Annotated in this window: 47 protein-coding genes and 1 pseudogene (1 of these 48 cut by a window edge); 29 read left to right on the forward strand and 19 right to left on the reverse strand. The window is 66.4% G+C overall.

Annotated elements, in window-relative coordinates; all coding sequences use genetic code 11:
• From dnaA to ACSUZJ_RS00025, 5 genes are all read left to right on the forward strand, one after another.
• Positions 1-1,389, forward strand: coding sequence for a chromosomal replication initiator protein DnaA (dnaA, locus tag ACSUZJ_RS00005; RefSeq protein ID WP_499412195.1), 1,389 nt, complete (start codon positions 1-3; stop codon positions 1,387-1,389).
• Between the two features lie 209 nt (positions 1,390-1,598).
• Complete coding sequence (dnaN, locus tag ACSUZJ_RS00010) at positions 1,599-2,705, forward strand: DNA polymerase III subunit beta (protein WP_499412197.1); 1,107 nt, start codon at positions 1,599-1,601, stop codon at positions 2,703-2,705.
• A gap of 85 nt (positions 2,706-2,790) precedes the next feature.
• Positions 2,791-5,295 (forward strand): DNA topoisomerase (ATP-hydrolyzing) subunit B, encoded by a 2,505-nt coding sequence (gene gyrB, locus ACSUZJ_RS00015; protein WP_499412199.1) that lies wholly within the window; start codon positions 2,791-2,793, stop codon positions 5,293-5,295.
• 103 nt (positions 5,296-5,398) lie between these two features.
• The gene (locus ACSUZJ_RS00020) at positions 5,399-6,736 is read left to right on the forward strand and encodes an IS4 family transposase (protein ID WP_499409702.1); all 1,338 of its coding nucleotides are present in this window, start codon (positions 5,399-5,401) and stop codon (positions 6,734-6,736) included.
• A gap of 134 nt (positions 6,737-6,870) precedes the next feature.
• Entirely contained in the window at positions 6,871-7,653 is a 783-nt protein-coding gene (locus ACSUZJ_RS00025) for an HNH endonuclease (protein WP_499412201.1), read from the forward strand.
• Positions 7,654-7,698: 45 nt separating this feature from the next.
• Here ACSUZJ_RS00025 and ACSUZJ_RS00030 read toward each other — a convergent pair whose 3' ends face one another.
• Positions 7,699-8,835, reverse strand: coding sequence for an acyltransferase family protein (locus ACSUZJ_RS00030; RefSeq protein ID WP_499412203.1), 1,137 nt, complete (start codon positions 8,833-8,835; stop codon positions 7,699-7,701).
• A gap of 265 nt (positions 8,836-9,100) precedes the next feature.
• Here ACSUZJ_RS00030 and ACSUZJ_RS00035 point away from each other — a divergent pair, with 265 nt between their 5' ends.
• From ACSUZJ_RS00035 to ACSUZJ_RS00050, 4 genes are all read left to right on the forward strand, one after another.
• Complete coding sequence (locus ACSUZJ_RS00035) at positions 9,101-10,807, forward strand: diguanylate cyclase (protein WP_499412205.1); 1,707 nt, start codon at positions 9,101-9,103, stop codon at positions 10,805-10,807.
• A gap of 208 nt (positions 10,808-11,015) precedes the next feature.
• Positions 11,016-11,510 carry an Hcp family type VI secretion system effector gene (locus ACSUZJ_RS00040; protein ID WP_499412207.1) on the forward strand — a complete coding sequence of 165 codons (495 nt, stop codon included), beginning with the start codon at positions 11,016-11,018 and terminating at the stop codon, positions 11,508-11,510.
• A gap of 8 nt (positions 11,511-11,518) precedes the next feature.
• A complete protein-coding gene (locus ACSUZJ_RS00045; RefSeq protein ID WP_499412209.1) occupies positions 11,519-11,899 on the forward strand; it encodes a hypothetical protein in 381 nt (126 codons plus the stop codon).
• On the forward strand, positions 11,880-12,461 hold the full coding sequence (locus ACSUZJ_RS00050; RefSeq protein WP_499412211.1) for a hypothetical protein: 582 nt from the start codon (positions 11,880-11,882) through the stop codon (positions 12,459-12,461). Before ACSUZJ_RS00045 ends, ACSUZJ_RS00050 begins: the two co-directional genes overlap by 20 nt.
• Positions 12,462-12,476: 15 nt before the next feature.
• On the opposite strand, the gene ACSUZJ_RS00055 is transcribed toward ACSUZJ_RS00050, so the two are convergent.
• Entirely contained in the window at positions 12,477-14,120 is a 1,644-nt protein-coding gene (locus tag ACSUZJ_RS00055) for an ATP-binding domain-containing protein (protein ID WP_499412213.1), read from the reverse strand.
• 174 nt (positions 14,121-14,294) lie between these two features.
• Between ACSUZJ_RS00055 and ACSUZJ_RS00060 the strand changes: the two genes are divergently transcribed.
• The 8 genes from ACSUZJ_RS00060 (at position 14,295) to ACSUZJ_RS00095 (ending at position 25,092) form a co-directional block, all read left to right on the forward strand.
• Positions 14,295-16,772, forward strand: coding sequence for a hybrid sensor histidine kinase/response regulator (locus ACSUZJ_RS00060; RefSeq protein WP_499412214.1), 2,478 nt, complete (start codon positions 14,295-14,297; stop codon positions 16,770-16,772).
• 293 nt (positions 16,773-17,065) lie between these two features.
• The gene (locus ACSUZJ_RS00065; protein WP_499412216.1) at positions 17,066-18,946 is read left to right on the forward strand and encodes an AI-2E family transporter; all 1,881 of its coding nucleotides are present in this window, start codon (positions 17,066-17,068) and stop codon (positions 18,944-18,946) included.
• Between the two features lie 59 nt (positions 18,947-19,005).
• On the forward strand, positions 19,006-19,689 hold the full coding sequence (locus ACSUZJ_RS00070; protein ID WP_499412218.1) for an HAD hydrolase-like protein: 684 nt from the start codon (positions 19,006-19,008) through the stop codon (positions 19,687-19,689).
• Between the two features lie 290 nt (positions 19,690-19,979).
• The gene (locus ACSUZJ_RS00075; RefSeq protein ID WP_499412220.1) at positions 19,980-20,453 is read left to right on the forward strand and encodes a MarR family winged helix-turn-helix transcriptional regulator; all 474 of its coding nucleotides are present in this window, start codon (positions 19,980-19,982) and stop codon (positions 20,451-20,453) included.
• Complete coding sequence (locus ACSUZJ_RS00080; protein ID WP_499412221.1) at positions 20,450-22,498, forward strand: FUSC family protein; 2,049 nt, start codon at positions 20,450-20,452, stop codon at positions 22,496-22,498. Before ACSUZJ_RS00075 ends, ACSUZJ_RS00080 begins: the two co-directional genes overlap by 4 nt.
• On the forward strand, positions 22,495-22,701 hold the full coding sequence (locus ACSUZJ_RS00085; protein WP_499412223.1) for a DUF1656 domain-containing protein: 207 nt from the start codon (positions 22,495-22,497) through the stop codon (positions 22,699-22,701). Before ACSUZJ_RS00080 ends, ACSUZJ_RS00085 begins: the two co-directional genes overlap by 4 nt.
• An 8-nt stretch (positions 22,702-22,709) precedes the next feature.
• Positions 22,710-23,639 carry an efflux RND transporter periplasmic adaptor subunit gene (locus ACSUZJ_RS00090; RefSeq protein WP_499412225.1) on the forward strand — a complete coding sequence of 310 codons (930 nt, stop codon included), beginning with the start codon at positions 22,710-22,712 and terminating at the stop codon, positions 23,637-23,639.
• 10 nt (positions 23,640-23,649) lie between these two features.
• Positions 23,650-25,092 carry an efflux transporter outer membrane subunit gene (locus tag ACSUZJ_RS00095; RefSeq protein ID WP_499412226.1) on the forward strand — a complete coding sequence of 481 codons (1,443 nt, stop codon included), beginning with the start codon at positions 23,650-23,652 and terminating at the stop codon, positions 25,090-25,092.
• A gap of 281 nt (positions 25,093-25,373) precedes the next feature.
• Here the strand turns inward: ACSUZJ_RS00095 and ACSUZJ_RS00100 are convergent, their stop codons facing one another.
• The 4 genes from ACSUZJ_RS00100 to ACSUZJ_RS00115 all read right to left on the reverse strand — a co-directional run bounded on the left by ACSUZJ_RS00100 (position 25,374) and on the right by ACSUZJ_RS00115 (position 30,519).
• Entirely contained in the window at positions 25,374-27,584 is a 2,211-nt protein-coding gene (locus ACSUZJ_RS00100) for a xanthine dehydrogenase family protein molybdopterin-binding subunit (protein ID WP_499412228.1), read from the reverse strand.
• On the reverse strand, positions 27,581-28,567 hold the full coding sequence (locus tag ACSUZJ_RS00105; RefSeq protein WP_499412230.1) for an FAD binding domain-containing protein: 987 nt from the start codon (positions 28,565-28,567) through the stop codon (positions 27,581-27,583). The genes ACSUZJ_RS00100 and ACSUZJ_RS00105 overlap by 4 nt, the downstream gene beginning before the upstream one ends.
• 9 nt (positions 28,568-28,576) lie before the next feature.
• Positions 28,577-29,140 carry a (2Fe-2S)-binding protein gene (locus ACSUZJ_RS00110; protein ID WP_499412231.1) on the reverse strand — a complete coding sequence of 188 codons (564 nt, stop codon included), beginning with the start codon at positions 29,138-29,140 and terminating at the stop codon, positions 28,577-28,579.
• 137 nt (positions 29,141-29,277) lie between these two features.
• Complete coding sequence (locus tag ACSUZJ_RS00115) at positions 29,278-30,519, reverse strand: RtcB family protein (RefSeq protein WP_499412232.1); 1,242 nt, start codon at positions 30,517-30,519, stop codon at positions 29,278-29,280.
• A 161-nt stretch (positions 30,520-30,680) separates the two neighbouring features.
• Between ACSUZJ_RS00115 and ACSUZJ_RS00120 the strand changes: the two genes are divergently transcribed.
• Positions 30,681-31,085 (forward strand): hypothetical protein, encoded by a 405-nt coding sequence (locus tag ACSUZJ_RS00120; protein WP_499412234.1) that lies wholly within the window; start codon positions 30,681-30,683, stop codon positions 31,083-31,085.
• Positions 31,086-31,181: 96 nt separating this feature from the next.
• On the opposite strand, the gene ACSUZJ_RS00125 is transcribed toward ACSUZJ_RS00120, so the two are convergent.
• From ACSUZJ_RS00125 to folE, 3 genes and pseudogenes are all read right to left on the reverse strand, one after another.
• Positions 31,182-31,790, reverse strand: coding sequence for a phosphatase PAP2 family protein (locus ACSUZJ_RS00125; protein WP_499412235.1), 609 nt, complete (start codon positions 31,788-31,790; stop codon positions 31,182-31,184).
• A 226-nt stretch (positions 31,791-32,016) separates the two neighbouring features.
• Positions 32,017-32,292: pseudogene (locus tag ACSUZJ_RS00130) on the reverse strand (transposase); the annotation flags it as partial.
• 100 nt (positions 32,293-32,392) lie between these two features.
• Entirely contained in the window at positions 32,393-32,959 is a 567-nt protein-coding gene (gene folE / locus ACSUZJ_RS00135; protein WP_499412237.1) for a GTP cyclohydrolase I FolE, read from the reverse strand.
• A gap of 181 nt (positions 32,960-33,140) precedes the next feature.
• Between folE and ACSUZJ_RS00140 the strand changes: the two genes are divergently transcribed.
• Entirely contained in the window at positions 33,141-34,013 is an 873-nt protein-coding gene (locus tag ACSUZJ_RS00140) for a hypothetical protein (RefSeq protein WP_499412239.1), read from the forward strand.
• 1 nt (position 34,014) lies between these two features.
• Here ACSUZJ_RS00140 and nudC read toward each other — a convergent pair whose 3' ends face one another.
• Both nudC and ACSUZJ_RS00150 read right to left on the reverse strand, forming a co-directional pair.
• Positions 34,015-34,836, reverse strand: coding sequence for an NAD(+) diphosphatase (gene nudC / locus ACSUZJ_RS00145; protein WP_499412240.1), 822 nt, complete (start codon positions 34,834-34,836; stop codon positions 34,015-34,017).
• 243 nt (positions 34,837-35,079) lie between these two features.
• On the reverse strand, positions 35,080-35,586 hold the full coding sequence (locus tag ACSUZJ_RS00150) for a DUF4142 domain-containing protein (protein ID WP_499412242.1): 507 nt from the start codon (positions 35,584-35,586) through the stop codon (positions 35,080-35,082).
• A gap of 161 nt (positions 35,587-35,747) precedes the next feature.
• On the opposite strand from ACSUZJ_RS00150, the gene ACSUZJ_RS00155 reads away from it, so the two are divergent.
• The 3 genes from ACSUZJ_RS00155 (at position 35,748) to ACSUZJ_RS00165 (ending at position 40,098) form a co-directional block, all read left to right on the forward strand.
• Positions 35,748-37,466 (forward strand): carbamoyltransferase family protein, encoded by a 1,719-nt coding sequence (locus tag ACSUZJ_RS00155; protein ID WP_499412243.1) that lies wholly within the window; start codon positions 35,748-35,750, stop codon positions 37,464-37,466.
• Positions 37,463-38,842 (forward strand): N,N-dimethylformamidase beta subunit family domain-containing protein, encoded by a 1,380-nt coding sequence (locus ACSUZJ_RS00160; protein ID WP_499412244.1) that lies wholly within the window; start codon positions 37,463-37,465, stop codon positions 38,840-38,842. The genes ACSUZJ_RS00155 and ACSUZJ_RS00160 overlap by 4 nt, the downstream gene beginning before the upstream one ends.
• A gap of 203 nt (positions 38,843-39,045) precedes the next feature.
• The gene (locus tag ACSUZJ_RS00165; RefSeq protein ID WP_499412246.1) at positions 39,046-40,098 is read left to right on the forward strand and encodes a glycosyltransferase family 9 protein; all 1,053 of its coding nucleotides are present in this window, start codon (positions 39,046-39,048) and stop codon (positions 40,096-40,098) included.
• Between the two features lie 208 nt (positions 40,099-40,306).
• Here ACSUZJ_RS00165 and ACSUZJ_RS00170 read toward each other — a convergent pair whose 3' ends face one another.
• The 3 genes from ACSUZJ_RS00170 to ACSUZJ_RS00180 all read right to left on the reverse strand — a co-directional run bounded on the left by ACSUZJ_RS00170 (position 40,307) and on the right by ACSUZJ_RS00180 (position 42,884).
• The gene (locus tag ACSUZJ_RS00170) at positions 40,307-41,398 is read right to left on the reverse strand and encodes a glycosyltransferase family 9 protein (RefSeq protein WP_499412247.1); all 1,092 of its coding nucleotides are present in this window, start codon (positions 41,396-41,398) and stop codon (positions 40,307-40,309) included.
• Positions 41,395-42,213 carry a glycosyltransferase family A protein gene (locus ACSUZJ_RS00175; RefSeq protein ID WP_499412248.1) on the reverse strand — a complete coding sequence of 273 codons (819 nt, stop codon included), beginning with the start codon at positions 42,211-42,213 and terminating at the stop codon, positions 41,395-41,397. Before ACSUZJ_RS00175 ends, ACSUZJ_RS00170 begins: the two co-directional genes overlap by 4 nt.
• 104 nt (positions 42,214-42,317) lie before the next feature.
• Complete coding sequence (locus ACSUZJ_RS00180; protein WP_499412249.1) at positions 42,318-42,884, reverse strand: DUF4254 domain-containing protein; 567 nt, start codon at positions 42,882-42,884, stop codon at positions 42,318-42,320.
• Between the two features lie 196 nt (positions 42,885-43,080).
• On the opposite strand from ACSUZJ_RS00180, the gene ACSUZJ_RS00185 reads away from it, so the two are divergent.
• Together ACSUZJ_RS00185 and ACSUZJ_RS00190 are read left to right on the forward strand one after the other, a co-directional pair.
• Positions 43,081-44,865 carry a glycoside hydrolase family 2 protein gene (locus tag ACSUZJ_RS00185; RefSeq protein WP_499412251.1) on the forward strand — a complete coding sequence of 595 codons (1,785 nt, stop codon included), beginning with the start codon at positions 43,081-43,083 and terminating at the stop codon, positions 44,863-44,865.
• 139 nt (positions 44,866-45,004) lie between these two features.
• Entirely contained in the window at positions 45,005-45,832 is an 828-nt protein-coding gene (locus tag ACSUZJ_RS00190) for an AraC family transcriptional regulator (protein WP_499412253.1), read from the forward strand.
• A gap of 137 nt (positions 45,833-45,969) precedes the next feature.
• On the opposite strand, the gene ACSUZJ_RS00195 is transcribed toward ACSUZJ_RS00190, so the two are convergent.
• Both ACSUZJ_RS00195 and ACSUZJ_RS00200 read right to left on the reverse strand, forming a co-directional pair.
• Positions 45,970-47,160, reverse strand: coding sequence for an MFS transporter (locus tag ACSUZJ_RS00195; protein WP_499412255.1), 1,191 nt, complete (start codon positions 47,158-47,160; stop codon positions 45,970-45,972).
• A 469-nt stretch (positions 47,161-47,629) separates the two neighbouring features.
• Positions 47,630-47,932 (reverse strand): DUF3861 domain-containing protein, encoded by a 303-nt coding sequence (locus tag ACSUZJ_RS00200; RefSeq protein WP_499412257.1) that lies wholly within the window; start codon positions 47,930-47,932, stop codon positions 47,630-47,632.
• A 164-nt stretch (positions 47,933-48,096) separates the two neighbouring features.
• Here ACSUZJ_RS00200 and ACSUZJ_RS00205 point away from each other — a divergent pair, with 164 nt between their 5' ends.
• Positions 48,097-49,140 (forward strand): lysozyme inhibitor LprI family protein, encoded by a 1,044-nt coding sequence (locus ACSUZJ_RS00205; protein WP_499412259.1) that lies wholly within the window; start codon positions 48,097-48,099, stop codon positions 49,138-49,140.
• A 4-nt stretch (positions 49,141-49,144) separates the two neighbouring features.
• Here the strand turns inward: ACSUZJ_RS00205 and ACSUZJ_RS00210 are convergent, their stop codons facing one another.
• Entirely contained in the window at positions 49,145-51,118 is a 1,974-nt protein-coding gene (locus ACSUZJ_RS00210) for a UvrD-helicase domain-containing protein (protein ID WP_499412261.1), read from the reverse strand.
• A gap of 2 nt (positions 51,119-51,120) precedes the next feature.
• The gene (locus tag ACSUZJ_RS00215; protein ID WP_499412263.1) at positions 51,121-52,905 is read right to left on the reverse strand and encodes a DEAD/DEAH box helicase; all 1,785 of its coding nucleotides are present in this window, start codon (positions 52,903-52,905) and stop codon (positions 51,121-51,123) included.
• Between the two features lie 149 nt (positions 52,906-53,054).
• On the opposite strand from ACSUZJ_RS00215, the gene ACSUZJ_RS00220 reads away from it, so the two are divergent.
• Positions 53,055-53,603: a glutathione peroxidase gene (locus ACSUZJ_RS00220; RefSeq protein ID WP_499412264.1), complete on the forward strand. Its 549-nt coding sequence runs from the start codon at positions 53,055-53,057 to the stop codon at positions 53,601-53,603.
• A gap of 33 nt (positions 53,604-53,636) precedes the next feature.
• On the opposite strand, the gene ACSUZJ_RS00225 is transcribed toward ACSUZJ_RS00220, so the two are convergent.
• Entirely contained in the window at positions 53,637-55,340 is a 1,704-nt protein-coding gene (locus ACSUZJ_RS00225; RefSeq protein WP_499412265.1) for an Ig-like domain-containing protein, read from the reverse strand.
• 150 nt (positions 55,341-55,490) lie between these two features.
• Between ACSUZJ_RS00225 and ACSUZJ_RS00230 the strand changes: the two genes are divergently transcribed.
• The 3 genes from ACSUZJ_RS00230 to ACSUZJ_RS00240 all read left to right on the forward strand — a co-directional run.
• A complete protein-coding gene (locus ACSUZJ_RS00230) occupies positions 55,491-55,850 on the forward strand; it encodes a DUF1428 domain-containing protein (RefSeq protein ID WP_499412267.1) in 360 nt (119 codons plus the stop codon).
• Between the two features lie 250 nt (positions 55,851-56,100).
• Positions 56,101-56,997 carry a universal stress protein gene (locus tag ACSUZJ_RS00235; protein ID WP_499412268.1) on the forward strand — a complete coding sequence of 299 codons (897 nt, stop codon included), beginning with the start codon at positions 56,101-56,103 and terminating at the stop codon, positions 56,995-56,997.
• Between the two features lie 51 nt (positions 56,998-57,048).
• Positions 57,049-57,226: the 5' end (the start) of a monovalent cation/H+ antiporter subunit A gene (locus ACSUZJ_RS00240; protein ID WP_499412270.1), read on the forward strand. It continues 2,723 nt past the right edge of the window; the window shows 178 of its 2,901 coding nt (coding positions 1-178); its start codon is at positions 57,049-57,051; its stop codon lies beyond the right edge, outside the window.

The raw sequence follows: 57,226 nt of genomic DNA on the forward strand, positions 1-57,226 counted from the left end.
ATGGAAAACTTTTGGCAGACCGCTTCCGCGCAGCTGGAGCTCGAGCTGACGCCGCAACAATACAGCGCGTGGATCAAACCGCTCGTCGTGCTCGATTACGAGGACGGCAAGCTGCGCATTGCGGCGCCCAACCGTTTCAAGCTCGACTGGGTGAAGACGCAGTTCGCCAACCGCATCACCGCCCTCGCCTGCCAGTACTGGGAAGCCCCGGTCGAGGTGCAGTTCGTGCTCGACCCGAAGAATGCGCCGAAAAAGCCCGAGGTGCGCCCTGCCCCGGCGCCGGACCACGCGCCTGGCGAGCTGCGCCCGACCTCGGCGGCGCCGGAACCCCAGCCGAACCTGAACATCGCCAACTCGCCCAAGCGCGAGCAGAGCCGCATCAACCCAGACCTCACCTTCGACAGTTTCGTGACCGGTAAGGCCAACCAGCTGGCGCGCGCCGCCGCTATTCAAGTGGCCAACAACCCGGGCGTCTCGTACAACCCGCTGTTCTTCTACGGCGGCGTCGGCCTGGGTAAAACCCACCTGATCCACGCGATCGGCAACCAGGTCATGGCCGACCAGCCGGGCGCGCGCATCCGCTACATCCACGCCGAGCAGTACGTGCGCGACGTCGTCACCGCCTACCAACGCAAGGGCTTCGACGACTTCAAGCATTACTACCACTCGCTCGACATGCTGCTCATCGACGATATTCAATTCTTCGGTGGCAAGAGCCGTACCCAGGAAGAGTTCTTCTATGCCTTCGAGGCGCTGATCGCGGCGAAGAAGCAGATCATCATCACCTCGGATACCTATCCGAAAGAGATCACCGGCATGGATGACCGCCTGATCTCGCGCTTCGACTCCGGCCTGACGGTGGCGATCGAGCCGCCGGAGCTGGAAATGCGCGTGGCGATCCTGCTGAAAAAGGCGCAGTCCGAGGGCGTGACCCTGTCCGACGACGTCGCCTTCTTCGTAGCGAAACACCTGCGCTCGAACGTGCGCGAGCTGGAAGGCGCGCTGCGCAAGATCCTGGCCTACTCGCGCTTCCACGGCAAGGACATCACGATCGACATCGTGAAGGAAGCCCTGAAAGACCTGCTGTCGGTGCAGAACCGGCAGATCTCGGTGGAGAACATCCAAAAGACGGTCGCCGACTTCTTCAACATCAAGGTCGCCGACATGTACTCGAAGCGCCGCCCGGCGAACATCGCCCGCCCGCGCCAGATCGCCATGTACCTGGCAAAGGAGCTCACGCAAAAGAGTCTGCCGGAGATCGGCGAGCTGTTCGGCGGACGCGACCACACCACCGTGCTGCACGCGGTGCGCAAGATTGCCCAGGACCGCCAGAAGAATGCCGAGTGCAACCATGAACTGCACGTATTGGAGCAAACGCTGAAGGGATAAAGGGTTGGCCGGCTGTGTTCACGCTCGTTAAACGCGTGGGCACAGGGCGCCCACCCTACGGCCCGTCAAATGTAGGATGGGCGCCCCGTGCCCACGCGTTGCACGAGGACCGATGGCCATGAAGCCACTGAATTTGTGTTTGGTTCACACAAACGGCAAAATAGTGCTGTAGCAACAATTTCACTGTATTAACTCATCTGAGGATAACTATGCAACTGGTCAAAACCACCCGAGACACGCTTCTCCGGCCACTGCAGATCGTGAGCGGTATTGTCGAGCGTCGGCACACCATGCCGATTCTGGCCAATATCCTCATCCGCAAGGACGGCGAAAGCGTCTCCTTCCTGTCGACCGACACCGAAGTGCAGATCACCACGCACGCCAACATCGGTTCGGGCCCGGACGTGACCGGCACCACCGTGGCAGCCCGCAAGCTGCTGGACATCCTGCGCGCCCTGCCGGAATCGGGCGACGTGACGATGACGCTGCAGAACAAGCGCCTGGCCGTCCAGAGCGGCAAGTCGCGCTTCGCGCTGCAGACCCTGGCCGCCGAGGAATTCCCGACCGTCTCGGTCGCGGAAAGCCACAACGCGTCCGTCACCCTGCCGCAAAAAACCCTGAAGCACCTGTTCAACATGGTGCACTTCGCGATGGCCCAGCAGGACATCCGTTACTACCTGAACGGCCTGCTGCTGGTGCTGGACGGTAACAAGGTGATTGCAGTGGCCACCGACGGCCACCGCCTGGCGTTCTGCCAAGTGGAGGCTGAGCAGGCATTCGAGCGCCAGGAAGTCATCATCCCGCGCAAGACCATCATCGAACTGCAGCGCCTGCTGGAAGAAAGCGACGACACCGTCCAGCTGGACATCGCCGCCTCGCAGGTAAAACTGACCTTCGCCGACATCGAACTGGTGTCGAAGCTGGTTGAGGGCAAGTTCCCGGACTACACCCGCGTGATCCCGAAGGGCTACAAGAACGACTTCACGATCAGCCGCGAAGAACTGCTGCGCTCGCTGCAGCGCGCCGCGATCATGACCAGCGATAAGTTCAAGGGCGTGCGCTGCATCATCACCCCGGGCAGCATGAAGATCAGCTCGACCAACGCCGACCAGGAAGAGGCGGTGGAAGAACTCGAAATCGACTACGGCGGCGATTCCATCGACATCGGTTTCAACGTGACTTACCTGCTCGACGTGCTGAACAACCTGAAGTGCGACCAGGTGAACATCGCCCTGGGCGACTCGAATTCGTCGGCCCTGATCTCGATTCCCGACAATGGCGACTTCAAGTACGTCGTCATGCCGATGCGTATCTAAAACGCGTCCCGGGCTGCCTCTTGTTTAATCAGGAAGCGGCCCGAACTGAGCAGTCTGAATACACAGTTTTTTGAGAAAGCAGTCCATGTCCGAGAACACTCAACCAATGCCTTCCTCGCCGGCCACGCCGGACGAATACGGCGCCGCCTCGATTCAAATTCTGGAAGGCCTGGAAGCAGTCCGCAAGCGTCCGGGCATGTACATCGGCGATACCTCGGACGGGACCGGCCTGCACCACCTGGTGTTCGAAGTGCTGGACAACTCGATCGACGAGGCGCTGGCCGGCTATTGCACGGAAATCCACGTCACCATCCATTCGGACAACTCGGTCTCGATCACCGACAACGGACGCGGCATCCCGACCGGCGTCAAGATGGACGACAAGCACGAGCCGAAGCGCTCGGCAACCGAGATCGCCCTGACCGAACTGCACGCCGGCGGCAAGTTCAACCAGAACGCCTATAAAGTCTCGGGCGGCCTGCACGGCGTCGGCGTCTCGTGCGTGAACGCGCTGTCGAAGCTGCTGCGCGTGACCGTGCGCCAGAACGGCAAGGTACACCAGATGGAATTCGAGCGCGGCGTCCCGCTGAACCGCGAAATCGAAATCCGCGACGGCGTCGAAGTCTCGCCAATCAAGGTCATCGGCGAAACCGACAAGCGCGGCACCGAAGTCCACTTCTGGGCCGACGAAGAAATCTTCACCACCGTCGAATTCCACTACGAGATCCTGTCGAAGCGGATTCGCGAGCTGTCCTTCCTGAACAACGGCGTCAACATCAAGCTGAGCGACCAGCGCACCGGCAAGGAAGAAGTGTTCGCCTTCGAGGGCGGCACCCGCGGCTTCGTCGAGTACATCAACAAGGCCAAGGCCGTGCTGCACCCGACCGTGTTCCAGGCAACCGGCGACCGCATGTCGGACAACGGCACGAACATCTCGGTGGACGTGTCGATGCAGTGGAACGACTCCTACAACGAGCAGGTGCTGTGCTTCACCAACAACATCCCGCAGCGCGACGGCGGCACCCACCTGACCGGTTTGCGTGCGGCGATGACGCGCGTGATCAACAAGTACATCGACGAGAACGAACTGGCGAAGAAGGCCAAGGTCGAGATCTCGGGCGACGACATGCGCGAAGGTCTCACCTGCGTGCTGTCGGTGAAGGTGCCGGAGCCGAAGTTCTCGTCGCAGACCAAGGACAAACTGGTGTCGTCGGAAGTGCGCGGCCCGGTCGAAGAGATCGTAGCGAAGACGCTCACCGACTTCCTGAACGAAAAGCCGAACGACGCCAAGATCATCTGCGGCAAGATCGTGGAAGCCGCGCGTGCGCGCGAAGCCGCCCGCAAGGCGCGCGACCTGACCCGCCGCAAGGGCGTGATGGACGGGCTGGGCCTGTCCTCGAAACTGGCCGACTGCCAGGAACGCGACCCGGCCCTGGCCGAACTCTACATCGTCGAGGGTGACTCGGCAGGCGGTTCCGCAAAACAGGGCCGCGACCGCAAGTTCCAGGCCATCCTGCCGCTGCGCGGCAAGGTGCTGAACGTGGAAAAGGCGCGCTTCGAGAAGATGCTGTCGTCGGAACAGATCACGACCCTGATCGCGACCCTCGGCACCTCGATCGGCCCGGACGAATTCAACGTCGACAAACTGCGCTACCACCGCATCATCATCATGACCGATGCGGACGTCGACGGCGCCCACATCCGCACCCTGCTGCTGACGCTGTTCTACCGCCAGATGCCGCAGCTGGTCGAGCGCGGCCACGTGTACATCGCGCAGCCGCCGCTGTACAAGGTCAAGGCCGGCCGCGACGAGCGCTACCTGAAGGACGACGTCGAGGAAGCGAGCTACATGATGACGGTGGCGCTGAACACCGCCTCCCTGATTCCGCGCGAAGGCGCCGACCCGATCACCGGCGAAGCGCTGGCCGAGCTGGTACGCCAGTACAACCTGGCCAACGCCATCATGATGCGCCTGACCCGCGTGATCGACCGCGCGGCGCTGACCGCGATCGTCGCCGGCGGCGTGACCCTGGACCTGACCACGCTGGACAACGCGCAAGCCTCGGCCGCGGCAATGGCGGCGGCCATCGCCGACCCGACCGTGACGGTGAGCGTGCGTTCGGACGAGCTGAGCGAAAAGCACGCCCTGCGCATCGAACGCATCCGCCACGGCAACGTGCAGGTGACCCAGATCGACGCCGACTTCGTGGCGAGCGCCGACTACGGCGTGCTGGCCGGCTCGGCCGCCACCTTCAAGGGCCTGATGGGCGAAGGCGCGATCATCCGCCGCGGCGAAGGCGAAAAGATGAAGGAATTCGCCGTCACCGACTTCCACACCGCCATGCAGTGGCTGCGCGAGGAAGCCGAACGCGGCGTGACCAAGCAGCGCTATAAAGGTCTGGGCGAGATGAATCCGGAACAGCTGTGGGAAACCACGATGGACCCGACCGTGCGCCGCCTGCTGAAGGTGCAGATCGAGGACGCGATTGCGGCGGACCAGATCTTTACTACGCTGATGGGCGACGAAGTCGAGCCGCGCAGGAACTTCATTGAGACGAATGCGTTGCAGGCGGGGAATATTGACGTTTGATCGATCACCGCTTCAGGACAAAAACGCCGGCCTTTGGTCTAATGCCAGTCACTTAAGCGCTTGACCGGCTGGCTGCAGCAACTAAAACGGATTCACGATCAACGTGAATCCGTTTTTTATTATGGCTCTCCAACTTGACCTGGACTATGCGGCTGAGCTGGCGCCGCATGAGTTCGAGCGCTTTGCCAGCCTGATTGAGCCGGAGTGGATCGATGAGGCCCTGCGCCAGACCGGGACGGTTTCGCTGCGGCGCCGGCGGCTTCCCGCCGAGCGCATGGTGTGGCTGGTCATCGGACTGGCCCTGTTTCGTAATGAACCGATCTGGCACATCGTGCAGCAACTCGATCTTGCCGACGGCCCGGCGCTGTGCGCCCCGGTTCCGAGCGCGTCGGTCGCCGGTCGTGAGCGTCTGGGCGAAGCGCCGATGGCGTGGCTGTTCGAGCGCCTGGCCAGTTGCTGGGGAAGTTGCCCCGTGCCCGAGCAGGAGCGGTTTCATGGCCTGCGCACTTACGCCGTCGATGGCGTCGTCTGGTCAGTGCCCGACACGCAAGCCAACCTGGCGCAATTTGGCCGGCCCTCGAACGCCCATGGCTGTGGTGCATGGCCGCAGTTGCGCGCTGTCTGCCTGATGGACACCTATACGCATCTGATTCGCGCGGCCAATTTCGGCGATTATCGTACCGGCGAACTCAGTTTTGCCGCGCCGCTCATGCAGGCGGTGCCGGACGATTCCCTGACGATCTTCGACCGCGCCTATTTCTCGGCCGCTTTCCTGCTCGACTGGCAAAAGGCCGGAACACAAAGACACTGGCTCATGCGCGCCAAAACGCCGCTGCGCCACGAAATCGTGCACCGGTTTGCTCCTGGCGACTATCTGGTGCACCTGCCGGTTTCTCCGCGGGCGCAGAGGCTGCATCCTGGGTTGCCGACGCATTGGCAAGCCCGTCTGATCGAATGCAAGGTCGGCGGACAGGCACGCCAGTTTCTTACTTCGCTGTGCGACGCGCAGCGTTTTCCCGCACGCGACATCGCCGCGCACTACGTGCAGCGCTGGGAGATCGAACTGGGCTTCAGGGAGATCAAGCAGAGCATGCTGAAAAAGGCGACGACCTTGCGCAGCAAACTGCCCGAACTGGTACGTCAGGAAGTGTGGGGAATGCTCATCGCTTATAACCTGCTGCGCCATGAAATGGCCCAGATGGCCGACGAGTTGCATGTGACGCCTCAGTACCTGAGCTTCCAATGGCTGGCCCTGGCCATCACCACTGCGCTTTACCACTGGCCCTTGCAGACACCAGGCACCTTCCCCAGGCGCCTGGCATTGCTACGCGAGCAGGCCCGCGCCTATCTCTTGCCCGAACGTCGAACGCGCTCCTATCCAAGAGTCGTCAAACAGCCCAGATCCAAATTTCCAATGAAAAATGCCAGTCAGCTTAACTGACTGGCATTAGCCTTTGGTCGGCGTTTTTTTTGGCGATTACAACGGCATGGTCACGTAACCGCCTTGCCTTTTATTTTGTTGAAAAGATATTGAACAAAAAGTAGACTCAGCTGGTGTTGACTGGTCTACTTCGCATGCCCAACTTTCAAGAAACCACTCAGGGCTCCCAAGCTTGGAACGACGCTGAACTGACGAGCGCCGTCCAGGCCTACCTGCAAATGCTGCGTTTCGAGCTGAACGGAGAGCCATACAGCAAAGCAGAAATTAATCGACAGTTAAGAGAAGGCCCTCTTGCAACACGGACCAAGGCCTCCGTCGAGTTCCGTATGCAAAACATCTCCGCCGCGCTGTATGAACTGAAGATGCCGTGGATCGCTGGCTACCTGCCTGCTCGGAACATCGGCAGCGCGGTAAAAGAAAAAATGATTGCTCTGCTCAGGACGAGCGGCATTGATTTTCTTAACGCCTACGTGCCTACATCCCATTTGGCGGCCCTTGACGCAAAGGTTGCCGAACTTCGTCGGCGACAAATTGGCAAGAAGCCGCTCGGATCGATTAGGCCGGTAACTGAGACACGATCTATCACTACTTACGTTCGCGATCCAGCGGTAAAGGCATGGGTTCTGCAGTTGGCGAATGGCGTGTGCGAAGGTTGCAATTGCAAGGCTCCGTTTTTAGGACAGGACGGCTTACCATATCTGGAGGTCCATCATGTCATGCCCTTGGCCAGTCACGGCTCCGATACGCCATCGAACGCCGTAGCGCTCTGCCCCAATTGTCACCGGCGCTGCCATTACGCGTACGAACGGGACCAGTTCAAACTAGAGCTATACGAGAAAATCCCACGCTTGGTCCTAGAAGTACCGGAACCAATACAATCGGAAACAGATGTGTTTATCGGCCTAGATGTTTCGTAACTATCGATAAACTGCCCAGCTAGCCGTTTATTGGCACTATATCGTTCAACCTACCTTCGCTGCCAAGGCTCGCGTTTTGGCAGTTCCCGGTCTCTGGGCAAACATACGGCCCAACGGCGCCTCCACCCAACGATGGAACACAGCGCCAGCAATCAAGCTGGCCGCCCATCCGAGCACCACACCGATGAACTGAAGATGCGGCGCCTCCGGCGCAAAGCGCATGAAAGCCGCATTCACAACAAGGCAAACCGGAAAATGCACCAGGAAGACCGAATACGAGGTCTTCGCAAGTATCTGCACAAGCCAGGACGCACGTGCACCCAGCATGGCCGGCTTCTCACGACCGAACAGGAGCAGCAGGCAAGCAACGGTGAAGGCCAGCGCGATTCGGCTACGGAAATCGACCGCCAGGGCCAACTGCGTCGGCACGACGATCAGGAGCAGCAAGGCCAGGATCGCCGCGGGTCGCCGCTTCGGATCGCTCGCCCACCAGGCCAGGGCGCCCAGGCCATAACTCCCAAAGAAGTACGGCGCCCAGATATCCCAATCCGAATCGCGGTTGAACATGAAGAGCGAAGCGCTGACAACGGCGGCCACCACGGCTGGCATGACCCAGCGCCACTTGCGGACCTGCCCCACCCCGCCGAATACCCAAAGCAGCAGGCACATCAACCCATACAACTGGAAGTCGATCGCGACATACCAGGCGCCGGCGGACAGGGCTTCGTAGCCGAGCACGTCATGCAGCAGCAGCGCGTGCGCACTGAATTGAGAAAGGGTCGGCGGCGCCGAGATCGAATCATGCGTCATCCACGCGCCCGCGATATACGAGGCAAGCACCGCCAACAGCATCGCAACAATGAAAGGCGGCGCTAGCTTGAGGTAGCGCCGGCCGATCGCGCGCAGGGGATGATCGAGCCCGGGCAGGCCATGCGGAGAAAGGGATTTCGCGGCCAGGAAGCCGCCGATGACGAGGAAGACCTGCACCGCAATTCGGGCATCGCCGGCAAGCCAGCTAAACAGATCGGGCGCCAACGGCCAGGCATGATCGGCCATCGGGCCATAGAAGGCCAGGTGATGCAGCACGATCAGCTGCGCCGCCACCGCCTTCAGCACATTAATCAGTACATACTGTTTATCACTTGCGCCATTTGAAACGGGCACTGCACCTGCTGCACTCATCGCGACTCCACCTGCACACTTCAACAATTCGCTCGACGTTACCCAAGCAAGACTGCTGTTGAAACTGCCGGCCGGCCGCAATCATAGCCGAGCTTGCAACTTCCCGTGCGCGCAATAGACGAGTTGGCACGACCGCGCTGTGTCGGCACAGGGAGCAATTGCTCTGTGTTACTCTGGCCGAATGCACGCGCGCAGACTTCATACATCTGTATTCCCGTGCACAATGTCCCGTCACTAAGGCCGTTGGGTTGCCGTTGGATTGCCAATGAAATTCGAAACAAAGATCAAGGTCGCCGCCGGCGCGATCATCCTCGTCATGTCCACCGTGGCGGCCCTCCCGATGATCGTGAACCGCCAGGTCCACGTCGTCGTGGCCGAGCTGAAGAGCGCGTCGGAAGCCGAGCGCCTGAACCTCACCCTGCTCGAGATGCTGCTCAACGCCGAGACGGCCCAGCGCGGCTTCGTGGTCACCGGCAACCAGCGCTTCCTGGAGCCCTATTACGCCGCCGTCAACGCGATTCCCGCCACCCAGGCCGCGCTGCGCAGGGAAATGACGAGCCCTGCCGAGACCGCCCGCGTCGAGGCGATCGAGCATGCCACGGCGGCCAAGCTGCACACCGTCGAGGAAGCGATCAACCTGCGCCAAGAAGCCGGCTTCGCTGCATCTGCCGCGCTCATCGCCACCGGCACCGGCAAGACGCAAATGGACCTGCTGCGCAAGCTGATCGGCGACGAGCTCGCCATCTACGCCAAGCGCCGCAACGAGCTCGGCGAACAGCTGCTGGTCACGTCCAACTCGGCAGCGAACGCCAGCCTGTTCGCCACGATCACCAACATCCTGTTCCTTGCCGCGATGCTGGTGGCCGGCCAGCGCGTGCTGCGCCAGCGTAACGCGGCCGAACTGAAGGCCAAGCAGGCCGCCGGGCAGGCGGAAGTGACGGCCGAACGCCTGTCCTCGCAAAACGACCTGCTGTTCCGCAGCGCCGAGCTGATGCACTCGCTGGAACTGGCGGAATCGGTCGACGAGTCGGCCGGCATCATCGCCAGCTACCTGCCGCGTTTGCTGCCGGGGCTGTCCGGCAGCCTCTACCTGTACAACAACTCGCGCGACCTGCTCGAGCGCAAGGCCGGCTGGGGGGATTTCGCAGCCGAGCCGGAAACCATCGAGGCCCTCGACTGCTGGGCGCTGCGGCGCGGCAGCCCGCACCTGTTCGTCGATGGCGACGGCCTCGCCTGCCGGCACGCCGTCGATACCCGAGTTGATCGCCTGTGCCTGCCGCTGGTCACGCAGGGCGACGTCATCGGCTGCCTGACCGTCACCGGCGACGAACTGGCCAGGGGCGAGCAGGTCCAGCGCGTCTGGATCGGCCAGGTGGCCGAACAGCTCGGCCTGGCGCTGAGCAACGTCAAGCTGCGCGTGTCGCTGCGCCAGCAGTCGATCATCGATCCGCTCACCCAGCTCTACAACCGCCGCTACCTCGATGAAATCATGAAGCGCGAGCTGGCGCGGTCCAGCCGCAGCGGCGCGCCGCTGAGCGTGCTGGTGCTCGACCTCGACCACTTCAAGCGCATCAACGACACCTATGGCCACGAAGGCGGCGACGCCATCCTGCGCAAGGTGGCGCTGACGCTGCGCGAGAACATCCGCTCGGCCGACGTGGCCTGCCGCATGGGCGGCGAGGAAATGGTGGTGCTGCTGCCCGAATGCGATATCGAGGACGCCATCAAGCGCGCCGATGCGCTGCGCCTGCTCATCGCGGCCGGCGAGGTGCTGCACGACGGCCAGCGCATCGGCGCCACGGCATCGATTGGCGTCGCCTCGTATCCGGCGCATGGCCACCATGCACAGACGCTGGTGCATGCGGCCGACCTGGCGCTGTATGAGGCGAAGCATGAGGGGCGCAACTGCGTGCGCGCGGCGAAGGCCGAGGCGAGTCTCTCCGTCGAGCGCAACACGGCGGACAGCCGATAAGTAAGCCGGACTGCCGACAGGCGGCCCAGCGCCGCCGTCCTCCCCCATCGCGCCAACGTCGACAGCGCGCGCCGCCCAGCCCGGCTATTGAGCCTGCATAAGCCTGCACAGCCGCTTGCATCCCACAATCTCCCTTGGCCATCGCATGAATCCGCACGCTCTATGCGAAATGGCAAGAATTTCCCTAAGAAATTTCTATGGAGTCATGATGGCAATCGACGCATACCTGCAAATTGAAGGGATCAAGGGTGAGTCCCAGGACGACGGACACAAGGGCTGGATCGAGTGCCTGGACGTCGACTTCGGCGTCACGCAGCCGCGCAGTGCCACCGCCTCCACTGGCGGCGGCCACACCGCGGAGCGCGCCGAGTTCGACGACATCCTGGTTTCCAAGGTGACGGACCTGTCGACGCCGCTGCTGCTGCAGTACTGCGCGATGGGCAAGACCATCCCCCGGGCGAAGTTCGAGTTCATGCGCGCGGACGGCGACGGCAAGCCGATCAAGTACTTCGAGATCGACCTCGAGAACGTGCTGATCGGGATGTGCAAGCCGGGTGTCCAGCCGGGTGTCGGGATGACGGAAAACTTGTGCCTGAAGTTCTCGAAGGTGAAATGGAAGTACACGCAGCAGAAGATCGGCGGCGGCGTGAACGGCAGCACGCTGGGCGGATGGGATCTGGCGGTGAACCGGGTGGCGGCATAGGTTGAATCATGCGGCTGGATATCGACAAATTCGCGAAGCATTTGCGCAAGAAGGCTGAGCCGCATAGCTTGGGCAAGTGTGCGCTCTACGTCCGCCTTGCACTTCAGGCCGGTGGAATGCGCCTGGGCGCCCATCCAGAACATGCCAAAGATTACGGCCCGACCTTAAGGCGAATCGGATTCAGCGAAATCACGGTCGAGAATCCGGCCACATACAAGTTCATGAAGGGAGACATCGTCGTCATTCAGCCTCATGCCGGCAGAGGAAAATCTGGTCACATTGCCGGCTTCGACGGCACGCATTGGATCTCCGATTTCATCCAGAGGGACTTCTGGTCCGGTCCTCAATACCGAAAGCACAAGCCAAGCCATGCCTTCTACCGTCCTTAACCGGTTCGTTGCCGCAAGCGTTCTATCCTTTGCCAGCTGCGGCGCGCTTGCCGAACTGCCTTCACCGCGTATCCTGAGCGAACCGGTGCTGGGTCTGCGTTATGAAGCAGCCAAGGTCAAGTTCGATCCTTTACCCGGACAAGCAATCGCCAACTGCGAATACATGGTCGATAACGAAGACTGGCGAAATGTCTGGTTTATCTACGCGCAGGCCCAGGACCCATCGGGCAGGATGTATTACGCCACGAGCGGGTACGCCATCTCCAAAAACACACAAGGCAAGCCCGGATTCACAACTGGTGGTGCTGGCCTCATCTTTTTCACGGACCGGGGCGCATGCACTACCCTTGAACAGATACGCGACACCTTCGATGCGAGGCTGTTCGACGAGTACATAACCGAACCCATCCTGAAGCTGCTCGCGGCGGATTACGCAAAAAGACTGGAACGCGCCTTCGGTGGGGCGGCCAAGCTGCGCACCGAACTGCGCAATCAATATATCGACAAGAACGAACTCCCACCCGAACTACTGGACGCTCTCCAGCCTCACTTCACCAGGTAATCGCCACACCCGTGATCAAAGCCGCATCTCCTCGCTGCGATCGAGCATCTGTAACGCGGCCCGGTCACTCATCACCAGCACCAGCTTCAATCGCGCCCGCGTCATGCCGACGAACAGCTTGCGCAGCACCAGGTCATCCATCTGCTCGAAATCGATCTCGGTGAAGATCAGGCAAGGCGCGCTCTGCCCTTTGAAACGGTAGACCGACTCGGCGAGCAGCCCGCCCTCGCGGAACACCGGGTTGCCGAACAAGTCGTATTCGCCCGTGAACGAGCGCAGCGTGTGGGCGTCGCTCAGCTTATCCAGGTTCAGGATGGCGGATTTCTCCCGGCCGCGGTAGGAGCAGATCGCGATGTCCTGGCGCTGGAAGCCGGCTTGCAGGCACAGCGTGACGGCACGCCGGGTCTGGGCCAGCATGGCTTCGACGTCGCCTTCCGGGTAGGTCAGCTCCTCGATGTCGGCGCCCTTGAAGGGGCTGCCCGCCTCCACCGGCTGGCGCGCCGCGCCGAGCGACTGCAGCATGCTGACGATCTGGCGCGGGCTGCGGAAGTTGGTGTTCGAATGCAGCACCACCCAGCCGGGCAGCGGCACCATGGCGCGGCCGTACAGGTTCTGGTCGGGATCTTCCAGCCAGATCGCGCGCCCGTTTTCCTTCAGCATCCCCAGCACGATGTCGCGCCAGGCGACCGAGAAATCCTGGCCCTCGTCGACGATCAGCACGTCGAACTGCCAGGTTTCCGGCAGCGCGGCCTGCGCCAGCGCGCCTTCGATCTTGTCCCACACATCGGGCGAGGAGTAATCGGGCGTGACGTCCTGGGCGCGCATGTAGGCGTCGCTGAGCATGTGGAAGGTGGCGACGCGTCCGCCGGCCGGCACCAGGCGCTCGATGTGGTCGGCCAGCGGGCGGTTGAAGCAGACGTAGAGCGGGCGCAGGCCGGCGTCGAGCGCGGCGGTGTACTCGGCCAGCGCCAGTTGCGTCTTGCCGCTGCCGGCGGTGCCGACCACGCGCAGGCGAAACGGAGAGAACTCCAGTCGCCGCGCCCAGGTGGCAAGGCCTCCCGACAGGCGCGTCACCATCTGCACCGCCGAGCCGATCATCGCGCTGGGATCGGGGCGCAGGCTGAGGGTGTCGCCGAGGAAGCGGGTGACCTTGTCGAAGTCCTCGGTCTTCTCCGTGATCGGCAGCGCCTCGCGGATCACCTGGGCCAGGCGGCGCTTGCGGGTGGAGTCGATGATGTGGGCAGGGTCGATCCCGGCCAGCTGCGGGTCGCGCACGATGTAGTCGGGGCAGTACAGCAAATAGTCGATCGACAGCTCGCCCTGGTAGCGCCGGGTCAGCCCTTCGATGGTGTGCAGGATCTGGTTGCGGATCTTTCTCGGCTTGCCCTGGTAGTTCTTGACCATGCCGTCGCGCGTCTCGTTGAGGAAGCCCGCGACCTGCTCGATCAGCAGCATGCGCCCGTTCGGCGCGAGGATGATGAAGTCGACGTCGCCGTACACCGAGAAGCCCTGCTCGACATTCGTCCAGTGCACGCCGTGGTAGATGACATAGGGCGTATCGGACAGGCGCTGCTCGAGGAAGGCCAGCGTTTCGATTTCGCGCGCGGCGCTGCCGGTCACGGACATTTCGCGCCAGCCGGCAGGGTGGATGTGGGCCATGGTGGATTCGAGCATCTGCCATTAAGGGGATGACAAGATTGTAAAGCTGTTCACGTCAAGCAAACACACTATTGGACATCCCGTTGCGCGAGCGGGCGAGCCTTGGCGGACGGGCCCCAGGGAGTTGTCCTGCGTTACAATCGGCCTGGCAATCACGCACTGACAGGACATCACATGAAGCCGGATGAAGCAGGCTTGGATTTCAATGGATTGAAGAACGTCCTGTCGCTGGCGGTGCGTGGCGCGCCCTATCAGGTCACCCTGGAAAGCCTGCTGGGCGAAGCGCGCCGCCTGACCGGCGGCCAGGCCTGGGCTGCGAACTACCTGCTCGACGAGAGCGCCGGCCGGCTGCGCCTGGCGGCCGCCAGCGGCCTGCCGCCGGACTTCGCCGCCGCGCTGGCGGTGCTGGCGGTCGGTCCGGACGAGGCGGCCTGCGGACGGGCGGTGCACACGGGCCAGGTCGTCGTCGTCGAGGATGTGCTCACCGATCCCCTGCTGCAAGCCTATCGTCCGCTGGCGCAGGCGCACGGCGTGCGCGCCTGCTGGTCCTATCCGCTGCACTCGCCGAGCGGACGCGTGCTCGGCACCCTGGCCTTCTATCTTCCTGCCCCTGGCGTTCCAGGCGCCGCGCTGGGCGGCGAGATCGCTTACTTTGCCGACCTGATCGCGCTGCTGACCGAACGCCACCTGCGCGAACAGGAAAACGCGGCGCGCCATGAGCAGTCGCAGCGCGAGCTGGCGGCGATGGCGGCCGCATCCGAGCGCGAGCGCAGGCTGTACGAGACCGTGCTGTCGAATACGCCCGACCTGGTCTACGTGTTCGACCTCGAGCACCGCTTCACCTATGCCAACGCCGTGCTGCTGCAGATGTGGGGCAGAACCCGCGAGGAAGCGCTCGGCAAGAACTGCCTGGAGCTGGGCTACCCGGACTGGCACGCCGCCATGCACGACCGCGAGATCGAACAGGTGAAGGCGACGAAAGCGCCGATCCGCGGCGAAGTGCCCTTCAACGGTACCTTCGGGCGCCGCATCTACGATTACATTTTCGTGCCGATCCTGAATCCGCAAGGCGAGGTCGAAGCCGTGGCCGGCACCACGCGCGACGTCACCGAGCGCAAGCGTTTCGAAGAGGAGCTGCGCGACAGCGAACAGCGCTTCCGCACGATCACCAACGCGATGCCGCAGATGGTCTGGACCGCGCAGCCGGACGGGACGATCGACTACCACAACGCCCAGTTCCATGACTTCGTCGGCCTGGAGAAGGGGGCGGGCGAAGGCGACACATGGGCCGAGAACCTGCTGCACCCGGAGGACCAGGAACCCGGCCGCGCCAAATGGATGCACAGCGTCGCCACCGGTGAACCTTACGAAATGACCTACCGCGTGCGCCACCGCTCGGGCGAATACCGCTGGATCCTGGCGCGCGGCCTGCCCCTGCGCAACGAGGCCGGCGACATCATCAAGTGGCTGGGCACCGACACCGACATCCACGAGAAAAAGCTGGTCGAGGAAGCCCTGCAGGAAGCGAACCACCGCAAGGACGAGTTCCTCGCGATGCTGGCGCACGAGCTGCGCAATCCGCTGGCGCCGATCAGCGCGGCGGCCCAGGTGCTGCGCCTGGCGCCCGGCCAGCCGGACAAGGTGCGCCAGTACAGCGAGGTGATCTCGCGCCAGGTGAACCACATGACGACGCTGGTGAACGACCTGCTCGACGTGTCGCGCGTGACGCGCGGCATGGTGCAGCTGGAGATGGCCGAGGTGGACGTGAAGGCGGTCGTCACCCAGGCGGCCGAGCAGGTCCATCCGCTGATCGAGGCCGGACGCCATTCGCTGGTGGTGCAGCTGGGCGCGGCGCGCGCCTGCGTGCTGGGCGACCGCGCGCGCCTGATCCAGGTCACGGCCAACCTGCTGGCGAATGCGGCGAAGTACACGCCGGCCGGCGGCAGGATCATGCTCTCGGTCGAGCCGGTGGACGGCAAGGTGAGGATCGAAGTGACCGACAACGGCAGCGGCATCGATGCGGACCTGCTGCCGCATGTGTTCGACCTGTTCGTGCAGGGCAAGCGCACGCCGGACCGGGCCCAGGGCGGCCTCGGCCTGGGACTGGCGCTGGTGAAGAACATCGTCGGCATGCACGGCGGGCAGGTCGCGGCCCGCAGCGCGGGCGCGGGCCGCGGCAGCACCTTCACGGTCGAACTGCCGATGCTCACGAAACAGGCGCCAGTGCACCCGGCACAGCCGCCGGCGCTGGCGCCCGCTCCTGAAACAATGCGCGCGCGGCGCCGCATCATGCTGGTGGACGACAACGTCGACGCCGCCCAGACCCTGGCCGCCCTGCTCGAAACGGCGGGTCACATGGTCCACACCGTCAACGACCCGCGCGCCGCGCTGGCCGCCGCGGTGACCCAGCTGCCGGACGCGTTCATCCTCGACATCGGCATGCCCGGCATCGACGGCCACGCCCTTGCCCGCCAGCTGCGCGCCCAGCCGGCGCTATCGGAGGCCGTCTATATCGCGCTGACCGGCTACGGCCAGGCCAGCGACCGGGCGTCCTCGCACGATGCCGGGTTCGACCATCACCTGGTCAAGCCGGTCGATCCGGCGCAGCTGCTGGCGGCGCTGGACCGCCAGGATGAGCAGCCGGTGAGGTGACCTGTAGGGTGGGCACGCCGTGCCCACGCGAAACGGTAGGCATTGTTGGCGTCGATTACCGGCACGGCGGCGGCATACCGGCAACGCATCGGATGATCATCCGGAGACGCCGGGTTTGAGCGACATGTTCAGTACAAACACGGCCAACATGACGCACACGTTCGCGTGGGCACAGCGTGCCCACCCTACGAATCGCGGGCTTTTCCTGTCGGGTTGCCATTGGTGCTAGACTGCTCGCGCCGATGGCATGTGCCGCGGCCACCATTGCCAACGCCGATTCCCGACGCCCCTCGATGCGCGATTCATCCCTGTTCAAACACCTTACTTCCGGCACCATCGTCACCGCCACCTGCATCCTCGGCCTGCTCTATTTCGGGCGCGACGTGCTCGAACCGCTGGCGCTGGCATCGATCCTGAGCCTGGTGCTCGCCCCGCTGATCCGCACCCTGCGCCGCGTCGGCCTGCCGCAGCTGCCGGCGACCCTGCTGTCGGTGGTCCTGGCAGGCACCTGCGTGGTCGGCATCAGCACCATTCTCGCCTTCCAGCTGGTGGCCGTCACGCGCGACCTGCCGCAGTACCGCGCGGCGATCAAGTCGAAGGTGGAAAAGGTGCGCGAGATGACCGAGCGGCCGTTCGCGCGCCTCGAGGCCGAACTGAGCGCAGTCGCGCCGCAGATGGCGCCGCCGCCGGCGCCGCCGGTCACGGTGCGCCGCGGGACGCTGACCACGGCCGCGAACCAGCCCCTGCCGGTCGAAGTCCGCGCCCCGCGCCCGACTACCCGCGACACCCTGGCGCGCCTGTTTTCGCTGGCCTGGGGGCCGATCGGCGAAGCCGGCCTGGTGCTGGTGCTGCTGGTGTTCATCCTGCTCGAACACGAGTCCCTGCGCGACCGCGTGATCCGGCTCGCCGGCCAGGCCGAGATCAGCCGCACCGTCCGCGCGCTGGCCGACGCCACCCGCGGCGTGTCGCGCTTCTTCCTGTCGCAGTTCATCGTGAACCTCACCTTCGGCTCCCTGATCGGCCTGGTGCTGTGGGCCTTCGGCGTGCCGCATGCGCTGCTGTGGGGCGCGCTGAGCGGCCTGATGCGCTTCGTGCCCTACCTCGGCATCATGGCCGCCGGCGCCATGATCGCGGTGTTCGTGGCGGCGATCGACCCCGGCTGGACGATGGCGCTGTCCTGCCTGGCCGTGTTCGTGGCGCTCGAGCTGCTGGTGGCGAACGTGGTCGAACCCAAGGTCTATGGCCACAGCTCGGGCCTGTCGCCGCTGGCGGTGATCGTCTCGGCCCTGTTCTGGGGCGTGATGTGGGGGCCGGTCGGGCTGCTGCTCTCGACCCCGCTGACGCTGTGCCTGGTCGTGGCCGGGCGCCACGTGCGTGCGCTGGAGCCGGTCACCATCCTGCTCGGCGACGTGCCGAACGTGACCAACTCGCAGCGCTTCTACCAGCGCGTGCTGAGCGGCGACCGCCACGCCATCATCGAGGACGCGAAAGCCTACCTCGAGCGCCACAGCTTCGCCCGCTACTGCGACCAGGTGCTGCTGCCGGGCGCGGCGCTGGCCGCCGCCGAGCAGCGCGGCAGCCAGATCGACACCGCCCAGGCCGAGCACATCCGCGCCACCATCGCCGACGTCGCCGCCACCCTCACGCCGGTCTCGGACGCACCTGGCAAGAACCGCAAGCGCCAGCGCGTTTCGCTGCTGGACGCGAACGTCGGCGCCCATTTGCGCCAGATGCGCGAGGAACGCCTCGGGCGCTGGCAGGGCTCGCTCGACGTGCCGGCGCGCTCGATCGTGCTGTGCGCCGGCCTGGGCAGCGAGCGCGACGACCTGCTCAGCGAACTGCTGGTGCGCGCCCTGCGCGAAGCCGACATCGACGCGCGCAGCACCGTCATCGGCGCCGAGCAGGAAAGCCCGGGACCGGACGCGGCCGACCTGATCTCGACCGTGTTCATCACCTACCCGGTCGAAGCCACGCTGGAGCAGTGGCGCGAAGCAACCCGGGACCTGCACGCGCGCCTGCCGAACGTGCTGCTGGTAACGATCCGCCTGCCGTTTGCGGAAACCACGGTCAGCCAGACCCTGGTGCAGGAACACGTCGACCTGGTGCTGCGCTCCTTCGAGGAAAGCCTGGCCTTCGTGGCGCCGGAGCGCACCGCGCAGCAGGCTGCCGCCTGAGCCTGCCGGGGTAGCACGGCTGGCAGCCGTCATGGGGGCCGGCGGCGCCATTGTGTATCATGCAATCGCACCCATCGCTCCCTGCCCAGATGACTTACCGCCTCGCCATTTTCGACTTCGACGGCACGCTCGCCGACTCGTTCCCCTTCTTCCTGAGCGTGTTCAACCAGATCGCCGACCAGCACGGTTTCGGGCGCATCGACGTCACGCAGGTCGAGCGCCTGCGCCACTTCGAACCGCGCGAGATGATGCGCCAGGTCGGCATGCCGACCTGGAAGCTGCCGCTGGCGGCCGCCAGCTTCAAGTCCCTGATGAGCCAGCATGCCGGACAGGTGCGCCTGTTTCCCCAGGTCGACCATGCGCTGCGCGAACTGGCGCGCGGCGATATCGGACTGACCATCGTCTCGTCCAATTCCGAAGAGAACGTGCGCCAGGTGCTGGGGCCGGAACTGGCCTCCCTGATCAGCCAGTACGAGTGCGGCATGTCGATCTTCGGCAAGACCTCGCGCATCCGCAAGGTGGTCAAGCGCGCTGCGGTCGCTCCCAGCGCGGCGCTCTACATCGGCGACCAGGCCACCGACGCGCAAGCGGCGCGCAAGGCCGGCGTCGCATTTGCCGCGGTGCACTGGGGCTATGCGCCGATCGAGGTGCTGCGCAAGGTGGCGCCGGAGCATGAATTCGACCTGCCGGCCTCGCTGGCGGCGATCGCAACCCTCCAAGCCAACGCCAGCGCGCGTTCATGACCTAGGGTGGGCGCCCCGTGCCCACGCGTAAACGGTGAGCATTGTTGGCCTGCTTTTCGCGCCAACACGACGCAAAGGTCACGCGTGGGCACGGGCATCCACCCACGTTCTGATTAACTTATCCAGTGATAGTTAGCGGCCAGACCATTGCGTCCGTCGATGGAACCGACAACGACCGCCGCGTGGACGGCGAAGCCGTCCACCCTACGCCCCGTTCAGAATCATCGCCCTCCCTGCAAGAAATTACTTCGTATGCTAAACTTTAGCACTCAAACGAATATCCCTCCAGCATGGACTCCTTCGACCAAACCCTGATGCAATTGACCGCGACGCTGACGCAAGCCTCGCGCGCCTACAAATCGATGGCGGACAAGGTCGCCTCGCAATACAGCCTGTCGCAGGCGACCGCGCTGCCGGTGCTGATCCTTGGCCGCCTCGGCCAGGACGGCGTGCGCCCCGGCGTGCTGGCCGAGGCCCTGGGCCTGGAAGCCTCGTCGCTGGTGCGTGTGGTCGATTTGCTCATCGAGAACGGCCTGATCGAGCGCCACGAGGACCCGCAGGACCGCCGCGCCAAGCTGTTGCAGCTCACCGGCGACGGCAAGACCCGCGCACAACAGATGGAAGACGCGCTGATCCCCTTCCGCCGCAATGTCTTCGCAAGTTTCAGCGAGGCCGAGATCGCAACCTGCCTGCGCGTGCTGAGCGGTATCCAGGCCCAGATCGGCAAGCCCTGCGACCAGTCCGGCGGAGAGAAGCAGGCGTGAAGTTTCCCAGCAAGACCGAGGTCCTGTTTTCGGTAAAAAGTTTCGCGGCAGCGATGCTCGCGCTCTACATTGCGATGAGCATCGGCCTGCCGCGTCCATTCTGGGCGCTGATGACGGCCTATATCGTCAGCGCGCCCTTTGCCGGCCCCACCCGCTCGAAAGCCGTGTACCGCTTCGGCGGCACCTTCCTGGGCGCCTTCGCGACCGTCCTGATCGTGCCGGCCTTCGCCAACTCGCCCGAGCTGCTGTCGCTGTCGCTGGCGCTGTGGGTTGGCGGCTGCCTCTACGTGTCGCTGCTCGACCGCACGCCGCGTTCCTATGTGCTGATGCTGGCGGGTTATACCGCCGGCCTGATCGCCTTCCCGGCCGTCGACAACCCGGGCACGATCTTCGATATCGCGGTAGCCCGGGTCGAGGAAATCCTGCTCGGCATTACCTGCGCAACCGTGGTGCATTCCCTGGTGCTGCCGCAAAGCTTCGGCCCGGTGATGCTGGCGCGCCTCGACCACGCCCTGCGCGACGCCCGCAACTGGATCGCCGACGCGCTGGCGCCGAACGGCGACACCAAGAGCGCGGGCGACCGCCGCAAGCTGGCCGGCGACATCACCGAGCTGCGCATGATGGCCGTGCACCTGCCCTTCGACACCTCGCACCTGCGCTGGACCTCGAACGCCATCCACGCGCTGCAGGAACGCCTGGCGGCGATGGTGCCGCTGCTCTCCGCCGTCGAGGACCGCCTGCTGGCGCTGCGCCAGCTCGGGGCGCTGGACGCATCCTCGCGCTGGCGCACGCTGCTGGCCGACATCACGGCCTGGGCCGGCACGCCGAAGGGCGAAACGCCCGGCGACCCGGGCCGCCTGCGCGCCGCCATCGACGAGCTGGCACCCCAGCCGACGCGCCACATGGGCTGGCTGGAGCTGGTGCAGATGAACCTGGCGGCGCGCCTGCGCGCCCTGATCGACGTCGGCGTCGAGGCGCAGACGCTGCGCCGCCACATCGGACTGGGCGCGGCCGGCGCCCTGCCGCCCGAGGCGCGCCACCTGCCCGGGGTGCCCGCGCACGCGCTGCACCTGGACCGCGGCATGGCCCTGGTCTCGGCGCTGGCGGCGATCATCGCCACCCTGGCCGGCTGCGCATTCTGGATCGTTACCGGCTGGCCCTCGGGCGCGGCGGTGCCGATGATGGCCGCGGTGATGTCCTGCTTCTTCGCGACCCAGGACGACCCGGTGCCCTTCATCAAAAGCTTCCTGGTGTGGACCATTTATTCCGTGCCGCTGTCGGCCTTCTACCTGCTGGCCGTGCTGCCGGCGATCCACAGCTTCGAGATGCTGGTGCTGGCCTGCGCGCCCGTGTTCCTGCTGCTGGGCGTGCTGATCGCGCGTCCCGCCACCTTCGGCAAGGCCATGCCCTTCATGTTTGGCATCGCCGGTACGCTGGCACTGCAGGACACGAATACGGCGGACGCCGCCTCCTTCATCAACAGCACGCTGGCCCAGCTGGCCGGCCTGGCGCTGGCGGTGCTGGTGATCGGCCTGTTCCGCAGCGTCGGCGCCGGCTGGACCGCGCGGCGCCTGCTGCGCGCCGGCTGGAAGGAACTGGCGCACATGGGCGACGGCAGGCTGGCGCCCTCGGTGCCGGAATTCTCGGCGCGCATGGTCGACCGCATCGCCCTGCTGACCCCGCGCCTGGCGATGGCCGGTGCCCAGCAGGACCTGCAGGCAGCCGACGCCCTGGTCGACCTGCGCATCGGCCTGAACATGAGCCAGTTGCTGGCCGCACGCCATGAACTCGGCCGCAGCCAGGCCGCGCTGTGGGCCCTGCTGGAACACCTGTCGCAGCATTTCGAGGCGCGTCCGCGCCACGATGCGGCCGAAGAGGCGCGCCTGCTGGCCTCGCTCGACAACGCCCTGCGTTCGGTCAGCGCCGCGCAAGGCTCGAACGCGCAGCGCGACGCCCTGTCGGCGCTGGCCGGCATCCGCCGCGACCTGTTCCCACAGGCCCTGCCCTATCAACCCTCGCCCGTTTTAGAGAAGGAGATCCGATGATCGGCGAAGTCAGCCTCTACGGCATCTATGTTCCACCGCTGCTGCTGCTGGCCCTGCTCGCGCTCGTGGTCTCGCGCCTGTTCAACTGGGTGCTGGCGCGCACCGGCTTTTATCGCCACGTCTGGCATCCGGCGCTGTTCGATTTTTCGCTGTTCATCATCGTGCTGGGCAGCCTGGCTTTTATTGGTTCCAAACTATCCTGAGTATGGTCATGAAATTCTCTCTTCCGGCAGTGGGCCGGGTCGGTATCACCCTGATCGCCGTCGCCGGCGCCGTGGTCGCGGGCTGGCAGCTGTGGCGGCACTATGAAGTCGAACCCTGGACGCGCGACGGCCGCGTCAAGGCCTATGTGGTGCAGGTCGCGCCCGATGTCACCGGCCAGGTGACGAAGGTGTACGTGCACGACAACCAACAGGTCAATGCTGGCGACCTGCTGTTCGAGGTCGACCGCGCGCGCTTCGAGCTGGCCCTGCGCCAGGCCGAGGCGGCCGAGCAGGCGGCCCAGGCCGCGCTGAACCAGGCCCAGCGCGAAGCGCGCCGCAACGTCCAGCTCGACGAACTGGTGGCCGCTGAAACCCGAGAGCAGGGCCAGTCGCGCGTCGAGACGGCGCGCGCGGCGCTGGCCCAGGCCGTGGTGAACCGCGACACGGCAAAGCTCAACCTCGAACGCACCCAGGTCAAGTCGGTGGTGAATGGTTTCGTCACCAACCTCGACCTGCGTCCGGGCGCGTACGTGAGCGCCAGCCATCCGGTGATGGCCCTGGTCGATCGCACCTCGTTCTACGTCGAAGGCTATTTCGAGGAAACCAAGCTGCCGGCGATCCACCTGGGCGACCCGGTCGCGGTGACCCTGATGGGTGCGCCGCAAAAGCTGCGCGGTCACGTGGAAAGCTTCGCCGAAGGCATCTCGGACCGCGACCGCACGACCGGCACCAACCTGCTCCCGAACATCAACCCGACCTTCAACTGGGTCCGCTTGGCCCAGCGCATTCCGGTGCGCGTGGCGCTCGATCCGGTGCCGGCCAACGTGCGCCTGGTCGCCGGCCAGACCGCGACCGTGCAGGTGCTGCCGGGCGAAGCCCAGCCGGCCCCGCGCGCCCAGGCCCATGCCATGGCCGCGCCCAGCTCGCTGAAGAACTGATTCACTCACCATGAAGCATCCCCTATTCTTTCCCCTGAAAGCGGCGGCCGCGCTGGCCCTGCTGACCGTGAGCGCCTGCACCACGGTCGGCCCGAACTACCGCGTACCCGACGAGGCCGTGATCAAGCGCTCCGACGCGGCGGCGCCTTTTGCCGGCGCCGCCGAAAAACCGTTCAGCCAGGCCCCGCTGCCGGCCCAGTGGTGGCGCCTGTATCGGGACAGCACCCTGGACGGCCTGATCGACAAGGCATTCAAGACCAACACCGACCTGCGCGTGGCCGCCGCCAATCTGGCGCGCGCCCGCGCCGTGCTGTCCGAAGCGGAAGAACTGCGCCGGCCGGAAGCGGCCGTGTCGGCCTCGCCCGGCTTCGGCCGCCAATCCGGTGCCGCCATGGGCCTGCCGGAATCGCTGCCAAGCCAGGCGACCTACGACACCGGCCTGCATGTCTCTTACCAGCTCGATTTGTTCGGCAAGATCAAGCGCGCCGTCGAAGCGGCCGGCGCCGACACCGAAGCGGCCCAGGCCGCGCTCGACCTGACCCACGTGACGGTGGCGGCCGACACCGCGCGCGCCTATGCCGAGGCCTGCTCGGCCGGGCAACAGATCGCGATCGCCCAGCAGTCGGTGGATCTGCAGCGCAAGTTCGTCGCATCGACCGCCCAGCGCGTGAAACTCGGTCGCGGCACGGCGCTCGACAACAGCCGCGCCCAGGGCCAGCTCGAGCAATTGCGCTCCGCCCTGCCGCCACTGGAGGCGCAACGCCGTACCGCGCTGTACCGGCTGGCCGTGCTGACTGGCGAGGTGCCAGGCAAGTTTCCGCAGGCGGTGGCGCAGTGCTCCAGGGTTCCGCAGCTGGCCTCCGCCATTCCCGTCGGCGATGGCGCAGCCCTGCTCAAGCGCCGTCCGGACATCCGCCAGGCCGAACGTGTGCTGGCCAGCGCCACCGCGCGCATCGGCGTGGCCACCGCCGAGCTCTACCCGTCGATCAACCTGGGCCTGTCGGTGGGCAGCACCGGGACCCTGTCGGGCTTTGGCGAAGGGAACACCTTCCGCTACAGCCTCGGTCCCTTGATCTCCTGGACCCTGCCCTCGACCGGCAATGCGCGCGCACACATCGAGCAGGCCGAGGCCGGCACTGCCGCCGCGCTGGCGCGCTTCGACGGCGTGGTGCTGAACGCCCTGCGCGAGACCGAGACCGCGCTCACGGCCTATGCCCGCGAGCTCGACCGCAACGCCGCGCTCAGAGCCGCACGCGACCAGAGCGCGCTGGCCTCCCAACAAGCCGCCAAGCTCTACCGCTTCGGCCGCACCGACTTCCTCACCACGCTCGACGCCGAACGCACCCTGGCCTCGGCCCAGGCGGCGGTGGCGGCATCGGATGCGAAGCTGGCCAGCGACCAGGTGGCGCTGTTCCTGGCGCTGGGTGGGGGTTGGGAGAAGGTAGGCGAGTAAAACCACGCCGGCAGTCAAAACGTTGATCTGACGTTCCGCTTGCTACATCGCGAACGCAGATCGTAGGGTGGGCACCCCGTGCCCACGCGTTACGTGCGCATCCTTTTTGCGACTGCGGCGAATCATCGCCCGCGAAAGATGAAAACAAAGGTCGCGCTTACGACTGCGGACGCTGTGCGAGCGAGGAGTCACGGCTGGCGGCATACCGGATACGTGCGTAACGCGTGGGCACGGAGTGCCCACCCTACGAGAGAGGTCCGCAGCTTCGGCAGACGACTGCGTTACAACAGCTTGTCCAGCGTGATCGGCAAGTCTCTTATCCTCTTCCCGGTCGCGTGATATACGGCATTCGCCACCGCCGCCGCCACACCGGTGATGCCGATCTCACCAATGCCCTTCGCCCCCAGCGGGTTGACGTGCGGATCGTCCTCGTCGACCACCTCGACCTCGATGCTGCCGATGTCGGCGTTCACCGGCACGTGGTATTCGGCCAGGTTGCCGTTCACGGCGCGACCATTGCGCAGGTCGAACACGGTTTCCTCGAACAGCGCCATGCCGATCCCGCCGACGATGCCGCCCATCAGCTGGCTGTGGCCGGTCTTGGCGTTCATCAGCTTGCCGACGCCATACACGCCGACCACGCGCGGCACGCGCACCGTGCCTAGGGCCTCGTCCACATGCACCTCGACGAAGACGGCGCCGAAGGCGTGCATCGAGAACTTCTTGCTGGCGTCGCCGGGGTCGGCATCGGCCTGGGCCTCGATCGGGGCGCCGCCGTAACGCACGACGATGTCGGTCATCGATTCGCCTTTTGAGGGATCGCCACGCAGGAACAGCATGCCGCCGTCCATCTCGACCTCGTCCGCCAGCGCGCCATGCAGCGGCGAGCGCTCGTCCGCCACCGCGATGCCGACCAGTTTCAACCTGAGCGCCCTGGCCGCGGCCTGCACCGCCGGCGCCACGCTGGCGACCGTGGTGGAACCGCCCGACACCGGCGCCTCCGGCAGGCGCGAGTCGCCCAGCTCGAAGCGCACGCGCTCGACCGGCAGGCCGAGGGCATCGGCCGCGACCTGCGTCATCACGGTGTAGGTGCCGGTGCCGAGGTCCTGGGTGCTGGAGCGCACCACGACTGTCCCGTCCACATGGATCGTGGCCGAGGCCGCGCCCTTCGAACGGTTGGTCGGGTAGGTGGCGGTGGCCATGCCCCAGCCGACCAGCTTGTCCCCCTCGCGCATCGAGCGCGGCTGCGGGTTGCGCCGGCTCCAGCCGAAGCGCTCGGCGCCGATGTCATAACATTGGCGCAGCGATTTGCTCGAGAAGGGCAGGTCCTTGCCCGGATCGCGTTCGGTGTAGTTCTGCAGACGTAGCTGCAGCGGATCGATGCCGAGTTCATACGCCAGCTCGTCCATCGAGGACTCCAGCGCGAACGAACCCGATGCCTCGCCAGGCGCGCGCATGAAGGTCGGCGTGCCCAGGTTCATGCGCGCCAGCCGGTGCGTGGTTTCCTCGTTCGGCGCCCCGTACATCATGCGCGTCATCAGGCCGCAGGGCTCGATCCAGTCCTCGATCATCGAGGTGTAGGCGACGGTGTCGTGAGCGGTGGCGGTCAATCGGCCGTCGAACATCGCAGCATGGCGCAGGCGCTGCTCGGTGACCGGGCGCGCCCCGACCGGGCCGAACATCTGGTTGCGGTCGAGCACCAGCTTCACCGGGCGTCCCGCACCCTTCGCGGCCATCGCCGCCAGCACCACATGCGACCACACCGAGCCCTTGCAGCCGAAGGCGCCGCCCACATACGGGCACAGCACCGTGACCTTGTCTTCCCCGATCCCGAGCGTGCCGGCGACGGTGCGCTGCACGCCCTTCATGTACTGGGTCGAATCGTAGAGCAGCAGGTTGTCGCCGTCCCAGGCGGCAATGGTCGCATGCGGCTCGATCGGGTTGTGGTTCTCGACCGGCGTACGGTAGGTGACGTCGATCCGCGCGCTGCCCGACAGCAGGCCGGCCTGCAAATCGCCCCGTTTGGTGTCGGTGGATTGGGTCAGCACCTTTTCCGGCGGATGGGTGTGCTCTTTGGCTTCCTCGAAGTCGAGCAGCGCCGGCTCGGTGTCGTACTCGATGCGCAGGCGCGCCGCCGCCTCGCGCGCCTGCTCGAAGGTCTCGGCCACGACCACGGCGATCGGCTGGTTGTTGTAGTGGACCGCATCGTCCTGCAGCAGGGACAGTACCCGGCCGATCGGCGGCGACACCTTGCCGGCCTTGGTTTCCTGCGGCAGGCGCAGCGCGTTCTCGTGCGTCATGATGTGAACCACGCCGGGTAGCGACTCGGCTTCGCTCGTGTCGATACGCCTGATGCGTCCGTTCGGGACAGTGCTGGTGACCAGCACGGCCTGCGCCAGGTGTTCGACGGGATGTTCGGCCGCATAGCGGGCCGCGCCGCTGACCTTGGCCCAGGCGTCAGTACGGTTGATGGGTGCGCCGACAATGCTCATGCGACTCCTCCTACGATCCGCAGCGCCCGCACGATCGCGCGCTGCGCCAGTTCGATCTTGAATCCGTTATGCGACTGCGGCTGGGCGCCGGCGACGGCCGCCGCGGCGGCGCGTTCCATCGCTTCCTCGCTCAGCGCCTGCCCGCGCAGGATGTTTTCCGCCTCCTCGGCGCGCCAGGGCTTATGGGCGACGCCACCCAGCACCAGGCGCAGGTCGCGCACGACCCCATCCTGCAGGTCGAGCGCGGCGGCCACCGAGACCAGGGCAAAGGCATAGCTGGCACGGTCCCTCACCTTCAGGTAATGCGAGTGCACGCCGAAGGGCGAGGCCGGCAGGTCGACCGCCGTGATCAGCTCGCCCTGTTGAATGACCGTGTCGAACTGCGGCGTGTCGCCCGGCAGGCGATGGAACTCGGCGATCGGCACGCTGCGTTCGCCGGCAGGGCCGCTAAGCCGCACCGTGGCATCCAGCGCCGCCAGCGCCACCGCCATGTCGGAAGGATTGGTGGCGATGCAGTGCGGGCTGGCGCCGAGGATGGCGTGGATGCGATTGAAGCCGTCGATGGCGGCGCAGCCCGAACCGGGTTCGCGCTTGTTGCAGCTTTTGAAGGTCGGGTCGGTGAAGTAATAGCAGCGGGTGCGCTGCAGCAGGTTGCCGCCGACGGTTGCCATGTTGCGCAGCTGGGCCGAGGCGCCGTTCAGGATGGCCTCCGACAGCACACGGTAGCGCTGGCGCACCAGCGGGTGATTCGCCGCCACCGTGTTGCTCGCCATCGCGCCGATGCGCACGCCGCCATCGGGCAGTTCCTCGACGGTGTTCAGGGTCAGGCGGCTGACGTCCACCAGCCGGGTCGGCCGCTCGATGCCGCTCTTGTACAGGTCGAGCAGATTGGTGCCGCCGCCGATGAATTTGCTGCCCGGAGAACTGCCCAGCTCGACGGCATGGGCGACGTCGCGCGCCCGTTCATACGAGATCGAATGCATGCGGCCTCCTTATCCTTGGGCGGCGGCCGCGGTACGGATCGCGGCCACGATGTTCTGGTAGGCGCCGCAGCGGCACAGGTTGCCGCTCATGCGTTCGCGGATCTCGTCCTCGCTCAGGCCTTGCGGGCATTCGCCCTGGGTGACGGCGCTGGCCTGGCCCTCGGCGATTTCCCGGAGCAGGGCCACGGTCGAACAGACCTGGCCCGGCGTGCAATAGCCGCACTGGAAGCCGTCATGGTCCATGAAAGCCTGCTGCACCGGATGCGGCTGGCCATCCTGGGCCAGGCCCTCGACGGTGGTGATCTCGCGTCCGTCGTGCATGACGGCCAGGGTCAGGCAGGAATTGATGCGCTGGCCATCGACCAGCACGGTGCAGGCGCCGCACTGGCCGCGGTCGCAGCCCTTTTTGGTGCCGGTCAGGTGCAGGGTTTCGCGCAGGGCGTCGAGCAGGCTCACGCGCGGCTCGATGTTCAGCTGGTGTTCGGTTCCGTTGATGCGCAGCGTCAGCGGCTGCGGCGGAACGTAAGGCGGCGCATCGCTGCGCGCCAACAGGGTCTGGTCGTCGTCTGGCATGGTTCACTCTTCAAAAGTTGTCGGGAGGCGGTCGAGAGCGTCTGACAAAGCCTTCAGGGCAAGATGCGGCGTCGAAGACAGTACGATCAGTACGGCGAGACGATGCAACGCTGCCATGGAGGTTTTGTCAGGCGCTCTCAGCCCTTCACGCAGACGATCTGCTTCAGGGTGTGTACGACCTCCACCAATTCGTCCTGGGCCCGCATGACGGCGTCGATGTCCTTGTACGCCATCGGGATTTCGTCGATCACGCCCTCGTCCTTGCGCGACTCGACGCCTTGTGTCGCGCGCTCGACATCGGCGCGGGTGAAACGGCGCTTGGCCTCGGTGCGGCTCATGGTGCGGCCGGCGCCGTGGCTGCAGCTATTGAAACTTTCCGGGTTGCCCTTGCCGCGCACGATAAAACTCTTCGCGCCCATCGAACCGGGGATGATGCCCAGTTCTCCCTCGCGCGCCGAAACCGCGCCTTTGCGCGTGATCAGGACGTCGCGGCCGAAATGGCGCTCCTGCTGCACGTAGTTGTGATGGCAATTCACCGCTTCCACGTGGGTCTCGAAAGGTTTTACGATCACGCTGCGCACGGCGTGGATCAGGTTCTGCATCATCACTTCGCGGTTGATGCGGGCGAATTTCTGGGCCCAGCCGACGGCCTCGATGTAGTCCTGGTAGTGCTGGGTGCCTTCCTCGAGGTAGGCCAGGTCCTGGTCGGGCAGGTTGACCATGTGGCGGCGCATGTCCTGCTTGGCCAGCTCGATGAAATGGGTGCCGATGGCATTGCCCACGCCACGCGAGCCGGAGTGCAGCATCAGCCAGACGAAGTTGTCCTCGTCCAGGCAGATCTCGACGAAGTGGTTGCCGCTGCCCAAGGTGCCCAGGTGCTTGTAGTTGTTGGTGCCGCGCAGCTTGGGCCACTTGCGGCACAGGGCGTCGAACTCGTCCTTCAGCTTGGCCCAGCCGGCGTCCACCGGCGGCGGCGGACGGTCCCAGGAGCCGACGTCGCGCCCCTTGGCGTTCCTCGTCTTCGGTGACATGCCGTGCGGAATGGCCTGTTCGATGGCGCTGCGCAGTTTTCCCAGGCTGTCCGGCAGGTCGCTCGCGCGCAGCGTGGTCTTCGCCGCCATCATGCCGCAGCCGATGTCCACGCCGACCGCCGCCGGGATCACCGCCCCGAGCGTGGGAATCACGCTGCCGATGGTCGAGCCCTTGCCGAGATGCACGTCGGGCATTACCGCGACGTGGCGGTAGATGAAGGGCAGCTGGGCCAGCTTCGTCAGTTGTTCCTTGGCCGCTTCCTCGACGGGCACGCCGTGCGTCCACATCTTGACCGGTTTGGCCCCTTTCGCTTCGAGGGTTTCGTAGTCCGCCTGTTTCGTTTCCATGATGGGTGGTGAAGACGACAACGGCTTCATGATCGCCCAAATCGAAAAATTGGGGAGTCCGGGAGAGAGAACGGAAGCGTTCGGACCCGCAGTTGCGGTACGAGAACGACGCGTTCTATACTGGCTGAGGCGCTCTGGCGCGCCCTCCACGGAACCCTTGCATGCGAAAACTTCTTTTACTGGCTCCCCTGCTGCTGGCCGGCTGCGTCGACGACTCGGCCACCTACTACATCGACGGCAACCACCACGCGCTGACCGTGCGCGCGGTGCAGGAGCATTTCTGGAAGAAGGAAGTCACGCTGGAGCTGGTCGCGGCGCGCATGCCGGACTGCCAGCGCAGGTTCGGGCTGGCCACGCTGCCGGTGGCGGACGTGGAACTGGAACTGTTTGCTTCGAGCGAGAACGTCTACACGCTGCGCGCCGGGGACCTGGTGTGGCGGGTGGAAACGCAGAACTGCAGCGAGATGGAAGAACCCGAGCAGGTCACCGGGCAGCCGCTCGGCCTGTTCCACCTCGACGAGAACGACAAGCTGGTGTTCGAGGAGGCGGAAACGCCAGCACAGTAAGAGCGCCTAAAACCTTTAGGGCAAGGCGCAGCGTCGAAGACAGTACGCCTGTACGGCGAGACGATGCAACGCAGCCATAAAGGTTTTTAGGCGCTCTTAAGGGCGTAGCCAGCCGCGCGCGATCGGAGCCGCCAGCACGCGCCGGTAGACGGTCTGCATCAGCGGCACCAGCGCTGCGGCCAGCGCCCGGCCAGGGCGGGTATTGATCAGCACCGCGGCAAACGTCGACACCAGCAGCGCTCCGACCATGTCGAGCGGCCAGTGCACTCCCAGGAACACCCGCGCCCAGGCCACCGGCAGCGCCAGCACGAGCAGCGCGAGGCCGAAGCGGCGCGCCTCGCGCAGCGGGCCGAACACGAGGGCCAGGGCTACCGAGAACATGCTGGTGCCGTGGTCGCTCGGGAAGGAACTGTCCGGCGCGTGAACCATGAAGGTATGGCCGATCTCGGCCACGAAAGGGCGTGGATGCGACCAGGCCAGCCCGATGAGCTTGTTGATCGTCAAGGCGATCACGGCGGCCAGGAAAGCACGCACGGCCGCCTCGCGCTGCTCGACGCCGCCGTTCGTCCACATCAGCACCAGGCCCAAGGGCACGATCATGATCAGCCATTCGGCGGCGAAGATCGCGGCATGCAGGCGCCAGCCTTCGAGGCCAGGTGAGGAATTGAAGATCGCGAACAGGTACTGGTTCAGTTGGTCGAACATTGGCGCCGGGATGAAAGAAAAACAATATCCCAGCTTAGCTCAGCCGCCAGGTGTGCACGATTTGAAATCGCAACAGAATGTGACAAAGCTGGCCAGAGCGCTGTCACCAATGCAGCAAATCCGTTTATATCAAGGTTGACGTTGCGCCGATTCCACGCAGCGTCTTGACACCAACTCGTCAACGCGGCCGCATCAGGCGGTGCAATTGCGCCAGCTCGACATCGCGTCCGAGCGTCTCGAGCGTCTGCTCGAGCAGGGAACGGTCGCCGTTGCGCAGCATCGACCATTGGGTGAAATATTCATGCACGGTGCGCCAGGGCGGAAACTCGCGCGGCAGGCTGCGCCACGCGGCGCCCGTATGCAGGAAGTACAGCACCGCGCAGTAGACGTCGTAGAGGTCGTGCTTGCGGGGGCGCGTCTTGCGGCGCGCCGCTTCGAGCATGCCGCGCACGCGCTCGAACTGCTCGCGCGGAATATCGCTGGGGAATTCTGACCGAGCCATCGTTCGCCCCCTAAAACTTCTTTGAGGGCGAAGTTAATGAACAGGTTCCCGGTGCGCCGCAATGGCCGGCCGGGAAGCTGTGGCTCGGTTATTTACTGCATCAGTCGCGCGCCAGCGCGAGGAACTCGGTGCGCAGCGCCAGGTTCGGCTGCAGTTCGCCCAGCATGCACGAGGTGATGGTCTCCTCGCCCTGGGTGCGGATGCCGCGGCTTTCCATGCACATGTGGCGGCACTTGACGACCACGCCCACTGCCTTCGGTTCGAGCACTTCCATCAGCGCATTCGCGATCTGCATGGTCATGCGTTCCTGCACCTGCAGGCGCTTCGAGAAGATGTCGACCAGGCGGGTCAGCTTCGACAGGCCGACAATTTTCCCGTTCGGCAAATACCCGACGGTCGCTTTGCCAAAGAACGGGGCCAGGTGGTGCTCGCAATGGCTGTAGACCGGGATGCCGCGCACCACGATCAGCTCGTTGTACTGCTCGGCGCCATCTTCGAAGGCCTTGAGGACTTCCACCGGATCCTGGTCGTAGCCGGAGGTCCAGTGTTTCCAGGCTTTCGCAACGCGCGCCGGCGTTTCGTGCAGGCCTGGACGGTTCGGATCTTCACCGAGGCTGGCCAGCAGACGGCGCCAGTCGTGTTCGGTGAATGCTTCTTTGTCAGACATGGTAAACCCTAAAAATACGATTGCCGCCAGTATATAGAAAATGCGCCGAGGCTTCCGAAGCCTGCCGATTTCTTGAGCAAACCGGACTCATCTGTTGCGCCTGTGCGCTAGCGTGGACAGGTTCTCATGCGACAGGAGGCGGCCTATGTTCGGAAGCTCGGTACTTGAAGTGGCAATCGGATTGACGTTCTGTTACGGCACGGTGGCGCTGATCGTCGCCACCCTGCAGGAGGCGCTGGCGGCGGCGTTCCGGCTGCGCGCCAATACCCTGCTGGCGGGTATCAAGAGCATGCTCAACGACCCGCGCTTCGACGCGCTGGCCCAGATGGTCTATGCGCACCCGCTGGTCAATCCGCACAGCGACGGTAGCCCGGTCGACGAGCGCCATCTCGCGGCCCGTCCATCCTACATCGAACCGGCGCACTTCGCGATCGCGCTGATCGACAGCATCCAGAAGACACCCGGCGACTTCGCGCGCCTCGGCGCCGACATCGACGCGGTGTCCGACCCGCAGGTGCGGCGCGCCCTGCACGCGCTGCATGCGCGCGCGGCGGGCGACCTGGAACGCTTCCAGCTGCTGGTGGCCGGCTGGTTCGACAATGCGATGGAGCGGGTGTCGGGCGCCTATAAACGGCGCCAGCTCCTGATTTCGCTGCTGCTCTCGCTGCTGCTGGCGATCCTGTTCAACATCGACAGCATCAATTTGTTCCGCACGCTCTGGCAGCAGCCGCAACTGGCGGCGCACATCGGCGGGGCGCCAGGTGCGCTCGACGCCGAGACCCTGCGCCAGCTGTGGGCATTGCCGATCGGCTGGGAAAGCTTCCCGCCGGTGCTGGACGCCGCCTTTGCCCTGCAGGCGGCCGGCTGGCTGATCACGGCGTCCACCACGCTGTTCGGCGCGCCTTTCTGGTTCGACCTGCTGCAACGCGCGGTACAGCTGCGCGGCACCGGGGCGCGGCCGCAGGAAACGCCGGTCGCACTGGCGGCGTCTGCGGCGCCCGCCGTGGTGTCCCCGGCCGTGGCGGCGGTGCGCGCGACGCCGACCGAGGCCTAGCCTACGCTCCCGGCGGCCGGTGCGCGTCGACCAGCACGCTCGACACCGAGATGTGCGGCACGCGCTCCGGCCACTCGTCGCCGGGACCGAACCAGCGCGCCTCGGCAATCTCCGTCGGGTCGACGCGGATCTCGCCGCCGGCATAGTCGGCGGTGAAGGCAATCATCAGCGAATGCGGGAAAGGCCATGACTGGCTGGCGAAATAGCGCAGGTTCGTCACCCGCAAACCCACCTCCTCGAATACCTCGCGGTGGATCGCTTCCTCGATCGATTCGCCCGCTTCCAGGAAACCGGCCAGCGGCGTGAAACGCTTGGCCGCCGAGGCGTGGTGCAGCGCCAGCAGCACCTTGTCGCCGTTCTTGATCAGGACCATCATCGCCGGCGAAATGCGCGGATAGGCCAGGTGGCCGCAATTGGTGCATTTGAAGCTGCGCTCGTGCAGCAGGCGCTCCATCGGATGGGCGCAGGCGCCGCAGTAGCGGTGGGTACGCGCCCATTCGGCGATCTGGGCCGCGCGGCCGGCCACGCCGCTCATCGCTTCGTCCATCTCGCCGAAGAAGAGCGAACGCAGGCCGCGCCAGGCATAGCCCGGCGGTGCGTCGTCGCGGTCGCGCCATCCTGCCTGGCAATAGCGTTCTCCCAGCAGGCCCACCGGCTGCAGGTGGGCCGGGTCGTGGTCGAGCGCGCCCAATGCGGCGGCGTCGGGCAGCGCGAGGTCGTGTTCGCGCACCAGCAGGCGGCCGTTGTGGAAGAGGAATGTGAGCGGGTCGGGATGGGCTTGCGGCGCCATCAGCGGCGTGAAGGTCGGGGGCGTTTGCAGCATACGTTCTATCACGGATGAGAGGGGGTGCCCCATCATACCGCGAGCGGCGCGGGCGCGCCCTGTCCGCCTTCAGAGCCTATCCCAGCAGGCGGGGGGAAGCGCATGGCGACGTGCGCGTAGGCGATGCATGGCAACCGTGGGCAAGGCGCGAGGAGGCCGCGTGGCGAGCCACGCAACGACGAGCAACGCCGTCCACGCTTGCCAGGCGCGTCAGGAGCGACTCCTGACTACTGGGATAGGCGCTTAGGGCTGGGCCAGTTTCCTGCCGAGTTCATGCGCCATCTTGAGGTGTTCGGCCAGGGTCTCGCCCATGGTCGCGGCCAGCGTGCGGATGTCGGGATCGGGTTCCTCGCCGGCGTAATGGCGGAAGACCTTGATGTCGCGCTCGTGCGCATCGATGTTGTACTGGATCCAGCGCTGCTCGAAATCGCGCCCCGACAGGCTGGACAGCTCCTCGACCGTCATTTCCTGCTCGGGCCGCAGGTCCTGGGGCACACCCAGGCCCTTGCGCCTGGCGAGTTGCTCGATGTCGCGGCCCATGCGGCCATGCTCGTCGACCATGGCCTGGGCAAACATCTTGACCTCGTCGTTGCCGGATTTTTCGATTGCCAGCTCGCAGACCTGGATTTCCGCCATCGCGTCCTGCATGGCCTGCAGCAGGAAGGCCTTGTTGCCGGTCTCGCCGGCCGGCGGCTGGCCGGCCGGGGCCGGATTCACGTGCGCCATGATGTCCTCGCTTACCAGTGTCATCAACTTGCTAAGACCGCGCCGGCGCGCCCAGGTTTCACGCATCAGGCGCACACGCGCCCGTAAAAACCGTGCCGAACTAATCGCAGCTCATCGTGCTCCAAGTAGGGCTGGATCGCCCCATCGCTACATAAAAGAATGTTCCAAGAACGAAGGAGATGACGATGAACGATGCCTCCGCCGCCGGCCCGGACGTGCCCGGCCCGGTCGTGCTCGGTATTAACCGCACCCAGGACGCCAGCATCTGCCTGATGCATGGCTCCGAACTCGCATGGGCGATCCAGAAGGAGCGGCTCACCCGCCACAAGCACCACTGGGGCAAGCCAGGCGACCTGCGCCAGCATTACCGCCCCGCCCTGCCCGGCCTCGACCGTCCAATCGACGTGCTGGTCGAATGCTATTCGTCGGATGCGGAGATCGCGTCCCTGGCCAGCTACGAAGCCGAGCTGGCGGACACCCTCGTGCTCGCGCCAGGCTGCCGCCGCGCGCGCATCTCGCACCACCTGGCCCACCTGTACAGCGTGTTCCACCCGTCGCCGTTTCGCGAAGCGGCCGTCATGGTCGTCGACGGCCAGGGCAGTCCGGTGGCGGACTTCACCGAGCAATGGATCGGTGCGGCGGACGTGCCGGGCGACTGGCGCGAGGTGTCCTCGTTCTACGTCGCCAACCGTGAACGCGTCGCCTGCATCGGCAAGCAGCTGTGGGACCGCGACGACACCCGGCTCGTCGGCCTCGGCATGTTCTATTTCCTGCTGACGCAGGCGCTCTTCCCCGGCGAAGGCAACGAGGGCAAGGTGATGGGCCTGGCGCCGCATGGCGACGCGCGCACGCTGGCGCTGCCGCCGCTCGAGGTCGACGGCTGTCGCGTCGCGATCCCGCCAGCCTGGCGCGCGCTGCTGGCCGAGCGCGGACGCTTCCGCTACGGCGCGCCCGAGGTGCGCTTTTCCGACTGCGCCAACCTGGCCGCGGCCGGCCAGCGCGCCTTCGAGGACGCGCTGCTGGCGGTGGCGCGCTGGCTGCACGAGGCCACCGGCCTCACCGACCTGTGCTTCGCCGGCGGCACCGCGCTGAACTGTTCGGCCAACGAGCGCCTGCTGCGCGAGACGCCGTTCCGGCGCGTCTTCATCCCGCCGGCGCCGAGCGACGCCGGCACCGCGCTCGGCTGCGCCATCTACGGCCTGACCGAACTGGCGGGCCAGGCCTGCGACTACCGCTGGAGCCACGACTACCTCGGACCGCTTCCGTCCTCCGCCGCCATCGACGAGGCGCTGGCCCAGGCCACGGCCGACAGCGCCGACCTGGTGGTCGAACGCCTGAACGGCCGCGACGCCCTGTCCGCGCGCGTGCTCGACCTGCTGTGCGCGCGCAAGGTGGTCGCGCTGTACCAGGGCCGCAGCGAATTCGGCCCGCGCGCGCTCGGCCACCGCAGCATCCTCGGCGACCCGCGGCGCGGCTACGTGCGCGACTGGATCAATGCGCGCGTCAAGCAAAGGGAATGGTTCCGCCCGCTTGCGCCGGTGGTGCTGGAAGAACACGCCCATGAGTACTTCGACGTGCCCGGCGCTTCGCCCTTCATGCAGTTCGCGGCGCCCGTGCGGCCCGAGCGCGCCCGCACCGTGCCCGCGATCACCCATGTGGACGGCACCGCCCGCCTGCAGACGGTGGGCCCGGGCGATGACCCGCTGCTGCGCGCGCTCCTGGCCGGCTTCGCCGAGCGCACCGGCGTGCCGGTGCTGCTGAACACCTCCTTCAACGGCAAGGACGAGCCGATCGTCGAGACCCCGGCCCAGGCGCTTGCCACCTTCCGGCGCATGCCGCTGCATGCGCTGGCGATGCCGCCCTACCTGGTGCGCAAGCGCGTCGAGCCGGAGCTGCCGGAATGATCCGCGCCTACCCGGGGCGCGCCAGCGTGAAGCCGGGCGAGCGGCTGGTGCTGCATGTGGCCACCGACAGCCGCCGCTTCCGCGTGCATTTCTACCTCTGGCGCGACGGCCTGCAGGCCATGCACAGTTCGGCCTGGCTGCCGGGCGAGCGCGCGCCCGAGCGCGGCGCCGGCGAAGACTGGCGCTGGCCCGCCTATGAATTCCCGGTGCCGCCGCACTGGCCCTCGGCGGTCTACATCGCCCACCTCGAGGAAGCGCAAGGCAGGCAGGCGCCCTCGCTCGCGCTCGATGCGGGTGCGGCGCTGTTCGTGGTGCGTGGCGAACGCAAGGCAGCCGGTCACGGGCGCCCGCTCGGCATGCTCTACAAGCTGCCGCTCGCCACCTACCACGCCTACAACCACAGCGGCGGCGGCTGCTATTACGACAAGCCGCCGCGCTCGCTTGAACCGCCCGGCGCCCGCGTGTCGCTGCAACGCCCCGGCGGCGGCATCGGCGGCCCGACCTGGGGCGCTCCCGACCATTACGATGCCGCCTCGGCGCGCCAGACCTTCGCGCACTGGGACGCGCGCTTCATCCGCTGGCTGGCGCGCCAGGGCTATGCGCCCGACTTCTGCACCGACCTCGACATCCACCACGACCCGGAGCTGCCGCTGCGCTACCGGCTGCTGGTGTCGGTCGGCCACGACGAGTACTGGACCGAACCCACGCGCGACGCCGTCGAGGATTTCGTCGCAGGCGGCGGCAACGTTGCCTTCTTCGCCGCCAACCTGTGCTGGTGGCGCGTGCACCTGGTCGAGCACGGCACGGCCCTGGTCTGCCACCAGGGCAGCAAGCGCGGTGCTTTCGACCACTGGTGGCCCGCCAGCGGTGCCGGGCGCCCCGAGGACCGCCTGAGCGGGGGCAGCTATCGTCACGGCGGCGGCTGGTGGGACGGCGCGCGCCACACGGCCGGCTTCATCGTCCAGCAACCCGAGCACTGGGTATTCGCCGGCACCGGCTTGCGGCGCGGCGACGCGCTCGGGGCGGACACCTGGCCGCCGCTGGCCGGCTACGAATGCGACGGCGCGCTGCTCGACACCTTCGACCGCGAAAGCGGCCGCGCCACGCTGTCGGCCTGGGCCGACGAGTGCGGCACGCCGGAGAACTACCAGCTGCTGGCGGCCTGTCCGCTCGACCGGCGCTGGCAGGAACTGCCGCCGCGCGAGCGCCACGCCGCCGGCGAGGGCGTACACGCGGCCACCATGGGCGTATTCGAACGCGGCGGTACCGTGTTCTCGGCCGGCACCACCGACTGGGCGCAAGTGCTGGCGGACGGGCGCGACCGCCGGGTCGAGCGCATCACGCGCAACGTGCTCGACCGGCTGTTGCGTTACTGAGAGCCTCTGACACAACTTTCAGGGCCAGCCCCTGAGGGCGAGACGCATCGTCGAAGACAGTACGAGTCTAGGGCGAGACGATGCAACGCTGCCGTGGAAGTTCTGTCAGGCGCGCTGGAGCGCCGTCAGCTTGCCCAGGCCCGGCGCCATGCCGCCGCCTGCCGATCCTGTAGCGAAGCACTTCGATCCTGATGGAGGAAACCGTGTACCACCGTCCGCTTCTACACCGGCTCGACATCGATTCCGTGGTCGTCTTCCGCGCCCTGCAGCTGGGCGACATGCTGTGCGCGGTGCCGGCCCTGCGCGCCCTGCGCACGGCGCTGCCCAAGGCCCGCATCACCCTGGTCGGCCTGCCCTGGGCAAGCCAGTTCGCCACGCGCTTTCGCAGCTACATCGACGACTTCGTCCCCTTCCCCGGCCATCCGCTGCTGCCGGAACAGCCGGTGCGGCAGGCGGAGCTCACGCCCTTCTACGCCAGCATGTGCGCACGCAAGTTCACGCTGGCGCTGCAACTGCACGGCAACGGCGGGATCACCAACGAGATCGTCGCCGGTTTCGGCGCCCACGCGATGGCCGGGCACTGCGTGGGAGAGCCGGTCTCGACCGAGCGCACGGTGCTGTTTCCCTACCCCGAGATCGGGGCCGAATCGGGGCGGCTGCTGAGCCTGGTCGAGCGGCTCGGCGCCAGCGCCGTGGGCGACTATCTCGAGTTCCCGCTCGCTCAGGAAGACCGGCAGGAGCTGGAGGCAAGCGGCGTCGCAGCCGGCCTGAAGCCCGGCAGCTACATCTGCGTGCATCCCGGCGCCAGCAAGCGCGACAAGTGCTGGCCGGCGCGCAAATTCGCGGAAGTGGCGGACCATCTGGCGGCCGAGTTCGGCGTCGACGTGGCGCTCACCGGTTCGGCCGAGGAAGCGGGCCTGGCCGCCGACGTGGCGCGCCACATGCAGGCGCGCGCGGTGAATGCGGCGGCGCCGATCTCGATCGGGGCGATGGCCGCCCTCATGAAGCATGCCCGGCTGCTGGTCTGCAACGACACCGGCGTGTCGCACATCGCCGCCGGCCTGCGCCTGAAGAGCGTGGTCATCTTCAGCAAGGCCGATATCGCGCGCTGGGCGCCACTCGACCGCGACAACCACCGCTGCATCTGGGACCCGGACGCGCAGCGCTCGGCCGCCGTGCTCCAGCACGCACGCGCCCTGCTGGCCGGCACCGACCCCAGCCGGCAACGCACGGCGGGCATGTGGCCCTACTGGTAGCACGCCACGCCGCGCCCGACAGGCAGGACGCCGGCCCTGCCGGCTTTTTCGACGCCTGTGCATTCGGACCGTGGTCCAGGCCGCGAACGCCTTTCGTAGGGTGGGCACGGAGTGCCCACCCTACAGAACTCGACGTCCCGAGGGTCCTGGGTGTCGCGGGTGTCCTGAACGCCCGCGACACCCGGCGGACCTGGGTGTCTCGCGTGCCCTAGCTGTCCTGGGCGTCGCGCAGTGCCGCCACGGCCAGTGCGGTCACCTGCTCCACCGGCACATCAACGACGAAACTGGCGTCGTGCGCGCAGCGGCTGTCCAGGTTCGGCATGCCGCAGACCGGGCAGGCGACCCGCACCGCCAGCGCCGCATGCAGCAGGCCCTGGCGCAGCGGCGTGCCGTCGATCAGGTTGGTAAGCCAGAACACGCCGACGCAGGGCCGGCCCAGCGCCAGCGCCAGGTGCAGCGGTCCGGTATCGTTCGACACCACGAGCGCGGCGCGCGCCAGCAAGCCGCACAGGCCGCCCAGGTCCAGCTTGCCGGCCAAGTCCAGCGCCGGCGCCCGCATCGCATCGCACACCGCGCGCACCAGCGGCGCCTCGCCCGCGCTGCCGTTCACCAGGATGCGTGCACCCGTACGCGCCAGCGCGTCCCCCACCATCGCAAAACTGCGCGCCGGCCAGCAACGGCGTGGATCGGTGGCGCCCGGCTGCAGCACGACGAGGCGCTCGCCCGGCTCGAACGGCAGCACCTGCGCGGCCGCCCGGCGGTCGGCCTCGGTCAACGCCAGTTCGGCGCCGGTCGCATCGGCGAGCGAGAAGGTGCCGGCGCCGGCCAGGGCCGCCACTTCGAGCAGCGCGAGGCGGCGGTTGGCCGGTTCCGCATGGCGCACCCAGCGTTCGAGCGCAGGCGCTCCTTCGGCCCGCGCGCCCACCGTCAGGCGCGCGCCGAAGGCCGCAACCAGCGGATTCGAATGCCTGCCGCCGCCGTACATCTGGCAGGCGATGTCGAAGCCTTCGCCGCGCATCGCGCCCACAAAACTGTCCACTTCGCCATGGTCCGGCGCATCGGGCGGCAAGCCGATGCCGGGCAGCGGCGGCACCACCACGACCCGGTCGACCGGTCCGGGGCGATTGGCGAGAAACCCGGCATGCCAGTCGCGCCCCAGCAGCACCAGCTCGGCCTCGGGATAGGCGCCGCGCAGCGCGTGCAGCGCCGGCAGGACAAAGACGAAGTCGCCCACCGCATTCGGCCGCAGGACGGCGATCTTGCGCACCCCGGGCAGTGCGGCGTAGCGCCCTGGTCTCATCGCCGGTCCTGACCGGCATCGCAGCCGGCGTGCTCGTCCTGGCCCAGCAGGAAGTGCGGCGCATCCACCTCGCGCGTGCTGACCGTCGTCGGCAGCTCCATGTGATAGGCGCCGGAGGGCAGGATGCCGCAGCCGCCGTAGCGCTCCATCACGCGCAGCTGGGCCAGCACGTCTTCGCCGCAGTGCGCGGCCGGGAGCCGGGGCCAGAAATCGAAGCCGCCCGCTTCGCGCAACCTGGCGGTATCGAAGAGCACGCAGCCGCCGATCCAGGCCACGCGGTACAGGCGCGTGCGCCCGTCTCGAAGGCGCGACTGGACGTGGAACAGGTTGGCGGCGCTATGCAGGTGGTGCCGCGCCCACGCCGGCGTGCCGGGACGGACCGCTTCCGGCTCGACCCGCCCTTCCCAGAATTCGACCGCTTCCTGGGCGGGGCGCACCTGTCCCAGGTAGCTCAGCCCGTGCACGGCGCTGCCGACGAAGCCGCAGGCCTGCTCGACGATCGCCGCATGCAGGCGCGCGACGAGATCCGGTTCGACGATCACGTCGTCGTCGAGGAATAGGCAGTAGGGTGCGCGCGCCTGGGCCAGCAGGAAGGCGCGCTGCTCGGCCATGCCGCGCCGCGGCAGGTGGCGGCAGGCGGCGACGGCGATGCCGCGTGCACGCAGGTAGCGCAGCACCGCAGCGACCTCCGGCGTCTCGACACTTGGCGCCGCTTCGGACTGGTCGGAGACGACGATGCGGATGCGCGGTCCGCTCGAGGCGCCGAGCGCGGCCAGCGTGACGGCCAGCGCCGCGGGACGGTCGCAGGTAGGCACGAGTACATCGACGAGTACGTCAGCAAGTACATCAACGGCCAGGCCCGCGGATGCGCCAGCGAAGCCGGCAGCGGGCACATGAGCGGACGCACCGTCCGCCGCACTCATGGCGCAGCCCGGCCGGCGCCCTGGGTTTGCCCGTACAGCCAGGGATTGAGCATCGGATCGTTGTACATCTTGTACTGGCGGTAGACCTTGAAGTAGGCGCGGCCGGCGCGCGCTTCCACCAGCAGGCGCTCGAGGCAGCCGGCCAGATCGCCGCGCTGCTGCTGCAGGCGCTGCAGCCGGGCGGCGCAGGCCTGGACGTGGGCGCTGCCGGCATCCTCGCGCAGGGTCTGGGCGTGCATGTGGTGGATCTTCAGCGAAAGGATGGACAGGCGGTCGATCATCGCACCCGCGGTCTCGCTCGACAGCCAGGCGTCGGCGTTCGGCGTCACGGCGGCGAGCGATGCCAGGATGGCTTCGTCGATGGCTTCGACCGCGTCGTTGCGCTGCTGGTTGTAGCGGTCGATGTGGCGCTTGTTGGCGGCGATCTCGCTGGCCGCCACGTCGCGCCGACGCGCCTTGTCTTCTTCACGCCACAGCATCAAATTAAATTCGTGGTTCGCCGCGATGGCGGGCCAGGCGCCGTCGGCCGCGACGGGGATTCCGCGTCCCCCCGGCAGGCGCAAGATAGCGTCATGATATTGGATGATAGAGGGTACATCGAGCCTGTGTGCCATCGCCGCCTCCTTGTCGCGAGCCCCTTGCTCGGCTCATCCTTGGAGGCGCTGGGGGGCTTGAAAGTTCTGCGGCCTTGGAGTGTACTTAAGCGAGCGCAAAACAAATACGCAGTCCCTTCCCCCCCACCATGGTTGTACCCACATCATGCGCACTTTCGAAGACCCCCGCGCCCATCATCCGCGTCCGCAGATGGTGCGCCCACAATGGGCCAGTCTCGACGGCTGGTGGGAGTTCGCCTTCGACGATACCAACGCCGGCATCCACGAGCGCTGGTTCGACGGACGCGAGCTGCCCCAGCGGATCCTGACGCCCTTCCCCTACCAATCCGAGACTTCCGGCATCGGCAGCCGCGACATCCACGAAGTCATGTGGTACAGCCGCAGCTTCGACGTGCCCGCCGGCTGGGACTACGGCGCCCTGCTGCTGCACTTCGGTGCGGTGGACTACCGCGCCGACGTCTGGATCAACGGCCGCGTCGCCGGACGCAACCGTGGCGGCCACGTGCCCTTCTCGTTCGACATCGCGCCCTACCTGAAGCCGGGTGCGAACCGCGTCACCGTGCGCGTCGAGGACCGCCAGGATCCCTACCAGCCGCGCGGCAAGCAGTCCTCCTCCGGCACCCCGGTGCGGATCTACTACTACTGCACCAGCGGCATCTGGCAGAACGTCTGGCTCGAGCCGGTGCCGGCGCTGCGCATCGACCACCTGCGCATCACGGAATCGCACCCGGACGGCACGCTGGCCTTGACGGTGCACCTGCACGGCCCGGCCAGCGACTGGGAAGCCGAGCTCGACGTGCTCGACGGGCTGGACTCGGAGACGGTCTGCGCCCAGGCGCGTACGAGCAGCCGCAGCGCCAGCCTGAACCTGCGCACCCGGGTGCCCGATCCGCAGGCCTGGTCGCCCGCCTCGCCGCACCTGTACAAGCTGCGCGTGCGCCTGCTGCACCGCGGCCAGCCGGTCGACAGCGTCGAGGCCTATACCGGCCTGCGCTCGATCGAGCTGAAGGACGGCTTCTTCCACCTGAACGGCAAGCGCACATTCCTCCTGATGGCGCTCGACCAGGGCTACTGGCCCGACACCCTGCTCGCCGCGCCCTCGGACGAGGCGCTGCGCGCCGACGTCGAATGGGCCAGGCGCTTCGGCTTCAACGGCGTGCGCAAGCACCAGAAGATCGAGCACGAGCGCTGGCTCTACTGGTGCGACGTGCTGGGCCTGATGGTGTGGGAAGAGATGCCGAACGCGCGCTCCTGGTCCGAGGAGTCGGAAGAGCGGCTCGAGCTCGAGTGGCTGCGCGCCGTCGTGCGCGACGCCAATCACCCCTCGATCGTGGCCTGGGTGCCGGTGGTCGAGAGCTTCGGTTTCCCCGAGCTCACGCGCCATCCGCACCAGCACGACTTCCTCGAGCGGATGGTGGCGCGCACCCGGCTGGCCGACCCGACCCGTCCGGTGATCGACAACGACGGCTGGCAGCACACCGACATCACGGACGTCTGCACCATCCACGACTATTCCCATCCGGTCGAGAAACTGCTGGAACGCTACGCCAGCACCCTGCTCACCGGCCTGCCGCCGGAAACGGGCTGGCACAAGGCGCGCGAACTGTTCCTGGCCGGCGCCCGGTACCGCGGCCAGCCGATCGTGTTTTCCGAGGTCGGCGGTTACCTGCTGGTCCCGGAAGGACCCGAGCGCCGCCGCGACCGCCTGTACGACCACTACGGCAACGTCGGCAACGTGGACGAGCTGGGGCAGCGCTACCAGACGCTGATGCAGGGCCTGGCCTCGCTGCCCTTCCTGGCCGGGCTGTGCTACACCCAGCTGACCGACGTCGAACACGAGCAGAACGGCCTGCTCACGACGGCGCGCGAACCGCGCCTGCCGCCGGAGCAGGTGGCCAGCCTGCACCGCACGCTGTGGCCAGAGGCCTAGCGGGAATCGTCAAAAAACGCGAAAAATACCTGCTGCCGCAGCCCAATCTGCCGCGGCAGCGCACGAAACACACGATTCGCTTCTCAAAACTTTGCAGTTCGTCCAGAATAGACAAGCAAAATCGTCAAATCTGGAGCTTATGGACAAGATCTCCTCGCTGGTCGGCCGCTATTCCTTTCGCGCACAGGTATTCTTCAACGGCGTCTTCTGCGACGCCAACGCTTTCCCCCAGGACGACACCGCGGGACAACTGCACCTGGTGCGCTCGGGCCCGGTGATCTTCCGGCGCGAGGGCGCCGCGCCGCTGCACGTGGACCAGCCCGCCATGGTGTTCTACCCGCGCGGCGCGGCCCACACGCTGGAAGTCCCGGACGGCGGCAAGGCCACCCTGCTGTGCGCCCACATCCGCTTCGAGGATGGCGGCGCCAATCCGCTGGCGCGCGCCCTGCCCGCCTGCCTGTACCAGCCGCTGGCCGGGATGCCGGCCCTGCGCCAGACGCTCGAACTGCTGTTCACGGAAGCGTCCAGCCCGAACCAGGGCCGCGACGTGATCCTCGACCGCCTGTGCGATGTGCTGATGATCCAGATGCTGCGCCGCGAATTCGAGCAGGGAGAGTTGTCGGTAGGCCTGCTGGCCGGCCTGGCCGACCGCCAGCTGTCGCTGGCCCTGGCCGCGATCCACGAGCGGCCGCAGGAACCCTGGCAGCTCGAGTCGCTGGCGCGCCTGGCCTGCATGTCGCGCGCCCGCTTCACCGAACACTTCCGCAACGTGGTCGGCATGCCGCCCGGCGAATACCTGACGCGCTGGCGCATCGGGCTGGCGCAGAACCTGCTGCGCAAGGGCTTGCCGATAAAGGTGGTGAGCGGCCAGGCCGGCTATACGAGTGCGCCCGCATTCACGCGGGCGTTCACGATGATGGTGGGGGTGTCGCCACGGCAGTGGCTGAAAGACGCGGCGCCGGTCTGAGAAAGCTCTCTCAGCCGGCGCCACGCTAATTAAAGAGCGTCCAACAGGGGTCTCAGGGCAAGGCGCAGCGTCGAAGACAGTACGCTAGTACGGCGAGACGATGCAACGCTGCCATGAGGCCCCTGTTGGGCGCGAGATTATTTCAGCAGCTTGGTGCGGCTGGCAACCAGGGCGATCACGATCGACAGGATGCCGACGTAGCCGATGGCCATCTGCATGCCGACGTGGCTGGCGATGGCGCCGATCACCGGCGGACCCATCAGGGTGCCGCTGTAGGCCATGCTGGCCACGCCTGCCAGGGCGATCGGGCCCTGGGCGCCGGCGGCGCTGAACACGAACGGGAACAGCAGCGACAGACCCAGGCCGGCGACGGCGAAGCCACCCAGTGCGGCGTGGGCGCTCGGCGCCAGCACCGCGAAGAACAGGCCCATGGCCGAGACACACGCGCCGATGGTCACCAGGCGCTGGGCGCCGAAGCGGGTCTTCAGCTTGTCGCCGACCAGGCGCGACAGCAGCATCATGACCGAGAAGCAGGACAGGGCCAGCGGCGCCAGGCCGTCGGTGGCGTTGAAGTGCTCTTTCAGGAACACGCCGCTCCAGTCGGCGATCGAGCCTTCCGACATCGAACCCAGGAAACCCAGCAGGCCCAGCAGTGCCAGCGGACCACGCGGCAGGGCAAACTTCTTCTTCTCGACCTTCTCGGCTTCGTCCGAGATGTTCAGGACCTGCGAAGCAGCCCACAGGATGGCGGCCATCGGACCGGCAACCATCATGAAGTGAATCGCCGGGGCGACCTTCATGCCGGCCATCACGCTGCCCAGGGTGGCGCCGGCCAGGCCGCCGGCGCAGGCCAGGCCGTGCAGCAGCGACATTTCCGACTTGCCGGTGGCCTTCTCGCGCTTGCTGGCGGCGGCGTTCATGGCGACGTCATAGGTGCTGGCGGTCACGCCCAGCATCAGCACGGCGCCCATCACGGCCGCCACGGTCGGGGCGATGCCGATCGAGACCAGCACGGCCAGCAGGGCCAGGCCCGAGTACAGCATGGTCTTGCGGGCGCCGAAGCGGCCCATCATGAAGGACGACACCGGGAACGAGAGCAGGGCGCCGATACCGCCGCACAGCAGCACCATCGACAGGGCCGAATGCGAAATGTTCAGGCGCGCGGCCATGGCCGGGATACGGCCGGCCCACGAGCCCATGATCACGCCGAACACGGTGAACATCACCGGCAGCGAGAGTTGTTGTACTTGCGCGAAAACTTTGCTGCGGCGCGAAACGCCGGCAGTTGCGGTGATCGAAGCGTTGACAGCTGGAACAGTAGTTTGCATTTGGTATGAATCTATTTGTAAGTGCCTGTCTCGACAGGTGTTTCCTAAGAGTTCGTTCTCGTTAGAAAAGTTTCCGACCGGAAGAAATATTTTTTACTGCTCTGCCGTTCGTAACTGACTGCTAACAGGGGTAGAAAAAACAAACGCCAACCGAAAAATAAGTTGGCGTCAGGAAGCTGATGGGAGGCAATTCTACGCACTTCCGCGCATTTTTGCTTTTCCACGCGGAAAAAATTTATGCACGTTGCGTCGTGTTCACAGTCGAAGATTTAACTGTTGGCAGCGCGGCATGAGACATTGATTCTCTTGCATGCAGACAATCTATTTTTCAGGGGAGAGGTGTAAAAGACTGTTACTGAGGCTTGCGAAGCGCGTGACACAATGCTTGTTTTTACAGGCAAAAAAAAGCCGGACGAGCGTCCGGCCGGCAGGGTTTGCTGCAGAGCAGCAGATGAGTTCGACGTCGGGATCAGCCGGGATGGGCTTCGCGCATGCGCGCCTTGAACTGCGTGATGTAATCGCGGTAGGCCGCAGCGATCGGCGCGAACAGCGGATCGTCGCGGTGCGCCAGCATCACTTCGCTGAACAGCTTCATGCCCAGCGCCAGCGCGGCGGCCTCGTCCTCGCCGAACAGGCGGGCGCTGCGCACCCGTTCGATGATCTCGAAGATGTCGTCGTGGTTGCCCGCCTCGAAGGACAGGGGACCGGGCGGCTGGGCTTCCTTCTTGCCGCCCGCGTATTCCAGGGTGATCCGGTAATTGTGCGCACTCATCAAAGCCTCCTTCCTGTCGTTGGGTCGAAGGAGCATGATGCCCGATCCGGCGCGCGCAGGTCTCACCGTTCCCCCGCCGGGTTCGCTTGCGCCACGTCACCACCTTCCGCCCTCCCTCGCGGTAGCGTTGAAGCTTCCCAACGGAAACTTTTTAGGAGAACGCGGTGACCCATGCGATCCGGCCATTGCTGCTGGCGCTGCTCCTGGCGGCGGACGCCGCCGCTGTTGCTGCTGCCGCGCCCTATCCCAACGTTTATGGCGCGCCGCCCGAGGTGTTGCGCTCGACCGACTGGTACCGCCAGTGCCTGCGCGTGCGCAATGTCAAGCCGCCGCTCCAGCACCAAACGGCGGGAAAAGAATCCGGGCGCTGCGACGCCTCCACGCTCTACTACGACACGCTCAACATGGGCAGTGCGAGCGATGCGCAGTGGCGCCGCGTGCACGCGTGCGCCGTGCGCACGAATGCGCACGGGGTGTTGATGATGCTGTATGCGAACGGCGCCGGCATGACGCCGAATTTCGACCTGGCGACGAAATACGCCTGCAGCATCCAGAGCCCGGTCAACGAAATGAAGAGCCGCGTGCAGCACGTGCGACGCCGCGCCAGCGGCGAGGACCGCGCCCAGCTCGACGTCTGCGACGACGTCGTCAGCGCCGAGATGCGCGGCCAGTGCGGCGCGGTGCGCGAACGCCAGCGCGACAAGTCGCGCGCCGGCCAGCTGGCGGCGCTCACGCGCGGCTGGAACGCCAAGGAGCAGCTGGGCCTGGAGATGGCGAGCAAGGCCGCGCACTACTTTGCCCAGCACCGCGTCGACTACGAAACCGATACCGGCAGCCCGGCCGCACGCTCGCTGCAGCTCGACTCCCAGGCTGCCGAGCTCGACAGTTTTGTCGCCGACGTGCTCGACTTCGAGGCGGGACGGGTGCCGCGCCACACGGAAGCGGAATTCGCCAGCCTGGAAGAGAAGATGAACGCCGTCTACCGCCAGTTCATGCTGACCCGCCCGGCCAGCAATTCCTATCTTGGCTCGATCCGCAAGACCGGCGTCGAGAAATCCCAGCGCGCCTGGCTGGCCTACCGCGACGCGATGGAGCTGTTCGGCTCGATCCGCTACCCCCAGGTGCCCGGTTCCGGCTGGCGCGCCCTGCTCACCGCGCGCCGCATCAAGCAGCTGACGGAACTCGACAACGCCGCGGCCGGGCGCTGACCACTTATTCTCCGCGCCGGAACAAGGTTTCGGCGTCGGGCGGCAACTCACCGGTAGCCAGCATCACCAGCCGGTGACTGGCGCGCGTCATCGCCATGTACAGCTTGCGCGCGTCGGCCTCGCGTTCCGGGCCGCCTTCGAACAGGAGACCGTCGATCCCCAGCAGGAACACCACCGCGCCTTCCAGTCCGGTTGCCGTTTCCAGGTTCGCCAGGCGCAGGTAGTCGGGGCCATAGCCGTCCGGCGGTGTTTTTTTATCCTTGTTCAGCCACCAGACGCGGCGCGCGCCCAGCGCGCGGCACAGGCGCCGGTACAGCAGCTGTTTCGGCATGTCGCCGCCATAAATGACGAGAAAGCTCGACAGCGGCAGCGCGTAACGTCCGGCCAGCGCCACGATCTCGTTGACCGCGCGGTCGACCGCGTCCTGGGGCGAAGCCACGCGCAGCAGGATCGGCGCGGCGCCCTCTTCCATGCCGGCGAAATCCGGCTCCAGGTAATGCTCGGGATCGGCCTGCACCGTGCGCGCCAGCAGCGTGCCGGCGCTGTGCAGGATCGCCTGCGTGGTGCGGTAGGAGCGGCGCAGCTTCTTGGTGCGCCCGGCCACGTCCAGCCCCGCGTTGCGCCAGCTGAGGCGGCTCTTCATGAAACCCTGGTTCGGATCGGCGCACAGGAACAGTTTTCCCTGCGGGCGCAGGGCCAGCTTGACCGTGTGGAACCAGGAAGGCGCGAAGAACTGGGCTTCGTCGACCAGGATGTGCTCGTAACGCTCCAGCAGCGCGTGTCCGGGCGCGCGGCAGATCTCGGCCGCGACCGCGCTCCACATGCGCAGGCCCTCGCCCTGCAATGCGGCCGTCACCGCCTCGAATAGCTGCCAGACCTCGCGCCGCTCCTTCGCCCGCAAGGCAAAGCCGCGGCCGGCGCGGCTGGTGTCCATGTACTCGCGTTCGCTGGCGACCAGCATCTCGTTGAGGAAGTCGAACTCCTCGATCAGCTGGGCCTCGCTCGGCTTCAGCTCCGGCCAGCGCACGCGCAGGGTCCGCACCAGCGCCGGCAGCCAGGCTGGGTCGTCCGGCATCGCCAGCGGCATGCGGTACAGGCGGCGCCACTGGCGATGCGCCCAGCTCGCATAGGTCGTGATCTCGAGATTGGTTGGCAGGCTGCCGCGCACCCGGTGCAGGCGCTCGCGGATGTCGGCCACGATCGGCGTGTTGTGGATCAGGATCAGCACGCGTTCGCGCGGATGCAGTTCGGCCAGCAGCAGCGCGCGGCTCAGTGCGATCAGGGTCTTGCCGCTGCCCGCTACGCCGTTCACCAGGCGCACCGCGAAGTCGTTCGCGGCCTGCGCCTGCTCGTCGGGAAGCGCATTGTCCACGTCGAGATCGAGCTTGCTGGCCCACTCCTGCTGGGCGTCGAGGAAGAGCCCCGGCAGCCTGGCCGTGTTGTCGCGTCGGAAGCGGCGGCGCGCCACCGCCAGCGGAATGGCGGACTCGGGAAAGAAGCGCGTGCGCAGCGCATCGGCCTCGTGCGCCGCGATGGGACGCTGCAGCGCCGCCAGGCCGGGCGCGCCGCGTTCGAGGAAGCGCTCGCGCGAGAGCAGGCGCAGCGCCGGCTGCTCGCCGAGCTGGCGCGCCAGCGCCTGCGCCTCGTCCTCGCGGCAGGCCCAGAGCAGCACCAGCAAGGGCAGGCCAGGCGGCAGCAGCGCGCGCCAGGCCCCCAACTGCGCCTCGAAGGCGGCGCGCGCCTCGCTGGCGAACAGTTGGCCCGCATCGAGGGCGTCGAACGGCGTCTCGACCAGGGCCAGCGCCAGCCAGCCGCGCTCGACATGTTCCAGGAAGAGTTCGGGCGCATCCTCATGTTGGCCCGGGACCTTGCGCAAGGGTTGACGCACCACGCTTGCCTCGTCCAGTTCGTTCAGCACGCGCTTGAGCTGCAGCTGGCGGCCGCTGGCGCGCGTCCATTCGGGGATGAACAGGGCCATGGCTACAACTCGAAGCGGTGCGCCTGGGCCAGCAGGCTGCGGTACAGCGCCAGCCAGCCGGCCAGCACCGGGTCCGTGGCCTGGAAGGACGGCGGCAATTCGGGGCCGAGGATCACGAGTTTGGTCATCGCGCGCGTGACCGACACGTTCAGGCGCTCGGGCTGGAAGAAGAAGCCGGCAACCGCCGCGAGAAAGCGCAGGTTGCCGGTGGCGAGCGAGAGAATGATCAGCTCGCGCTCCTGGCCCTGCATGCGCTCGACGGTGTCGGCGACGATCTCGCGGGCCGTGTGCCAGCCCATGCGTTCGGCCAGGGCGTTACGCACCGTCCTGCCGTGCGCGCGAAACGGCGTGACGATGCCGATCTCGCGCGGCGCCAGGCCGCCTTCGAGCGCCGCTTCGCACAGCTCGGCCACCAGTTGCGCTTCCTGCGGGTTGCGGCTGCGCGCCGTCGCGTCCCGGGTAGGGATATAGACCGCGCTGGCCGCGTCGTGCAACACCGCGTCGACGCGGCCGGCATCCGGGCGTTCCTTCAGCACCAGCCTGCGCTCGCGGTTCGGCCCGGCCGGACGCAGGCGGCCGCCATAGAAGGCCTTGCTCGGCCAGGCGGCCAATTCCCGGTTCAGGCGGTAGGTATCGGTCAGCATCACGCTGTCGACGTTGTGCGCGGTGAGCTTGGCGAAGATCGAGCCCGGCAGGTCCTCCAGGATCGAGCGCGCCAGCAGCACCGGCGGCAACTGCTTCTGGTCGCCGATGAAGACGAAGCGTGCGCCGCGCCGCATCGCCATCAGGGCCAGCGGCAGGGTCACCTGGCTGGCCTCATCAAAAACGATGGTGTCGAACTCGCAATTCTCCAGCCGGTAGGTGCAGGTGGCGAAAGGCGTGGCGCCGACCACGTAGCCGCCTTCTGGGCGGCCATGCCATTCGCCGAAGCTGTCTGCCACCGTCACGCCTTCCAGCCCGAGCGCCTGGGTGGCGCGGCCGATCTTCGCCACCTTCACGCCCTGCGCGGCGATCTTGTTCAGCGCATTGTTGATCGCCATGTGGGTGTGCGAGGTCACCAGCACGCGCTCGCCGCGCTCGACCAGCAGGCGCGCCGCCAGCGCCAGCACGCGCGTTTTACCGGTGCCGGGCGGGCCCTGGATGCAGGCCACCTGCTCGGCCGCGAGGATCTTCCCGACGGCCTCGGCCTGGGCCGCATTCAGGCCTTCGGCCAGGGCCAGGCTTTCCGCTTCCTCGAAGTCGCGCGGATCGAAGCCGTCGCGGATGCGCCCGTCCAGCAACGGCATCAGGTTGCGGTGGGCGCGCGAGGGCGGGATGGTCTGGCCAATGTCTTCCAGCACCTCGTCGTAGTATTTCGAGAGGTCGTAGTCGTCGGGGTCGGCATAGCAGGGCGCACCCTCGGCCGCCTTGGCCACGGCGGCGGCGTGGCGCACGCGCAGCAGCCAGCGTTCCTCGTCCTCGGCCTCGAAGGCCGCCTCGCGCGCCAGCATCGATGTGAGCGGCGAGCCGCCGTGCAGGCAGACCAGGTCGCCCTCGCGAAAGCGCGATTCGCCGCCATCCGTATAGGCCCAGAGCGTGCCCTGCTCCGGGCCGGGCTCGAGCCTGAGGAAACGCTGGCTCAGGCCTTTGTTCAGGCGGTCGGCCAGTGGCTGGCGCCAGACCTCGAACAGCTTCTCCTGGGCCGCCTCGCGCTCGGCCTGGACGAACGCACGCAGGCCGTCGAGCAGGCGCGCATAACGGCGCGTGCGCTCCTGTGCTGCGGTGGCTTTGTCGGCGGGCTGGTTCATGGTCGGCTGTTCGAAACAAGCCAAGGCTTATAAGTCGCCCGTCCCCGCGCCGTCAAGCACGGCCGGCGCGGCACGCACGAAACGGCAACGCCAGCGTGGTTTTTCGGCACGATGTAGGATGTCGTTTTGCCACTTCGGGATCCAGAGACATGAGCGCCAACCTGTACGACATTCCCCTGCGCCGCCTCGAAGGCGAACAGGCCTCGCTGAACGACTACCGCGGCAAGGTCATGCTGATCGTCAACGTTGCCTCGCAGTGCGGGCTGACGCCGCAATACGCCGGCCTGGAAAAGCTGTTCGAGCAATACGAGGAGCGCGGCCTGGTCGTGCTGGGCTTCCCCTGCAACGACTTTGGCGCCCAGGAGCCGGGCAGCGAGGCCGAGATTGCGGATTTCTGCCAGCGCAACTACGGCGTGCGCTTCCCGATGTTCGAGAAGGTCGAGGTCAACCGCGAGGACCGCCATCCACTCTATCGCGCGCTGATCGCTGAACAGCCGCAGGCGCGCCAGCTTGATGGCAGCCAGTTCGCCGACAAGCTGGCCCAGCACGGCTTGACGCCGAAAAACCCGTCCGACGTGATGTGGAACTTCGAGAAGTTCCTGGTCGACCGCGCAGGCAAGGTCATCGCCCGCTTTGCGCCCGACGTGAAGCCGGACGACCCGGCGCTGGTCCAGGCGATCGAGGCGGCGCTGGGCTGAGCCCCACGCCGGGCGACGCCCCGAGGCAGTGCGCTAACGGAACCGGTTGCTCAGGACCGGATAACGCGTCGTCGTGGCCGTGTCGACGCGTGCGAACCAGACGGCGGTGACATTGCCGGCCGCATCGATGACGCCGGCCGGCGTGTTCGCACTCATGGCGGTCCCGTTTTCCGGCTGGCCGAGGGCGACAGGCGTTTCCCATTTGCCCTCCGTTGCCGAATAGCGCAACGCCAGGGCTTTCCCCGATTCCGAATACAGCAGCGTGAGGTTGCCGGCAAGGTCAGCGGTCAGGACGAACGCGTCCGTGCCCGGATTGGCCGTGCCTATCCGCTCGGCGCCGGACCATGCCGGTGCCGCCCGGCCTGCGCGCGCGGCGTGGATGGCGTTCGATTGTTCCCACACCAGCGTCGTCACGCCGGCGGCATCGACCACCAGCGCCGGGTGGCGGGCGCCAATCGCATCGCCATCGCCACTCACCTGTCCCGGCTCGCTCCAGGTTCCCGCCGCGGGGTCGAAGCGCGTGGCCGAAATGGATGGGGTATCCATGATCATCATGCCGTGCGTCCAGGCCAGCGTGGCACCGCCGTCCGGAGTCGCGGCCAGCGCCAGCGGCTGGGCGACGACGTTCTTGTCGAGTGCACGCGGCGCGCTCCATCGACCAGTCTTCGCGTCGTAGCGCGCAACATTGACACCGTTGTTGATGTCGCCGCGCTGCACCCATCCCAAGGTCAGGTTACCGGCAGCGTCGGCCACCAGCCCTTCGTTGAAGATATAGCTGCCGCTATAGGAAGGCTGGATCTCGACCGGCGCGCTCCAGCCGCCACCGGCAGGATCGAAACGCGTACTGTAGAGCCCAGGATTCCAGTCCGAACGCGTCACCACGGTCAGGATGCCCTTGCCGTCGACGGCGATCGTGGCCGCTTGCGGGTTCATGCCGGCGGGCAGGCCGGGTACGGGCACCGGAGACGCCCAGCTTGCCGTCGCGGCAACGTAGCGCGCCATCAGGATGCTGCGCGTCGAGCTGGCGTAGTCGGTCCAGAATGCGTAGGCGTTGCCTTTCGCATCGGACACGAGACCCAAGCCGCCGGCGCCGCCAGCCGATTTTACGTCGTACACCTCGATAGGCGTGCTCCAGTTACCGCTGGCGCCGTCCATGCGAGCGGCAAACAGGACAGGGATGAACTTGATCTCCTCGAACCAGGCCGCCATCACGTTACCCGAAGCGTCCACCGCAAGCCGGGCCCCGCTGCCGCCCGTGAGATAGTTCAGTTCCGCGACCTGCCTGTTCACGGGAGCCCAGCTTTGGGCAGCCGTCACGAAGCTGCGGGAATAAGACGTATTGAGCAGGCGTGCTTGCCCATCCTTGATCGTGGAAGCAAGATTGACCGTGAACCTGGTCCCGCCGGGCAGTGCGGGCACCTGGGGCGCAAGCCTGAGTTCCTGTCCATTGACCGTCAGCGCAGCCGGCACCGGATTGCCCAGGGGGCCGAGCAGCTGGACCATGTCGGCGCCGATCGAGGACGCGTCCGGTGCAACGCTGAACGTGGCCAGGAAGCCGGTATCGCGGGCGACGTCGCGGGCGCCATCGGCAGGGCTGCTCGACAGGAGCGCAAATGGCGGCGGCGGGGGTGGCGCTGGAGGGACCGTCGGTGTCGCAGAATGGCCGCCTCCTCCACAGGCCATGAGCATCGATACGGCGACACAGGAAAGCGTTGCAGCAAAGCGGTGCGGAAGCATCTGAAGTTTCCGAAAAGAGCAAAGACTTCAAGTATATCAATTGTTTTTTGGCAAAAAGGCGTGCTTTGTCACACACTATTCATCGCCTCCGCGGATTTTTTTATTGCTGACGAGGTCTCAGCAATCTTCCCCAACAACGAGGAGAACGTCATGGCGTATGTGGATGGTTTCGTGATTCCAGTTCCAAAAAACAAGCTCGATGCCTACCTGGACATGGCGCGGACTGCCGCCGCCGTCTGGCGCGAGCATGGCGCGACCGAGTTCCGCGAATGTGTGGCGGACGACGTCAAGCCGGGCAAGCTCACTTCCTTCCCGCAGAGCGTGAACCTGGAGGATGGCGAAGTCGTCGTCTTCTCGTGGATCGTCTACCCCTCGAAAGAGGTGCGCGATGCGGCCAACGACAAGGTCATGAAAGACCCGCGCCTGGCCGAATTCATGAAGCCGGAAAACATGCCGTTCGACGGTAAGCGCATGATCTTTGGCGGCTTCGAGATGCTCGTCGACATGTAAGGCGGCGGGCTTCCCCCGTCCGTCTCCCCTGATGACGCAAGGCCGCCGGCATGCCGGCGGCCTCCGTTCGCGCCGCGCATCCCAACAATTGTTTTATTCTATTAACAATTGTTATTACGGATACCCCCTGTCGTCCGACACTTCCGGCCCCCACCCTGGCAAGCGTTTCACAGCCCTAACGCGTTGCTGCAATCCATGCAAAAACAGTACAGTGGCGCTGGTTTTCGTCCAGTCCTGTCCGGAGGTTTGCGTGAACGACAGTATCGATGCGTCCCTGCCACGAAAGTTGCTGCTTGCCACCGATTTGAGTGCGCGTTGCGACCGTCCGCTCGAGCGCGCCAGGCAGCTCGCGGCGCAGTGGCAGGCGTCGCTCGACCTGCTGACCGTGCGCGAAGGCCCGCAGGTACCGGCCGAGGTAGTGAACTGGCTGGCCGGGCCGGACGCCAGCACCGAAGCCGAGTTCGATGCGCGGCGCGACATCGCCCGCGAATTCGAAGGCTGCGGCTTTCCCGTCAGCCTGCATTTCGCCGACGGCGACGTCGCCGACGCGATTGGGCAGGCAGCCGCGCGCCTGGACAGCGCCCTGGTCATCGCCGGCGCGGCCCGCATCAACACTCTCGGAGAAATGTTCCTCGGCTCGACCGTGGAACGGCTCGCGCGCAACCTCGGCCGTCCGCTGCTGGTGGTGCGTCAACGCGCCCGCATGCCCTACCGGCGTATCCTGGTGCCCCTCGATTTCTCCGCCGCCGCGCGCCTCGCGCTCGAGACCGCAGCCCGCCTCTTCCCCGACGCGCAACTGATCGTCTTCCATGCCCACGAGCCCGGACTGGAAGCCCTGGCCGACGCCACGTCCGCGGCAGGCGGCGGCGGTGGCGGCCTGCGCCTGCGCTGCGAGCGCTTCCTCGACAGCTGCGCGCTGGCGCCGCCGGTACGCGCGCGCATCGTGGCCGACAGCGCACCGGGCGCGCCGGAGACCGTGATCGGCCGCTACGTGCGAGAACACGCGGTCGACCTGGCCGTGCTGGGACTGCACAGCCAGGCCGGCATGTTACGATTGTTCATTGGTAGCAAGGGCGAGCAACTGTTGCGTAGCCTGGACTGCGACACCCTACTGGTCTGCACAGGAGCTTCCGATGAGAACACTTAACGCCACCACCTTCAGCAGCATGCGCCCGCCGCGCCAGGCCGGGTGACGCCGATGCTCGAACTTCTCGTCCTCCTCCCCTTCATTGGCGCCTTCGTCGCCGGCTGCATGCCGGACGGATCGCGCAACCGTCCGTTCGGCGCCGCCGGCGTGGCAACCGCGCTGGCGCTGGCCCTGGCCGTCTCCCGCTTCGACAACATCGCCGCCGGCGAGGTGCTGCGGGCACACTACG

This window comes from Telluria sp. B2 (assembly GCF_051789535.1).
Lineage (GTDB): Bacteria > Pseudomonadota > Gammaproteobacteria > Burkholderiales > Burkholderiaceae_D > Telluria.

Bases quoted from the DNA above. Each gene is read 5' to 3' on its own strand.
- dnaA (WP_499412195.1), top strand. From the start codon at position 1: ATGGAAAACTTTTGGCAGACCGCTTCCGCGCAGCTGGAGCTCGAGCTG.
- dnaN (WP_499412197.1), top strand. From the start codon at position 1,599: ATGCAACTGGTCAAAACCACCCGAGACACGCTTCTCCGGCCACTGCAG.
- gyrB (WP_499412199.1), top strand. From the start codon at position 2,791: ATGTCCGAGAACACTCAACCAATGCCTTCCTCGCCGGCCACGCCGGAC.
- ACSUZJ_RS00025 (WP_499412201.1), top strand. From the start codon at position 6,871: ATGCCCAACTTTCAAGAAACCACTCAGGGCTCCCAAGCTTGGAACGAC.
- ACSUZJ_RS00030 (WP_499412203.1), bottom strand. From the start codon at position 8,835: ATGAGTGCAGCAGGTGCAGTGCCCGTTTCAAATGGCGCAAGTGATAAA.
- ACSUZJ_RS00035 (WP_499412205.1), top strand. From the start codon at position 9,101: ATGAAATTCGAAACAAAGATCAAGGTCGCCGCCGGCGCGATCATCCTC.
- ACSUZJ_RS00040 (WP_499412207.1), top strand. From the start codon at position 11,016: ATGGCAATCGACGCATACCTGCAAATTGAAGGGATCAAGGGTGAGTCC.
- ACSUZJ_RS00045 (WP_499412209.1), top strand. From the start codon at position 11,519: ATGCGGCTGGATATCGACAAATTCGCGAAGCATTTGCGCAAGAAGGCT.
- ACSUZJ_RS00050 (WP_499412211.1), top strand. From the start codon at position 11,880: ATGCCTTCTACCGTCCTTAACCGGTTCGTTGCCGCAAGCGTTCTATCC.
- ACSUZJ_RS00055 (WP_499412213.1), bottom strand. From the start codon at position 14,120: ATGGCCCACATCCACCCTGCCGGCTGGCGCGAAATGTCCGTGACCGGC.
- ACSUZJ_RS00060 (WP_499412214.1), top strand. From the start codon at position 14,295: ATGAAGCCGGATGAAGCAGGCTTGGATTTCAATGGATTGAAGAACGTC.
- ACSUZJ_RS00065 (WP_499412216.1), top strand. From the start codon at position 17,066: ATGCGCGATTCATCCCTGTTCAAACACCTTACTTCCGGCACCATCGTC.
- ACSUZJ_RS00070 (WP_499412218.1), top strand. From the start codon at position 19,006: ATGCAATCGCACCCATCGCTCCCTGCCCAGATGACTTACCGCCTCGCC.
- ACSUZJ_RS00075 (WP_499412220.1), top strand. From the start codon at position 19,980: ATGGACTCCTTCGACCAAACCCTGATGCAATTGACCGCGACGCTGACG.
- ACSUZJ_RS00085 (WP_499412223.1), top strand. From the start codon at position 22,495: ATGATCGGCGAAGTCAGCCTCTACGGCATCTATGTTCCACCGCTGCTG.
- ACSUZJ_RS00090 (WP_499412225.1), top strand. From the start codon at position 22,710: ATGAAATTCTCTCTTCCGGCAGTGGGCCGGGTCGGTATCACCCTGATC.
- ACSUZJ_RS00095 (WP_499412226.1), top strand. From the start codon at position 23,650: ATGAAGCATCCCCTATTCTTTCCCCTGAAAGCGGCGGCCGCGCTGGCC.
- ACSUZJ_RS00100 (WP_499412228.1), bottom strand. From the start codon at position 27,584: ATGAGCATTGTCGGCGCACCCATCAACCGTACTGACGCCTGGGCCAAG.
- ACSUZJ_RS00105 (WP_499412230.1), bottom strand. From the start codon at position 28,567: ATGCATTCGATCTCGTATGAACGGGCGCGCGACGTCGCCCATGCCGTC.
- ACSUZJ_RS00110 (WP_499412231.1), bottom strand. From the start codon at position 29,140: ATGCCAGACGACGACCAGACCCTGTTGGCGCGCAGCGATGCGCCGCCT.
- ACSUZJ_RS00115 (WP_499412232.1), bottom strand. From the start codon at position 30,519: ATGGAAACGAAACAGGCGGACTACGAAACCCTCGAAGCGAAAGGGGCC.
- ACSUZJ_RS00120 (WP_499412234.1), top strand. From the start codon at position 30,681: ATGCGAAAACTTCTTTTACTGGCTCCCCTGCTGCTGGCCGGCTGCGTC.
- ACSUZJ_RS00125 (WP_499412235.1), bottom strand. From the start codon at position 31,790: ATGTTCGACCAACTGAACCAGTACCTGTTCGCGATCTTCAATTCCTCA.
- folE (WP_499412237.1), bottom strand. From the start codon at position 32,959: ATGTCTGACAAAGAAGCATTCACCGAACACGACTGGCGCCGTCTGCTG.
- nudC (WP_499412240.1), bottom strand. From the start codon at position 34,836: ATGCTGCAAACGCCCCCGACCTTCACGCCGCTGATGGCGCCGCAAGCC.
- ACSUZJ_RS00150 (WP_499412242.1), bottom strand. From the start codon at position 35,586: ATGACACTGGTAAGCGAGGACATCATGGCGCACGTGAATCCGGCCCCG.
- ACSUZJ_RS00155 (WP_499412243.1), top strand. From the start codon at position 35,748: ATGAACGATGCCTCCGCCGCCGGCCCGGACGTGCCCGGCCCGGTCGTG.
- ACSUZJ_RS00160 (WP_499412244.1), top strand. From the start codon at position 37,463: ATGATCCGCGCCTACCCGGGGCGCGCCAGCGTGAAGCCGGGCGAGCGG.
- ACSUZJ_RS00170 (WP_499412247.1), bottom strand. From the start codon at position 41,398: ATGAGACCAGGGCGCTACGCCGCACTGCCCGGGGTGCGCAAGATCGCC.
- ACSUZJ_RS00185 (WP_499412251.1), top strand. From the start codon at position 43,081: ATGCGCACTTTCGAAGACCCCCGCGCCCATCATCCGCGTCCGCAGATG.
- ACSUZJ_RS00190 (WP_499412253.1), top strand. From the start codon at position 45,005: ATGGACAAGATCTCCTCGCTGGTCGGCCGCTATTCCTTTCGCGCACAG.
- ACSUZJ_RS00195 (WP_499412255.1), bottom strand. From the start codon at position 47,160: ATGCAAACTACTGTTCCAGCTGTCAACGCTTCGATCACCGCAACTGCC.
- ACSUZJ_RS00200 (WP_499412257.1), bottom strand. From the start codon at position 47,932: ATGAGTGCGCACAATTACCGGATCACCCTGGAATACGCGGGCGGCAAG.
- ACSUZJ_RS00210 (WP_499412261.1), bottom strand. From the start codon at position 51,118: ATGGCCCTGTTCATCCCCGAATGGACGCGCGCCAGCGGCCGCCAGCTG.
- ACSUZJ_RS00215 (WP_499412263.1), bottom strand. From the start codon at position 52,905: ATGAACCAGCCCGCCGACAAAGCCACCGCAGCACAGGAGCGCACGCGC.
- ACSUZJ_RS00220 (WP_499412264.1), top strand. From the start codon at position 53,055: ATGAGCGCCAACCTGTACGACATTCCCCTGCGCCGCCTCGAAGGCGAA.
- ACSUZJ_RS00225 (WP_499412265.1), bottom strand. From the start codon at position 55,340: ATGCTTCCGCACCGCTTTGCTGCAACGCTTTCCTGTGTCGCCGTATCG.
- ACSUZJ_RS00230 (WP_499412267.1), top strand. From the start codon at position 55,491: ATGGCGTATGTGGATGGTTTCGTGATTCCAGTTCCAAAAAACAAGCTC.